The 57,200-nt window shown below is 59.5% G+C and carries 54 protein-coding genes and 1 pseudogene (1 of these 55 running past the window's edge); 30 read left to right on the top strand and 25 right to left on the bottom strand.

Features of this window, described 5'->3' with window-relative positions; all coding sequences use genetic code 11:
* The first annotated feature begins 79 nt into the window (after positions 1-79).
* From CE491_RS30250 to CE491_RS12650, 4 genes and pseudogenes are all read left to right on the top strand, one after another.
* Positions 80-223, top strand: coding sequence for a hypothetical protein (locus tag CE491_RS30250; RefSeq protein ID WP_199885082.1), 144 nt, complete (start codon positions 80-82; stop codon positions 221-223).
* Between the two features lie 298 nt (positions 224-521).
* Positions 522-921 (top strand): annotated as a pseudogene (locus CE491_RS30745) (hypothetical protein); the annotation flags it as partial.
* Positions 922-953: 32 nt separating this feature from the next.
* Positions 954-1,274 carry a hypothetical protein gene (locus CE491_RS12645; protein WP_110948689.1) on the top strand — a complete coding sequence of 107 codons (321 nt, stop codon included), beginning with the start codon at positions 954-956 and terminating at the stop codon, positions 1,272-1,274.
* A 416-nt stretch (positions 1,275-1,690) separates the two neighbouring features.
* A complete protein-coding gene (locus tag CE491_RS12650; protein ID WP_110948690.1) occupies positions 1,691-1,966 on the top strand; it encodes a ubiquitin-like protein in 276 nt (91 codons plus the stop codon).
* Positions 1,967-2,115: 149 nt separating this feature from the next.
* On the opposite strand, the gene CE491_RS12655 is transcribed toward CE491_RS12650, so the two are convergent.
* Entirely contained in the window at positions 2,116-2,526 is a 411-nt protein-coding gene (locus CE491_RS12655) for a YybH family protein (RefSeq protein ID WP_110948691.1), read from the bottom strand.
* 470 nt (positions 2,527-2,996) lie between these two features.
* Between CE491_RS12655 and CE491_RS12660 the strand changes: the two genes are divergently transcribed.
* From CE491_RS12660 to CE491_RS12670, 3 genes are all read left to right on the top strand, one after another.
* Positions 2,997-3,296, top strand: a complete 300-nt coding sequence (locus tag CE491_RS12660) for a DUF6124 family protein (protein ID WP_234407585.1) — start codon at positions 2,997-2,999, stop codon at positions 3,294-3,296.
* A 765-nt stretch (positions 3,297-4,061) separates the two neighbouring features.
* Complete coding sequence (locus CE491_RS12665; protein WP_110948692.1) at positions 4,062-4,463, top strand: DUF3597 domain-containing protein; 402 nt, start codon at positions 4,062-4,064, stop codon at positions 4,461-4,463.
* Positions 4,464-4,543: 80 nt separating this feature from the next.
* Positions 4,544-5,560 (top strand): TIGR04086 family membrane protein, encoded by a 1,017-nt coding sequence (locus tag CE491_RS12670; protein WP_110948693.1) that lies wholly within the window; start codon positions 4,544-4,546, stop codon positions 5,558-5,560.
* A gap of 62 nt (positions 5,561-5,622) precedes the next feature.
* On the opposite strand, the gene CE491_RS12675 is transcribed toward CE491_RS12670, so the two are convergent.
* From CE491_RS12675 to CE491_RS12690, 4 genes are all read right to left on the bottom strand, one after another.
* Complete coding sequence (locus CE491_RS12675) at positions 5,623-6,957, bottom strand: MFS transporter (RefSeq protein WP_110948694.1); 1,335 nt, start codon at positions 6,955-6,957, stop codon at positions 5,623-5,625.
* A 91-nt stretch (positions 6,958-7,048) separates the two neighbouring features.
* On the bottom strand, positions 7,049-7,987 hold the full coding sequence (locus CE491_RS12680) for a hydroxymethylglutaryl-CoA lyase (protein ID WP_110948695.1): 939 nt from the start codon (positions 7,985-7,987) through the stop codon (positions 7,049-7,051).
* Positions 7,984-9,177 (bottom strand): CaiB/BaiF CoA transferase family protein, encoded by a 1,194-nt coding sequence (locus CE491_RS12685; RefSeq protein ID WP_110948696.1) that lies wholly within the window; start codon positions 9,175-9,177, stop codon positions 7,984-7,986. Before CE491_RS12685 ends, CE491_RS12680 begins: the two co-directional genes overlap by 4 nt.
* Before the next feature lie 105 nt (positions 9,178-9,282).
* Positions 9,283-10,194, bottom strand: coding sequence for a LysR family transcriptional regulator (locus tag CE491_RS12690; protein WP_110948697.1), 912 nt, complete (start codon positions 10,192-10,194; stop codon positions 9,283-9,285).
* Positions 10,195-10,537: 343 nt separating this feature from the next.
* Here CE491_RS12690 and CE491_RS12695 point away from each other — a divergent pair, with 343 nt between their 5' ends.
* Positions 10,538-10,858 carry a hypothetical protein gene (locus CE491_RS12695; protein WP_199885083.1) on the top strand — a complete coding sequence of 107 codons (321 nt, stop codon included), beginning with the start codon at positions 10,538-10,540 and terminating at the stop codon, positions 10,856-10,858.
* A 131-nt stretch (positions 10,859-10,989) separates the two neighbouring features.
* Positions 10,990-11,739, top strand: a complete 750-nt coding sequence (locus tag CE491_RS12700) for a substrate-binding periplasmic protein (protein ID WP_110948699.1) — start codon at positions 10,990-10,992, stop codon at positions 11,737-11,739.
* Positions 11,740-11,781: 42 nt separating this feature from the next.
* Here CE491_RS12700 and CE491_RS12705 read toward each other — a convergent pair whose 3' ends face one another.
* From CE491_RS12705 to CE491_RS12745, 9 genes are all read right to left on the bottom strand, one after another.
* Positions 11,782-12,741: a quinone oxidoreductase family protein gene (locus CE491_RS12705; RefSeq protein ID WP_110948700.1), complete on the bottom strand. Its 960-nt coding sequence runs from the start codon at positions 12,739-12,741 to the stop codon at positions 11,782-11,784.
* Positions 12,742-12,781: 40 nt separating this feature from the next.
* Entirely contained in the window at positions 12,782-12,955 is a 174-nt protein-coding gene (locus CE491_RS12710; RefSeq protein WP_110948701.1) for a DUF1427 family protein, read from the bottom strand.
* Positions 12,956-13,162: 207 nt separating this feature from the next.
* On the bottom strand, positions 13,163-13,939 hold the full coding sequence (locus CE491_RS12715; RefSeq protein ID WP_110948702.1) for an AraC family transcriptional regulator: 777 nt from the start codon (positions 13,937-13,939) through the stop codon (positions 13,163-13,165).
* A 71-nt stretch (positions 13,940-14,010) separates the two neighbouring features.
* A complete protein-coding gene (locus CE491_RS12720) occupies positions 14,011-14,454 on the bottom strand; it encodes a hypothetical protein (protein WP_199885084.1) in 444 nt (147 codons plus the stop codon).
* A gap of 8 nt (positions 14,455-14,462) precedes the next feature.
* Positions 14,463-14,966, bottom strand: coding sequence for a Panacea domain-containing protein (locus CE491_RS12725; RefSeq protein WP_199885085.1), 504 nt, complete (start codon positions 14,964-14,966; stop codon positions 14,463-14,465).
* Between the two features lie 279 nt (positions 14,967-15,245).
* Entirely contained in the window at positions 15,246-16,520 is a 1,275-nt protein-coding gene (locus CE491_RS12730; RefSeq protein ID WP_110948705.1) for an OprD family porin, read from the bottom strand.
* Between the two features lie 249 nt (positions 16,521-16,769).
* Entirely contained in the window at positions 16,770-16,973 is a 204-nt protein-coding gene (locus CE491_RS12735) for a hypothetical protein (protein ID WP_110948706.1), read from the bottom strand.
* A 176-nt stretch (positions 16,974-17,149) separates the two neighbouring features.
* Positions 17,150-18,256 (bottom strand): agmatine deiminase, encoded by a 1,107-nt coding sequence (gene aguA / locus CE491_RS12740; protein WP_110948707.1) that lies wholly within the window; start codon positions 18,254-18,256, stop codon positions 17,150-17,152.
* Positions 18,257-18,542: 286 nt separating this feature from the next.
* Complete coding sequence (locus CE491_RS12745; RefSeq protein WP_110948708.1) at positions 18,543-21,461, bottom strand: aminotransferase; 2,919 nt, start codon at positions 21,459-21,461, stop codon at positions 18,543-18,545.
* Positions 21,462-21,740: 279 nt separating this feature from the next.
* Between CE491_RS12745 and rfbB the strand changes: the two genes are divergently transcribed.
* The 7 genes from rfbB (at position 21,741) to CE491_RS12780 (ending at position 28,959) form a co-directional block, all read left to right on the top strand.
* The gene (gene rfbB / locus CE491_RS12750) at positions 21,741-22,820 is read left to right on the top strand and encodes a dTDP-glucose 4,6-dehydratase (RefSeq protein ID WP_110948709.1); all 1,080 of its coding nucleotides are present in this window, start codon (positions 21,741-21,743) and stop codon (positions 22,818-22,820) included.
* Positions 22,817-23,692: a glucose-1-phosphate thymidylyltransferase RfbA gene (rfbA, locus tag CE491_RS12755; protein ID WP_110948710.1), complete on the top strand. Its 876-nt coding sequence runs from the start codon at positions 22,817-22,819 to the stop codon at positions 23,690-23,692. The genes rfbB and rfbA overlap by 4 nt, the downstream gene beginning before the upstream one ends.
* A complete protein-coding gene (gene rfbC, locus CE491_RS12760; RefSeq protein ID WP_110948711.1) occupies positions 23,689-24,234 on the top strand; it encodes a dTDP-4-dehydrorhamnose 3,5-epimerase in 546 nt (181 codons plus the stop codon). The genes rfbA and rfbC overlap by 4 nt, the downstream gene beginning before the upstream one ends.
* Positions 24,231-25,112, top strand: coding sequence for a dTDP-4-dehydrorhamnose reductase (rfbD, locus tag CE491_RS12765; RefSeq protein WP_110948712.1), 882 nt, complete (start codon positions 24,231-24,233; stop codon positions 25,110-25,112). The genes rfbC and rfbD overlap by 4 nt, the downstream gene beginning before the upstream one ends.
* Positions 25,113-25,311: 199 nt before the next feature.
* Positions 25,312-27,126 (top strand): sensor histidine kinase, encoded by a 1,815-nt coding sequence (locus CE491_RS12770; RefSeq protein ID WP_110948713.1) that lies wholly within the window; start codon positions 25,312-25,314, stop codon positions 27,124-27,126.
* Positions 27,123-28,502, top strand: a complete 1,380-nt coding sequence (locus CE491_RS12775; protein ID WP_110948714.1) for a sigma-54-dependent transcriptional regulator — start codon at positions 27,123-27,125, stop codon at positions 28,500-28,502. Before CE491_RS12770 ends, CE491_RS12775 begins: the two co-directional genes overlap by 4 nt.
* Complete coding sequence (locus tag CE491_RS12780) at positions 28,489-28,959, top strand: YiiD C-terminal domain-containing protein (protein WP_110948715.1); 471 nt, start codon at positions 28,489-28,491, stop codon at positions 28,957-28,959. Before CE491_RS12775 ends, CE491_RS12780 begins: the two co-directional genes overlap by 14 nt.
* Before the next feature lie 179 nt (positions 28,960-29,138).
* Here CE491_RS12780 and cysQ read toward each other — a convergent pair whose 3' ends face one another.
* Entirely contained in the window at positions 29,139-29,981 is an 843-nt protein-coding gene (gene cysQ / locus CE491_RS12785; RefSeq protein ID WP_110948716.1) for a 3'(2'),5'-bisphosphate nucleotidase CysQ, read from the bottom strand.
* Positions 29,978-30,544: an ADP compounds hydrolase NudE gene (nudE, locus tag CE491_RS12790; protein ID WP_110948717.1), complete on the bottom strand. Its 567-nt coding sequence runs from the start codon at positions 30,542-30,544 to the stop codon at positions 29,978-29,980. The genes cysQ and nudE overlap by 4 nt, the downstream gene beginning before the upstream one ends.
* A gap of 98 nt (positions 30,545-30,642) precedes the next feature.
* Here nudE and yrfG point away from each other — a divergent pair, with 98 nt between their 5' ends.
* The 5 genes from yrfG to CE491_RS12815 all read left to right on the top strand — a co-directional run bounded on the left by yrfG (position 30,643) and on the right by CE491_RS12815 (position 36,476).
* Positions 30,643-31,305 (top strand): GMP/IMP nucleotidase, encoded by a 663-nt coding sequence (gene yrfG / locus CE491_RS12795; protein ID WP_110948718.1) that lies wholly within the window; start codon positions 30,643-30,645, stop codon positions 31,303-31,305.
* A 228-nt stretch (positions 31,306-31,533) separates the two neighbouring features.
* Positions 31,534-32,421 (top strand): LysR family transcriptional regulator, encoded by an 888-nt coding sequence (locus CE491_RS12800; protein WP_110948719.1) that lies wholly within the window; start codon positions 31,534-31,536, stop codon positions 32,419-32,421.
* Between the two features lie 95 nt (positions 32,422-32,516).
* Entirely contained in the window at positions 32,517-33,356 is an 840-nt protein-coding gene (gene fdhD, locus CE491_RS12805; protein WP_110948720.1) for a formate dehydrogenase accessory sulfurtransferase FdhD, read from the top strand.
* Between the two features lie 2 nt (positions 33,357-33,358).
* Entirely contained in the window at positions 33,359-35,689 is a 2,331-nt protein-coding gene (locus CE491_RS12810; RefSeq protein ID WP_199885092.1) for an FdhF/YdeP family oxidoreductase, read from the top strand.
* Positions 35,690-36,005: 316 nt separating this feature from the next.
* Positions 36,006-36,476, top strand: a complete 471-nt coding sequence (locus CE491_RS12815) for a glycine zipper domain-containing protein (RefSeq protein ID WP_199885086.1) — start codon at positions 36,006-36,008, stop codon at positions 36,474-36,476.
* A gap of 61 nt (positions 36,477-36,537) precedes the next feature.
* On the opposite strand, the gene CE491_RS12820 is transcribed toward CE491_RS12815, so the two are convergent.
* Together CE491_RS12820 and CE491_RS12825 are read right to left on the bottom strand one after the other, a co-directional pair.
* Positions 36,538-36,966 carry an acyl-CoA thioesterase gene (locus CE491_RS12820; RefSeq protein WP_110948723.1) on the bottom strand — a complete coding sequence of 143 codons (429 nt, stop codon included), beginning with the start codon at positions 36,964-36,966 and terminating at the stop codon, positions 36,538-36,540.
* A gap of 171 nt (positions 36,967-37,137) precedes the next feature.
* Positions 37,138-39,069, bottom strand: coding sequence for a RecQ family ATP-dependent DNA helicase (locus CE491_RS12825; RefSeq protein ID WP_199885087.1), 1,932 nt, complete (start codon positions 39,067-39,069; stop codon positions 37,138-37,140).
* Positions 39,070-39,311: 242 nt separating this feature from the next.
* Between CE491_RS12825 and CE491_RS12830 the strand changes: the two genes are divergently transcribed.
* Together CE491_RS12830 and CE491_RS12835 are read left to right on the top strand one after the other, a co-directional pair.
* The gene (locus tag CE491_RS12830) at positions 39,312-40,121 is read left to right on the top strand and encodes a hypothetical protein (protein WP_110948725.1); all 810 of its coding nucleotides are present in this window, start codon (positions 39,312-39,314) and stop codon (positions 40,119-40,121) included.
* Between the two features lie 153 nt (positions 40,122-40,274).
* On the top strand, positions 40,275-40,991 hold the full coding sequence (locus tag CE491_RS12835) for a hypothetical protein (protein ID WP_110948726.1): 717 nt from the start codon (positions 40,275-40,277) through the stop codon (positions 40,989-40,991).
* Positions 40,992-41,343: 352 nt separating this feature from the next.
* Here the strand turns inward: CE491_RS12835 and CE491_RS12840 are convergent, their stop codons facing one another.
* Together CE491_RS12840 and hslO are read right to left on the bottom strand one after the other, a co-directional pair.
* On the bottom strand, positions 41,344-42,885 hold the full coding sequence (locus CE491_RS12840) for a phosphoenolpyruvate carboxykinase (protein WP_110948727.1): 1,542 nt from the start codon (positions 42,883-42,885) through the stop codon (positions 41,344-41,346).
* 192 nt (positions 42,886-43,077) lie between these two features.
* On the bottom strand, positions 43,078-43,980 hold the full coding sequence (hslO, locus tag CE491_RS12845) for an Hsp33 family molecular chaperone HslO (RefSeq protein ID WP_110948728.1): 903 nt from the start codon (positions 43,978-43,980) through the stop codon (positions 43,078-43,080).
* A 96-nt stretch (positions 43,981-44,076) separates the two neighbouring features.
* Here hslO and CE491_RS12850 point away from each other — a divergent pair, with 96 nt between their 5' ends.
* Positions 44,077-44,886 (top strand): phosphatase PAP2 family protein, encoded by an 810-nt coding sequence (locus CE491_RS12850; RefSeq protein WP_110948729.1) that lies wholly within the window; start codon positions 44,077-44,079, stop codon positions 44,884-44,886.
* Between the two features lie 85 nt (positions 44,887-44,971).
* Here the strand turns inward: CE491_RS12850 and CE491_RS12855 are convergent, their stop codons facing one another.
* Positions 44,972-45,373 (bottom strand): RNA-binding S4 domain-containing protein, encoded by a 402-nt coding sequence (locus CE491_RS12855; protein WP_110948730.1) that lies wholly within the window; start codon positions 45,371-45,373, stop codon positions 44,972-44,974.
* A 118-nt stretch (positions 45,374-45,491) separates the two neighbouring features.
* On the opposite strand from CE491_RS12855, the gene rimA reads away from it, so the two are divergent.
* From rimA to rimK, 3 genes are read left to right on the top strand one after another with little or no spacing between them, the layout of a single operon-like run.
* Positions 45,492-46,265 carry a S6 modification regulatory phosphodiesterase RimA gene (gene rimA, locus CE491_RS12860; RefSeq protein ID WP_110948731.1) on the top strand — a complete coding sequence of 258 codons (774 nt, stop codon included), beginning with the start codon at positions 45,492-45,494 and terminating at the stop codon, positions 46,263-46,265.
* A 15-nt stretch (positions 46,266-46,280) separates the two neighbouring features.
* The gene (gene rimB / locus CE491_RS12865; RefSeq protein ID WP_110948732.1) at positions 46,281-46,763 is read left to right on the top strand and encodes a retropepsin-like aspartic endopeptidase RimB; all 483 of its coding nucleotides are present in this window, start codon (positions 46,281-46,283) and stop codon (positions 46,761-46,763) included.
* Positions 46,760-47,665 carry a 30S ribosomal protein S6--L-glutamate ligase gene (rimK, locus tag CE491_RS12870; protein ID WP_110948733.1) on the top strand — a complete coding sequence of 302 codons (906 nt, stop codon included), beginning with the start codon at positions 46,760-46,762 and terminating at the stop codon, positions 47,663-47,665. The genes rimB and rimK overlap by 4 nt, the downstream gene beginning before the upstream one ends.
* A gap of 107 nt (positions 47,666-47,772) precedes the next feature.
* On the opposite strand, the gene CE491_RS12875 is transcribed toward rimK, so the two are convergent.
* Positions 47,773-49,086, bottom strand: coding sequence for an ATP-binding protein (locus CE491_RS12875; protein WP_110948734.1), 1,314 nt, complete (start codon positions 49,084-49,086; stop codon positions 47,773-47,775).
* 168 nt (positions 49,087-49,254) lie between these two features.
* Entirely contained in the window at positions 49,255-49,995 is a 741-nt protein-coding gene (ompR, locus tag CE491_RS12880; RefSeq protein ID WP_110948735.1) for an osmolarity response regulator transcription factor OmpR, read from the bottom strand.
* Between the two features lie 282 nt (positions 49,996-50,277).
* Between ompR and CE491_RS12885 the strand changes: the two genes are divergently transcribed.
* The 3 genes from CE491_RS12885 to gshA all read left to right on the top strand — a co-directional run bounded on the left by CE491_RS12885 (position 50,278) and on the right by gshA (position 54,772).
* Positions 50,278-52,602, top strand: a complete 2,325-nt coding sequence (locus CE491_RS12885; RefSeq protein ID WP_110948736.1) for a Tex family protein — start codon at positions 50,278-50,280, stop codon at positions 52,600-52,602.
* On the top strand, positions 52,602-52,988 hold the full coding sequence (locus CE491_RS12890; RefSeq protein ID WP_110948737.1) for a PaaI family thioesterase: 387 nt from the start codon (positions 52,602-52,604) through the stop codon (positions 52,986-52,988). Before CE491_RS12885 ends, CE491_RS12890 begins: the two co-directional genes overlap by 1 nt.
* A gap of 197 nt (positions 52,989-53,185) precedes the next feature.
* The gene (gshA, locus tag CE491_RS12895) at positions 53,186-54,772 is read left to right on the top strand and encodes a glutamate--cysteine ligase (protein WP_110948738.1); all 1,587 of its coding nucleotides are present in this window, start codon (positions 53,186-53,188) and stop codon (positions 54,770-54,772) included.
* 149 nt (positions 54,773-54,921) lie between these two features.
* On the opposite strand, the gene argA is transcribed toward gshA, so the two are convergent.
* On the bottom strand, positions 54,922-56,220 hold the full coding sequence (gene argA, locus CE491_RS12900; RefSeq protein WP_110948739.1) for an amino-acid N-acetyltransferase: 1,299 nt from the start codon (positions 56,218-56,220) through the stop codon (positions 54,922-54,924).
* A gap of 125 nt (positions 56,221-56,345) precedes the next feature.
* On the bottom strand, positions 56,346-57,200 hold the 3' portion of the coding sequence (gene argE / locus CE491_RS12905) for an acetylornithine deacetylase (RefSeq protein ID WP_110948740.1). The gene runs 294 nt beyond the window's last position; 855 of the gene's 1,149 nt are visible here — the last part of the coding sequence; the start codon falls outside the window, past its right edge; it ends in the stop codon at positions 56,346-56,348.

The following is a 57,200-nucleotide window of genomic DNA, read 5'->3' on the forward strand; positions in this document are numbered from 1 at the left end:
TAACGCTGACGACTCATGGCACCTCCTATTTGGGCCTCATTATGAGGCTTGGAGGTGTCTATGAAACCAGGGGCGATTCATGGATAAAGAACAACAATCGGCCAAGAAATTTGTCGCCAAGGTCACTATTCTAGTAGCGGCGGGCATGCAGCGTCTCCGCTCAGTAGATTTTGTGAGTTTCAAGCGGCGGAACTGGACCGATCTTTTAACAACAACCGCCTAGATATCTGCCAGGCGTATGGATTTGCGACCTTGCCCGCGAAGCAGATCAAGCGTAACAAGGATCACGAAGGCCGCGCATTCAGGCGTGTCCTGTCGAGTCCACACGTAACAAGGGATCACGTAAGCCATTGATTTCAATGTTCAGACCGTCTTACTTGTAATCAGTAGGTCCCGGGTTCGACTCCTGGTGCCGCACCATACAAGGTTCCAAAGAAGGCTTACAAAATCTCTGGAACCCTCGAAAAACCCCCCTTGGCGTTTTTTTTCGTTTTGGCGTTCCGTCCGAGGTGAGCCACCTGAGGACGCGCATTTTCCTCTCGCTGCACGTTGCCGTGCGTTCCAGCGAACTACGCCTTGCTCGCTGAAGCGAGTTCGATCTCAGGCGCGGCACTGGGGAAAGCGCGCTCCGAAATATGGGTTTCAACATCAAACCGAAATCGGCGGCGCTGTCTTACGCTCGATGGCATGAAGCGCATTGATTGAATCAGGATTGTCGGCCGAGACTGCCATTGAAAGGCGGATGAGCTACAAAGAACGCAACAACGTCTTCGCCGCCACATGCACAAGGCAGAGTTCATAAAGAGCGCAGAGTGATCATGAACTGGTGGAGCCGATATTTGAACCCACCCAGCAGGAGCATGTCACTCCGTATGAGTTCGCCAACCAAATGGGGTTAACGTTACTCGGGTGAAAGGCGAAGCTTGGCACTGGCGTAGAGAGGCAAAATTGATATGGACACCTCAACCGCACAAAGCATCAAACTTGCCATTGTGTCGGCAACCGGCCTGTCAAAAGCCGCGCTGCACATCTATGTGGGCATGGCGGTCTATTTAATTCTGATCGCCATTAGCCGACGATTCAGACCGTACATTGGTTGGCTGGTTGTTTTTATCATCGCGTGTGCTGGTGAGTGGGTAGATAGACGAGACGATATTGAAAGCCTTGGATACTGGCGCTGGCAAGCGAGCATTCACGACGTTCTCAATACAATGTTTTGGCCGACGGCGCTGACACTGTTTTGGCTTTTGAAGTGCCGTAATAAGCAAGCGTAGTCTCGTAAGATGCCTGCAATTCGCTTCGACTAGCGAATCCATCCAAACATGCCGGCAAACCCGGCATCGCACGGTCACAGCAATGTGTTGGGTGCCGACTTCTACCAGATTGCCCACTGCGGCAAGTCATCCCCTTTCATTCCCGCCCTGCGGCAACTTATCCGCTTGGTTATCCTTGCGCCAACCTTTTGCCCGTTTCTTCCATCGGAAATTGACGGGCGCTCATTCTGCAATCCGGTTTGACCAAGCGCCAGTAGAACGTATGACCGTGCGATGGATATTTATTCGCGTCCTAACATTACCTCAGGTTGAAAAACCTTATAGCGCGTCGCAATTATTAATGCGCGTTGTTATTTCGAAATCATAACTCTGTTAGTGCAACAATCGACAGATGGCACCTGCGGTGGATTTTTCCGATGAAATTCGGTGCTATCTTAAAATCTCCTATGCATGAAATCAGGGAGATACCGATGCAAATTTACGTCATGGCTTTAGATGGATTGGAACATAACATCTCAGTACAGCCGCAGGATTCGTTAGATACCTTAAAGCAGAAAGTAGCGGATGCCACAAACGTGTCAAAGGACCAAATAGTTCTTAGACTCGGACGAGAAGCTTTAGAAGGTAACACTGTTTCCGAAAGCGGGTTAAAAGATGAAAGCCACATAAAATTAACACTTAAGCAGCAATAATTTGCGAGTTGCAGCCTAATGAGGTTGACGATGGATGGTACGTCAATGAAGTTTGACGTAAGGGCGTGTCATCCAGGCTCACATCAATTTCGAACCAACCATCGGCCCCCACCTTTTATAGTTTCGCCAACACGCGCGCCTGTTCGTTTCTAGACCTCAACGTCCTCATCCAACAGCGCCGTGCCATAGGAGTTATCCACGACGCACAACCACTTCTGCGCGACCTGTCGGAAGACATAGGTCGCTCGGCGCGTGATTTCCAATTGTGCGCCGGTGTTGTCGGTGGCGTGTAGCAGCGTCTCCATGATCACAAGGGCGACGTCACCGCCCGGTATGACCTGCATTTTTCCCTGGGTGACAACGATGCTGTGGTTGAAGTGCTCGGCGATAGCTATGAATGCTCGGCGGATGTTGGCTTTGCCTGTGACGATCAACCCTGGCTTGACCACCAGGCTTGCATCTTCTGCATAGAACTGCATGAGTGCGTCGTAGTCTTGCGCCGTGATGGCCCGGTCTGCGGATTCGATTGTTTGTTTGAGCGTTTGGGTGAGTGCGTCCATTGCTGTTCTCCTGATGGGCCTTGGAGCAGGACTAAAGACCCCGCATCCGATTAGCTGATCTCCACTGAGATTGCTATAGCGTTCCATATCAGCTTCTTTGGCCTACGTGCCAGCAAAACTGGAGCCGTTTAAAGACACATCCCCGAACAAAAACGTTTCACAGCTGTAGGACGCTTCTGAAATTTGTAGCTATCCTGCCCGGCGCGTTGCGGCTTTGTGGATCGCGGCATACCCTCCTCCGCGTCGTTGATTACAACGACCGGTTTTGACAGACCGACCAAACTCCCAAACGTAACGCGCCAATCAGTAACGGATCGTGCATCTGTTGGCTGTGTCATGGCGGCTGTACGCGGGGCACACTCGTGTGCGCCAGTTTGGGTGGTTGCTGGTCTGTCAACCCACGTACGGCTGCCACCTATTCTGATTGACAGCAGAGGGGTGTCGGCTCAGCCAACAAAAGGAACCCCCCGATGATCAGATCCACCCCTCATCCCCCCGAAATCCCTGTCACTCAATCCACCCCCTTCGGTGTCGACTTCGGCAACCAGAGCCTCTTCAACGTTCAATCGGGCATCAGGGTCGATGACGCGCTCACGCTTGTATCCGAATACCTGAACTGCGCCGCTGCCACGGCTTATGAAGCAGCAGACAACGCCTCGGCAGAATTCCGGCCTTTGGCCAGATCGGTCGTGCATCACATCGAAGCCGCTAAAGCGCTGGTAGAAGCTTCGATTGCGGGCCTGGCCGTTCGTGGCGAGGCTGCGCGCTAAGCGTGACGTTGGGCCGCCTCTCCCGCGGCGGCTCAGACAAGTAATCATCCCCCTCACCCAGCTCACACGTTTCCCACCCAAGCCAGAACGGTGCAAATGCATTCACGAAAGGTCGGGCTGCCGGGAAGACGTTTATCGCCTGTCCTATCCCGTCGCGCCTAAATCCGCGCTCACGATATTACTCACCGATGCCCGATGCCCGATGCGCGGCGCGCACCTCGCTGTCGCGCCCATCCGATTGCACGCGTGCGATAGCTCGGCTATACATTTTGAAGCGGACTTAGATAGGCCACTAACCAACTCAGCGAATTTCTACCATTCGTCCGATAAGCTTCAGTGCCTGATATTAGTTGGAACCGAACCGCGAACAGGCAACTCCAGTTAATAGCGGCAAGAGCTGATGTTCAGTTGTCACAAATTGACGGATAGCGCTAACGCACAAGGGCGGGACGATGCCACTTTCAGCAACGGAGGACGTCCCGACCGTCCCTGAATGCACCGGCGCTGCGGCTTTGGCCAGTGTAGGAGGGGAAGCTTAACCTTGGCGTTGCCAGCGGCCGTTAAACATTGTGTGCAGGAGCAGGTTCGCGTGCTTAGAAGTAGTTGCTGTAGTGCTTAGTCTTCTAATCGCGAGAAAACTGTACTGACTGATAGTTGTCGCGCTGAAGTAGCTGTTTGACATCACGCATCTCGGTGAGAACTTCAAGGTGGGTGTATCAACCGACCAGCACCGGATAGATCGACCACTTATAAAAGGGAATAACCATGAGCTTTTTCAATAAAATTCTGTCTGCACTGGGTATCGGCCATGCCGATGCGAGCACTCAAACTGCCTCCGATCCAAGTGTCGCTCAGCCCCAGGGGACCACGACTCCTGTCACGGGCGCCCCGACGACTGCGACAACGACCGCTACGCCGGTGGACGTCAGTGCCAAGCTTGAAGCGCTGTCCGCTCAACACCCGGGCCTGAACTGGAGGACGTCCATCGTCGATTTATTGAAGGTCCTGGGCCTCGACAGCAGCCTGGAAAACCGTAAGCAATTGGCTGCAGACGTCGGGCTCGGCGCCTACGAGGGCACTGCCGAGCAAAATCAGGCGCTGCACAAGGCTGTCTTGAGGAAGCTGGCTGAGAATGGCGGCAACGTCCCGGCAGAGCTGCATAACTAAGACTGGCCCACCCCAAGGAGCTGCGCCTGACCTCAGGCGCAGCAAGTAAAACCAGGGAGCTTTGCGAAGGAGCCTCACCCATGATCACTGATGACCGCACCAACCCTGTGGTATATCCCGAGACGCACGTCACCTCGGCCCCGCTGCTCAAACGTATTTCCTGGAGCGCTATCTTCGCAGGCGTTGCGCTGGCGATGGTGGTGTCCTTGATTCTGAACCTGCTAGGCACGGCGATAGGCACGGCCAGCATCGACCCGCTGCAGGAAGGCAACCCACTCGACGGTTTGGGCAAGGGCACAGCCATCTGGGTCGTCGCCAGCGGGATCATCTCGCTGTTTGTCGGCGGCTGGGTGGCGGGGCGTCTGGCCCAGCGTGAGGGCGCGATGCATGGCCTGCTGGTGTGGGCGACCACGTCGCTGGTGACCCTGTATCTGGTGTCGAGCGCTGTAACGGGCATCGTCAGCAGCGGCCTCAATCTGGCGGGCAGCGGCCTGTCGGCTGTGGGTAGCGGTATTTCGCAGGTTGCGCCGCGTCTGGGCGATACGGTTCAGGACCAACTGCGCAAACAGGGAATCGATTTCAATCTGGATGACATTCAGGGCGAACTCGAAACCGCGATGCGCCAGACCGGTAAACCGGAGTTGAACCCCGACACCGTGAAACAGGAAGCCAAAGCGACTGGCCAGGATGCGAAGAACACGGCACAGCGCAGTGCGCAGAATCCGCAGTCGACGGATTCGCAACTCAGTGGTCTGCTCGATCGCATCAAGGCCAAAGGTGACCAGGCGTGGGATGCCGCTGACCGCGAGGCGTTCGTCAACTTGATCAAGGCACGCACCGGCAAATCCGATGCCGAAGCCAATCAGATGGTCGATCAGGCGCAGCAGGCCTATCACCAGGCTTATGCGAAGTATCAAGAGCTCAAAGCCGACGCAGAGCGCAAGGCGCGCGAAGCCGCTGATGTCGCTGCCAAACGTGTTTCGCAGGCCAGCTGGCTGTTGCTGATCACGCTGATCATCTCGGGTCTCGTGGCTGCGGGTGCAGGCGTTCTGGGCCGCCGGACCCAACCGGCTGCGAAGGTCGTCGCGACCGTGTAAGCCATTCGCATAAAAAAACGCCCCGGAAGTCCGGGGCGTTTTTGTTTGTGTAACTGAGCGTCTTAATCTTGGCTCTTGTCCAACGTGCGTAACTTCTCAGGCAGCGCCCAGATCAACAACCCCGCCGCAATCACACTGGTTATGCCGATGACGTACAGCGCAGGCGTCGTGCTCCCGGTCAGGTCCTTGATACTGCCGACCATGATCGGGCTGACGATGCCGCCAAATTGGCCCAGGGTGTTGATCAGCGCGATGCCGCCCGCCGCGCCTGCGCCAGCACCGGCCAGCAGTTTCGGTGGCAGGGTCCAGAAGGCGGGGATGGAAGCGACAATACCGCCGCCGAGCATGGCCAACGACACAATGAGCATGCTGGTGTGCTGGGCGAAGATGCCGGCACAGAAGAAACCGATGGCGCCGAGCACGACCAGGCCGCAGACGAACTTGCGACGCTCGCCGCTGGCATCGGACAAGCGACCGACGACGATCATGCTGATGGCGCCGCAGATGTACGGAATCGCGGTGAGCAGGCCGATGATGACCGGGCTTTCGACACCCGCGCTGCGAATCAGCTGCGGCGCCCAGAAGTTCAGGCCGTAGGACGCCACCTGGATCAAGAAATAGATCAGGCCGAGCATAAGGAAGCCGGGCATTTTCAGGGCTGTCAGCAGGGAGCCGTGTTTGTTCGGTTCATGCTGGGCGATGCGGCTGGAGAGGTAAGTCTTCTCGGCTTCGGTGAGCCAGTGCGCGTCAGCGACGCGATCCTTGAGGATCTTCAGCACCGCGATACCCAGCGCGATGCAAGGCAGGCCGCCCAACAGGAACAGCCAGTGCCAGCCGCGCATCTGCATCACGCCGTCCATGTGGCCGATCACCAGACCGGAGATTGGCGCGCCGAGCAGCCCTGCAAATGCAGAGGCAAGGAACAGGACCGAGGTGATGCGGCCGCGGTAGGTTTGCGGGAACCAGAGCGTCAGATAAAACAGCACTCCGGGTGCGAAACCGGCCTCCATCGCGCCGATGATGAAACGCAGCACGTAGAACTGCCATTCCGCGTTGACGAACACCATCAGCGCCGTCGCGATGCCCCAGGAAATCATGATGCGGGCGATCCAGCGACGAGCGCCGACCTTGTACAACATGATGTTGCTCGGTACTTCGAACAGCACGTAACCGATGACGAACAGGCTCGCGCCCAGGCCATACGCGGTGTCGCTCAGGCTCAGGTCCGTCTGTAGCTGGAACTTGGCGAAGCTTATGTTGATGCGGTCGAAGAACGCGAACAGATAGCAGACCATGATGAGCGGCATCAGGCGCCACGCGACTTTGCGGATCAGCGCTTTCTCGGCGCTCACGACCTCGGCGAGGCTGCTGTTCGGGTTCAGAACAGAAATAGTCATTGCGGTAACTCCAGTGGGACGTCCCAGGGGGAGCCCTATTGTTTTTGTTGTCTGGACGAACTTACGCGGGGGCGGGTTCGTTCCTGTTCAGTTAAAGCGGCAGGTTCTCCGGCGCGGGGTGCAGGTCACAGTTGCGTCCAGCCTTGGCGACCTGACCCGGCATTTCGTGGCCGAGCAGCGCGGGCAAACGGCGCGACAGTGTCAGCAAGTGAGGCAAATCGATACCGGTCTCGAGGCCCATCTCGTCGCACAGGTTCACCAGGTCTTCAGTGCAGATATTTCCCGAAGCGCCGGGGGCGAACGGGCAGCCGCCGAGCCCGCCGAGCGAGGCATCGAAACGCCGAGCACCGGCTTCATACGCTGCCAGCACGTTGCTCAAACCCAGGCCTCGGGTGTTATGGAAATGCAAGGTCAGCGCCGACGCTGGAACGCGCGTCAGTACACGCTGCACCAAGCCATACACCTGACGCGGATTTGCCATGCCAGTAGTGTCGGCCAGGGTAATGCCTTGCATGCCCAGTTCCAGATAAGCGTCGACAATCTGCAGCACGCGGTCTTCGTCGATCTTGCCTTCGAACGGGCAGCCGAAGGTGGTGGCGATTGAACCGTTGAGGCTGAGCGAGCTGCCCGAAACCAGCGATACGATCTCACCGAAGCCGCTGAGCGACTGCTCGCAACGCATACGCATGTTCGCCAGATTGTGGGTCTGGCTGGCGGACATCACGAGATTCAGCTCATCGGCGCCCGCGTCTATCGCGCGCTGTGCGCCTTTGAGGTTCGGGATCAAAGCCACATAGATCACGCCCGGCTGCCGTTCGATGCCACGAAACACTTCGTCGCCATCGCGCAGTGCCGGAATGGCTTTGGGCGAAACAAAAGAACCGGCCTCGAGGCGGCTGAAACCGGCCAGAGAAAGTTGGTTGATCAGGTCGATCTTGTCTGCGGTTTCGACCCAGGTCGGCTCGATCTGCAGGCCATCACGTGGCGAAACTTCCTGAACGATCAGGCGCTCGGAAAAATCGGTAATCATTGCACCACCCCATCAGTCTTGAGTTGCGCGATATCGGCAGCGGTCAGGCCCAGATCGCCGAGAACGCTGTCGGTGTGCTGGCCCAGCGCAGGTCCTTGCCAGTTCACCGAACCCGGTGTTTCAGAAAGCTTGGGCACGATGCCCGGCATTTTCACTTGGGCGCCACCCGGCAGTTGTGCGTCGAGAATCATCTCGCGAGCCTGATAATGCGGGTCAGCGACGATGTCGGCGACGTTATAGATGCGTCCTGCGGGTACTTCAGCGAGTTCCAGCGCCTGCAACACGTCTTCGATGGGCAGGCTGGACGACCACGCGCTGATCGTGGCGTCGAGCATTTCGCTCTGCGCGGCGCGACCGTCGTTGTGCGCGAACTCCGGGGTTTCGCCCAGATCAGGGCGGCCGATGGTGGCCATCAAGCGCTTGAAGATCGGGTCACTGTTACCGGCGATCACCACGTATGCGCCATCGGCGGTCGGGTAGGTGTTGGAAGGCGCGATGCCCGGCAAGGCCCCGCCGCTGCGCTCGCGGACATGACCAAGCATGTCGTATTCAGGCACCAGGCTTTCCATGAGGTTGAACACGCTTTCGACCAGCGACACGTCGACGATCTGGCCGTCGCCCTGCCCGGTCTTTACCCGCAGCAATGACATCAACGCGCCCATTACCGCGTGCATCGAGGCCAGGGAATCGCCAAGGCTAACGCCCACCCGGGCTGGCGGCGATCCAGGTGTGCCGGTGGTGTAGCGAATGCCACCCATGGCCTCGCCGATGGCGCCAAAGCCGGGACGGTCGCGATAAGGCCCGGACTGGCCGTAGCCGGAGATACGCACCAGCGTCAGTTTGGGGTTCAGGGCGTGCAGGACATCCCAGCCAAGGCCGAGCTTTTCCAGCGCACCGGGGCGCAGGTTTTCGATCAGCACGTCGGCGTTTTCAGCCAGGCGCTTGACGATCTCGATACCTTCGGGGGATTTGAGGTTCAGCGAAAGGGATTTCTTGTTGCGTGATTGCAGGTACCACCACAGCGAGGTGCCTTCGTGCAGCTTTCGCCATTTACGAAGTGGGTCACCTTGCCCCATCGATTCGATCTTGATCACCTCGGCGCCGAATTCGCCCATCAGGCGTGCGGCGAAAGGCGCTGCGATCAATGTGCCGATTTCAATCACGCGCACACCGTTCAGGGGGCCTGTCATAGCGAATACCTCAAGTGTTTCTTGGAATTTGTCGCCAAGACTAGAGGACCGACGTCGGGCAAATCCAACCGTAAGTTGGCAAGGGGCGTTCGCGAAACGCGAACGCTAGCGAAGGTGCTGCTGCAGGTGCTCGAACAGCAGCAAGCTGACCGGCGATAACGCGGCCTTGTCGCGCACCACCAGGATCAGCGTGCGTTGCGCCCACGAATCGCTCAGGGCCACAGCGGTGAGGCCCAGCGGCGTACCGAGCAATTCGTACGCCTTGCGCGGCAACACGCCAATGCCCATGTTGGCCTGAACCATGCGGCACATGGCGTCGAATCCCGGCACATGAATGCGCACGCGCAGCGGTTTGCCATGGGACCGGGCTGCGGTGTGAGTGCGCATGTTGATGGAGCTGGCAGCGTGCAGCCCGATGTGATCGCTGCCCAGCGTGTCTTCGAACACCACCTCGCTCAACCGGGCCAGTGGATGGTCCGCACGCATGACAACAACCAACTCATCGTGCCGATAAGGAACGCTGTGCAGGCCTTGTACGTCGGTGTCTTCGGAACAGATGCCGATATCGGCGACGCCATCGATCAGCCCTTGCACCACGCCATTGCTGGGCCGCTCTTCCAGATCGACCTTGACCCGCTCGTGGCTGGCGGTGAACTCATGCAGGTCTTCCGGGAGGAATTGAATGATCGCCGAGAGGTTTGCCAGCATGCGCACATATCCGCGCATGCCTTGCAGATGTTCGTCGAGCTCAAGGCCCATTTTCTCCAGATCGAACAGCATACGCCTAGCATGATGCAACAGCGTTTCGCCCGCCGCCGTCAGCACCATGCCCTTGGAGTTGCGCACGAACAGGCCGATGCCCAGTACCTCTTCCAATTCCATCAGCCGCTTGCTTGCCGCTGAAACGGCAATGGCTTCACGTGCCGCCGCGCGGGTCAGCGTGCCCTCTTCGTACACCGCGACGAACAGCTTCAGGGTGATGAGATCAAGACGACGGATGAGATTCTTGTGCAGCATGGAAAGGCTCTCGACCAACGGACGAGGAAGAATACACGCAAAACAACGACGGATACCGGCAGGTAAAACCTGCTTTCAGACAGAAAACCGACCGCGGGGTGAATAAATATCGCTAATTAAAAGAAGGCACCGAGATTGAATAGCTTACGTCGGCAACCCGCCGCCAACAGCCACGCTCAGCTCGTTGGCCCTCGGATCCAGGGGCAGCATCCACATGCCGATCTCGCTGGCCCCCTCCCCGATTGCGCGCCCATCTAGTAACGTATAGGCATTCCTGACGGGCCATCGCCTTTGCACCAAGCGACCGCGACCCGCGTCCCGAAACACGAGAGAAGGCCCAACCGTGCATAAAGTCCGATTGATCAAGTACGTCTGGACTCATCAGACCCCCGAGATTTCCTCTGAATGGTCGAAGCTTCTGTATGAGGTTGAGTTGCCGTTCGTGCCGTTTCACGGCCTGAATATCCAGCTACCCGTCCAGCTCGCCTGGAAAATCCGGGAAGTGGAATGGAACGTCGAGGAACAGACCTTTCGTTGCCATATCGAAGATCAGTTCATGAATCTGCTGGATGTCGATGACTCGTACGAAGACTGGCTCGAAACACTGATTAACGATGGCTGGGTGCTGAGCGGTCGCTATACCAACGAGCACAACAAGACCTGACCCAGCGTCATTTGTGATCGAATCCCGTTTTAACCCTTCCAGCAAACGACGAGCGGTTGCCAGCCCGACTCGCAAGCCAGGCAAGAGGCCTGCCCTGACCAGGCCCTGTATTTACCTTGAGCGCTGCTGCCATGAAATGGATTTCCCGCTGTATCCGTTACGCTGTCGGCGTGCTCTGGGGCTGGTCTGCCGTTTCCGTAGCCGCACCCACCGTTGACTTCTATGTCCCGCAAGCACCGCCGCTGACCATGATCAATCAGGCTGAACAGCACGGGATCATCGGTGATATCGCGCTTGAGGCCCTGACGATGGCCGGATATTCGGCCAATTTTCTCTCCCTGCCGTGGCCGCGAGCACAACGCGAGGTGAGTACGGGCAAGGGTCTGTTGATTGCGCCGCTCACACGCACCCAGAGCCGCGAAGACAACTTCACCTGGATCGCTCCGCTGCTGACGATGGACAGGACGTTTTTTAGCCTTGATCGGCGCGTCGACAGTTTCGATGAAGCCAGGAAAGCCTTCAGGCTGATCGCAGTGGGAATCGGCACGGCGCAGGAAACGCGCCTTCGCGAAGAAGGCTTTCCCGCGTCGCAGATCTACCCGCTGAAGATTGGGGACAACCCGGCAAGGATGCTGCTCAAGGGGCGGGTCGACGCTTGGTTCAACGGAGTCCCGGAAACCCGCTACATCTGGAAGCAGATCAGCGACCGCCCGTTGGTGATGAGTCGCGTGCTGATGACGGCGAACATCTATCTGGCGTGCTCCAAGGACTGCGACACGCAGATGGTGGAACGTTTGAGAACAGCCTTCGACAGACTGGAAGCCAACGGCACCCCCAAGCGAATTGAGGCTGGGTATCTGAAGGACCTGCCGGTGTGGTGACGTCGGGCAGCGACCGTTACCGCTGCCCGGTGGATCGTGGAATCAAGGCAACAGAATCACCTTGTCCGCACCGCCCTGATTCACTTCGGCGTAGCGCGCCAACCCTTCTTCCAGGGGCGTCTCCAGCAACCCCGTCGGCAACGGCAATTTCCCTTCGTCGAACAGCTTGCCGAACTGCTCCAGCATACGTGCACAGGCTTCGACGCCGTACAGCAGCGAGTTGATCCCTACCACCGAGCCGCCTTTGCGGTACAGCGCCAGCGCCGGCAATTGCACGTGACCGTCCACCGGCGCGGCAATGATGGCGATGCGGCCGAAAGGCGCCAAAGCTTGAACCGAAGCAGGCAGCCAGAAGCCGGTGGTGTCGAAAATCACGTCTGCACCGGCCGGGAATACAGCGTTTACCTGCGCCGACAGCTCTTCAGGCTTGCCCAGCAGGATGGCGTTGTAGCCTTGATCCTCCAGCGCCTGGACCTGTTCCGGACGACGTGCCGCCGCCAGCACCTGCGCACCACGCACTTTGGCCAACGCGATGGCGGCGCTGCCGACGGCACCATTGGCACCGATGACCAGCAAGCGGGTATTGGCATCGACCAGACTGCGCTCCAGCGCATCCCAGGCCGTGGTGTAAGGCACCCCCAAGCTGGCGGCCTGCACGAAGCTCAGGGATTTGGGCTTGAGCGCCACCCCTTTGGCCGACAGGGTGATGTAACCGGCGTGCGAGCCGTTGCGCGAGAAGCCGATCTGGTTGCCTGTTCCCCAGACTTCCTGACCGATCAGTTCCTGCGGGCCTTCGACCACGATACCTGCGAAATCGCGGCCCGGCACCCGCGGCAAGGTGGTATAGGGAAAGCGGCCCAGGACGTTCTTCACGTCGCTGGGGTTCAGACCCGCCGCCTTGATCTGGACCAGTATCTCGCCTGGCGCAGGGACCGGGGTTGGCAGCTCGACGACTTCCAGCGCAGCCAGGTCGCCGGTTCGAGAAAATTGCAGTGCTTTCATGTTGTTCATATCCAGAGTTGAGAAGCGGCAATCGTTAGATTCAGGAAATCAGATTGGCGAACAGCTGGCGGCCCATGGGCCAGAGCTTTTCCCCTGCCTGCATGCCCAGCAAGCCCACCAGCGCGACCAGTGGCGGCGCTGGCGAACGAAAGTCGAGGGCGCCGTAAAGCAAACCGACGGCGATGCCGATTGCCAGTGAAATGATGTAGCTCATGACGAACTCCAGGGGCCTGGCGTCGTAGACGCTTGATTGCGTGATGACGGCGATTGGCGATGACCGGAGTTTAAGGAAGGGAGGAAAAGTCTACCGGCCATGTACTTCTGAATTTCGGACAGTGATAAACCCTGCAGCGGAACGGCTTGTCGGACGTGGCGTTCGTAAAGTCTTTACCGCCGACAAGCCGGGCTGCTGCAGGGAGTGTCAGTTCGTCTGTTCGCCGAGGGGATACTGAGACGGTGCCACGCCCAGCTCACGGCGGAACATGTCGCTGAAACTGCTGGGGGAGTAACCCATTGACCGGGCGATGGCACTGACCGGCACACCCTGAATGATTTCGGCCACCGCCGTCGCCAGTTGCACTTGCCTGCGCCACTCGGCGAAACCCATGCCGAGCACGCCCTGAAACAGGCGCGAAAGGGTCCTGACGCTGGCGCCGGCATTCTCCGCGTGCTGCTCGAATGGCACATCGATGGAAGGCTCGATCATCACCGCCTGACAGACGTTCATCAATCGACGGTCGCTGTCGTCGGGCATCGGCACCTTGAGCAGCGAGCGCTTGGCCCGTTTGAGTTCCAGCAGCGCCAGACCGACCAGCGCGCTGTAATACTCCGAATCCTTATCCTGCTCGGCGACCAGATTGACGATCAACTCACGCAACAGCCGCGCCACCTCGAAGACCTGAACGGTAGACTCGAGCGTCCGGGCGAGCGCCGGGCGCAGATAGATATTGCGCATCTCCAGATCCGAAACCACACGAATCCCATGAGGCACACCCGGCGGCAACCAGACCGCACGCTGCGGCGGCACTACCAACGCCTCGTTGGGCGTCTCGACCCACATCACCCCCGACATCGCATACAACACCTGTCCCCAGTCATGCTCGTGCGGCTCGATGTACAAGCCCCGCGGATACGTGCGCGACACACGCTGTACGGGAACGGTTGTGTTGGAAAGGTCGGGCGGGGCGGCGAGGGCCATGAGGTGTGACCGATGACATTAGAGGTGAACAATGGTAACCATGGCGCCCAAAAGGGCGCTACAGCGGTCCCTTACGCGCAGCCCAATGCAGCTGCGGTATCAGCCACCCATCTCGACTGCCTGCGGGTGATATCGGGCGACTGCAGGACGCACCTGAGCACGGCACAAAATAGGGAATCCTCAAGGCGCTGACCTATTAAACGCTTGCGTCCGCTGGTTACATGGATAGCTAGATCCTCGACATCCAGCGTATCGACGCTGCTGAACTCAACCCAGCTTTCCAGTGAAAGGCTGTGCCCCGGAATGCCGACGTAATACCCCGCACGGGGAGGCCCAAGGAAACAAGCCGGCTCTTCTACGAGACCGTGAGATTTTGAGGTGAAGACGGCAGTGACCAGATCGCCTGAGTTCAAATCGACCGCCAGCACCAGAACGAACTTGCGCTTGCACTCGCCTGTCACGCTGTCAAAGTAGTAGCAATCATCGCACCAGATCTGACCGGCCACAGCAGTCACTGTCGCCATCATGCACCGGCGTTGATGCGTGCGGCTTCCAGAGCCGACTGATACATCGCCTGCTGGGTCGCCACCCTCAGAAACCCGGCCCGGTCCAGGGCATCATCGGCAATAGAAAGTGCGTACGGAATAACTTCGTGGCTGCCGCGCCCACCTCGCCAGACCTTGTCCCATGCACCATTCTGCTCATGAGTCACGTCGATCATGCGCGGCGAATAAGTGCTTCTATAGCGAGTAGCCAAGTCCTGCATGATCGTCAGCTGACGCTTGGTGAAATCGTCCGGATCGTATTCCACGCCAGGCAAAACCTCTACCTGCATTCGGTCAAAATCGAGCACACGCTGAGGCACGATGCGAACCACCTGGGCAAGATCCGGCCCAAGGTCCTCCCACTCTTCCATCAGATCGACCGGCACCGGACCAAACTTCCAGGCTTGATATTCGAATCCGGTGACACTTTTCCCGGTCAGCCTGAAATGCTCGAAATCAAGCAGATAAAGCAGCTTGAACAACTTGATCTTGCCGCAGCACTCGGTATTCCTGGCAAAGAACACGATGGCGTTAATCAGGCGATTACGTATGGCTTTAGACATGAGCAGTAGTTTAGTCCCGGAGAGTCAGGAGCATAGACGGTACGATGGCGCATTGTACGCCGATCAAAACGCTGCGAAACAATACATAAATACTACCCGTTGTCAGATTTACCAAAAAAACTCCATAACCCAAACAAAAACGCCCCGATCTCTCGACCAGGGCGTTTTTTGCAGCTTCAGCTCAACAGCCGTTCAACATCAGAAAACGTTGATCGGGTAGTCGATGAAGATACGGGTTTCGTTACCGCCGACGTTGTAGTTATCCACATCGTTGGAGACGCGCAGGAACGAGTTACGCAGACGCACGGACAGGTCTTTGACCGGGCCGCTCTGAACGACGTAGGTCAGTTGGCTGAACCACTCGCGCTCTTCGCCACGGCCACGGTCGGAACCGTCGTCGATGTTGTCGCCGCGCACGTAAGCGACCTTGTAACTCAGGCCCGGAGTAACCACCGTGGACAGGTTCACGCCGTAGCCCAGCTGCCAGGAACGCTCGTCCTTGCCGTTGAAGTCCGACCAGTAGGAGTTGGCCAGGTAGATGGTATTGCCGCCATCGCCGGTGCCGCCATTGTTGCGGTAGCCGCCGTAGTTGTAGCCGGTTTCGCCGGTGCTGCGCTGGTGCGCGACGGTGAAGGAGTGGATGCCCACGGCCCAAGTGGCGGCCAGGCTCCAGATCTTGTTGTCACGTGCGTCGTCGACAGCGAAGTCCTTGTCCAGCTTGGTCTTGTAGCCGTTGAAGTCGAAGGTCAGCGACTGATCTTTCGGCAAGGCCCAGACGTAGTTCAGGTTCAGGTATTGTTTTTTCAGCACGTCTTCGTCGTCGGACGCATAGAACGCCGCGCTGAACGCATCGGTGAATTTGTAGCTGGCGCCGTAGACGTTGATGCTCTTCAGGTCACCGCTGTCGCGGCCTTCGGCGCTCTTGCGGGTCTGGGCGGTGAAGCGGCCTGCTACCAGTTCCAGGTCCTTGATCTCTTTGGAAGTGATCATGGTGCCGGTGTAAGTTTCGGGCAGCAGACGCGAGCTGTCGTAACTGAGGATCGGCAGCTGCGGCATCATGTCGCCGTATTTCAGTTCGGTGTTGGAGACGCGGAATTTGACCGCGCCGCCAAAGCGCTGCAGATCGTCAGCCGCGTTGCCGCTGTCGCCCTGTTTGAAGAAGTCGATACCACCCGCGCCGCTTTTACCCTTGCCGCCGTCCAGACGCACAGCGTACAGACCGAAAGCGTCGACACCGACGCCAACGGTGCCCTGGGTGTAACCCGACGAATAGTTGGCCATGAAGGCCTGACCCCATTCGGCGCGGTCCTGAGGGCCGTCGTGCTTGTAATCGCGATTGATGTAGGCGTTGCGCAGATTGACCTTCAGGCTGCTGTCTTCGACAAAGCCTTTGGAGTCCGCTTGCCCGTCAGCCATGGCGTGGGTGGCGGCCAGGATGCCCATAGCGAGCATGCCGATACGTTGTTTCATCATTGTTGTCCTTGTTGGCAGATTGATCGCGCGCCGTGGCAATACCCAGACAGGTAATTGCGTCTCCCGTGACTGATGACAGTCCCGGAAGCCCGCACGAAATCATCGCAGTGGACTACTGATGCACGTACATGGCGCTTGGCCACAGGCGGTTAAGGCGGGAATGCTATCCCCGGCTTAGATGAGTGTCAATTTGATGAATACCAAAACGACGAGTGAACACGCCTCTCCGAACTCGCAGAGGCGAACGCGTCAGCTGTGCAATATGCCCAGCAACGCCTCGATTTCGGCGTCGTTGATCAGGCCACTGGGGTAGCGCTGGATGAGCATGGTCCGATAATCCGGAGCCTGACTCTTGGGGGCTTGGGTTATCCGTAGCCAGTCCGCCATCATCTGCCGAGCTTCACTGCTCGCAGACAAACCTCGAGTCACACGCGACTGATAACCTGCGTTCATAGGGATAACCTCTTGGCGTCTTGGCTGCCAAATCTACAGCGCTTTTGTTACAGACGGAGCAAAGCGGTAGCCGTTGGGTAACCCTGCGCAACTTTATTAGCCGCCGGGCGAGAAAACGCTACCCACAAAAAAGCCCATCGTCCGATGGGCTTGATCACAGCAAGAAGTGAACCAACTCAGCGACGCTGAGGCGCCGGCTGTTGTTGGGTCAGGCAGTGAATATTGCCGCCGCCCAGCAGCAGCTCACGGCCCGGCACCATGACGATCTCGTGCTCGGGGAACAGCCGCTGAAGGATCTGCCGCGCCTGTTCATCCAAGGGATCGTCGAAACTCGGCGCAATGATGCCGCCATTGACGATCAGAAAGTTCACGTACGACCCAGCAAGACGCACCGAAGGGTTGCGTTCCTGGCTGCCGTGCACCTGATCAACGCCCGCGCACTCTTCTTCGGTAGCAAACAGCGGTCCCGGAATCGGCATCTTGTGCACGATGAACGGTCGGCCCTTGGCGTCACGCGTGTTTTCCAGAACGCCCATCGCGGCTTGGCAGCGCGGGAAGTTGGGGTCTTTCGGATCGTCGGTCCAGGCCAGCAGCACTTCGCCTGGGCGCACGTAGCAGCAGAAGTTATCCACATGGCCGTCGGTTTCGTCGTTGTACAGACCGTCCGGCAGCCAGATGATTTTTTCCACCGACAAATGATCGCGCAGCACCGCTTCAATCTCTTCGCGAGACAGGTGCGGGTTGCGGTTGCGATTGAGCAGACATTCCTCGGTAGTGATCAGTGTGCCTTCGCCATCGACGTGGATCGAGCCGCCTTCGAGCACGAAATCTTCGGTAACGTAGCGCGGGCAGCGCTCGATCTCCAACACCTTGCTGGCCAGTTGTTCATCCAGGTTCCACGGCGAATACAGCCCGCCGTCGAAACCACCCCAGGCGTTGAAGCCCCAATCCACGCCGCGGACTTCGCCTTCGTCATTGATGACGAATGTAGGGCCGGTGTCGCGCACCCAGGCGTCGTCGTTGCTCATCTCGACGACGCGGATGTTCGGCACGTTCAAACGCGCGCGGGCGTTGTCGTACTGCGCAGCGGACACGGCCACGGTCACCGGCTCGAAGCGGGCGATGGCCTTGGCCACAGCCACGTGAGCGGTCTGCACCGGCTTGCCGCCCAGTCGCCAGTTGTCCGGGCGCTCAGGCCAGACCATCCAGGTCTGGGTCTGCGGCGCCCATTCGGCGGGCATGTAAAAACCATCGGCGCGTGGTGTGCTGTTGAGCGTGGTCATCTAATCAGGACTCCAGTGAGCCATCGAGGTTTGAGTGGGCCGTGCAGGTGGACGACCGATGACGTAGGGTCGACGTTATAGCCGATAAATATCTGCGTTAAAAGCGCTTCCTATCTGAATTATCAGAATGGAAAACATAAAAACCGATATTAATCTGTATTGCTATCTGAACTGTGGGAGTGAGCTTGCTCACGAAAATGCGGGCATGAGCACTGGAAATCTGTTGGATGCAGTTGACTCTTCGTAAGCAAGCTCACTCCCAGGGGTTCGTACAGACAGAGAAATTTCAACCCTCCAGTTCACTCAACACCCTGGAAACGCTATCGACAAAGAAATCGACACTCTGTCGCGTTGTGACCATGGGCGGCTTGATCTTGAGGATATTCAGGTAATCCCCGGTAGGCTGCATGAAGATACCCAGCTCACACAGGCGATCGCACAGATAGCTGGTTTCCTCGGTGGCTGGCTCCAGCGTCTGGCGGTTACGCACCAGCTCCAGTCCCAGATAGAACCCTGAACCATGGGCCGCGCCGACCAACGGATGTTTATCGATCAGCGTCAGTAGCCGCTCCTTGAAATAGCCACCAACGACCTGAGCGTTTTCCCAAAGCTGCTCTTGCTCCATGACGTCCAGCACCGCCAGACCGATCTGGCAACTCACGGGACTTCCGCCCGCCGACGAGAAGAAATACCCCTCTGCCTCAAGGGCCTCGGCAATTTCCCGGCGCGTGATGACCGCGCCCAGGGGGTGACCGTTGCCCATGCCTTTGGCCATCGTGATGATGTCCGGGACCACGCCCTGTTCCTCAAAGCCCCAGAAGTACTCGCCCAAACGGCCATAGCCGACCTGAATCTCATCAGCGATGCACACGCCCCCGTGAGCGCGCACCTTTTCATACACTTCACGCAGATACCCTCGCGGCAGCGAAATCCCGCCCGCATTGCCATACACCGGCTCGCAGATGAAACCTGCCAACTGACGTCCTTGCTCGGCCAACCGGGCCAAGTGCGCATCGACACTCTTCAGGTAAAACGGCGTACTGTCCGCCCCCCGTGCCTCGCCGCGATAGGTGTTCGGCGCCACCACCGGATGCACCCAGTCAGGCCGCGTACTCAGCGCTTGGGGGTTATCGGCGATGGACGTCGAGATCGCATCGGTGGCCACTGACCAACCGTGATAGGCCTCTAGCACACTCAAGACATCACGCCCGCCGCTGTAGGCCCATGCCAGACGAATCGCCAGATCATTCGCCTCGGTGCCGCTGTTGACCAAAAACACGCGGTCCATCCCCTCAGGCGCAAGCTTGAGCAGACGTTCGGAAAACTCGGCGATGGACGCGTAATGAAATCGCGAGTTGGTGTTGAGCAGCGACCATTGCCGCGCAGCGACCTGAGCCATGCGCGGATGACCATGACCGAGCACCGCGACGTTGTTGAGCATGTCCAGGTACGAACGGCCCTGCATGTCGATCAAGTGATTACGCCAGCCGCGTTCGATCTGCGGAGGCGCCTGGTAATAGTGCTTTTGCGAGCGCGCGAAACTGGCGTCGCGACGAGCCAACAGTTGCGCGGAGTCGGGCAGCAGCGGCGCATCGCAGTCGAAACCCAGCAGCGCCCTGGGCGAAGGACACAGCGCCCGCCAGGCCGCCGCGCGCGCAGGCGTGGTGAATAACGGCGGGCTCACATCACGCTCAGAACACAGCTGCACGATCAGCGAGCCGCCGCCCTGCCCGATCACGTCACTGGCGCCGAACTCGACGCCGGAATCGAAATCCGAGCGCACGCCCCACAGCCGTAGGTTCGAGTGGGCACCCACGAGCAGCAACGCACCGTCGGCGGTATGACGCAGCGTGCCGTGGAATGGGGCATGCACCGCCGTTCCGTGAGGGATGAGCAACTCTACGTGCAGGGCGAAGGTGTCGGGTTCATGTGGGCTGTCGGGCAGCGTTCTCGACAGCCGGTATTCGCCGTAGCGACTGGCCGCTAACCCACGAGAGTGGGCGGTCTCTTTGAGCAGAATTTCGTCGATGCCGCTTCGCTCCCAGTTGCCGGCGTCGAAGTGTTCGCTGAGTACGCCCAGATCGACGGTGGTGAACGTTTCATGACTCAGGCTTGGCAGCAACGGCGAAAACATTTCGCCTCCGGGCTGCAGATCGAGCTGATTCACGGCATGCAGGATCGCGGCCTCCATCAGCGCCATCGGCACCGAAGTCGCGACGTCGAAGATATTCCATTCGCTGGCGAGGTTGGCCTGGATATAAGCGTTGTCGGGTTCGATGCTCGCCTGCTGTTCGCTGCTGAGCACCAGCACCGCCGAGCGCGCAACGATTAATGGCCACAGCGCCTTCAACTCTGCGACTTGCAGCGGGTTGATCCGGTGATAGGCCTCGATTGCCGGCAGGATGTACAGCGGGTCGCCCTCGGCATGGTGCAGCAGCGCAGCGCAGGTCACCGACAGATCGGCAATGCGCCAGGTGCGCACCAGATCGCCGAAATCGATCAGCCCTCGCAGTTGCCACAGGTGATGAACATCGCGCTGCCACACCACGTTGTACTCGGTGATGTCCATGTGAATCGCTTGTACCGGCAGCGCTGCAATCAACGGCAGCAAACGCGCGTGGGCCTGCTCGGCGGCCTTGGCGATGCAGGCGCGCTCTTCAGCGCTTTCGATGACCGCAAGCAGATGCTTGATCAGCGCGCTGGCATGGCGCGGATCCCATTGCAGAATGCGCTCCAGGCCCGGATGTTCGAACCCTGCCAGCGCCACATCGACTCTGGCGCACAGCTCGGCCAGACCGGCCACGACCTGTCCGCTCAGATGCTCTAGGTGCGCCAGTGACTGGCCGTCGATGAATTCCAGCAGCCTGACGTGCACTGCGTGGCCGTCGACTTCCACGGACAGCAAGTCTTGCCCATCGGTGGCCGGCACCACTTTCGGAACCCGCACATCGGAGTGAGCGCCAAGATGCCGCAGCGCCGCATGTTGGGCTGCCAGCTCCGTGATCGAATAATCGCCATGGCAGATCTTCAACACGAAACGCCGTCCCTCGCCGGTGTCGAGGAGGAAGTTACGATCTTGATGGCTGCCCAGCTCCTTCAAGGTGCCCGCCAGGCCGTAGTGCGTCGACAACAATTCGGCCGCCTGATCGGCAGTGACGTCCGGGCATGGCAGGCTGGAGCGACGGATCAGAGTGGCAAGCGGCATGAGCAAGGCCCCGAAGGCAAGGATGAACGGGCAATATCGCCAGTTGCTCGCAAGATTGGCAACCCTGCGAACGTGTAACTTGAAAAAGCGTTTATATGATCAACAGATAGCGTAGCCGTTACATGAATGAAACACTCGCGGCGGTTTTATGACGCTAAAGGGATCTGCCAATCAATTAATATCATGGCCTCTGGGCGGTTTGCGCCTTGCGCCTGTCGTCGCAGGCCCACAAGCTATGCTTCGTTATCTTGATGTCTATCCAGGGAAGAAGGTCTGGCTATGCGAATACTTGTCACCGGTGGCGCCGGATTTATCGGTTCGGCGCTGATCCGCCATTTGATCAACAACACCGACCACGACGTACTGAATTTCGACAAATTGACCTACGCAGGCAACCTTGAATCGTTGCAGAGCATCGTGACGAACACGCGTTACGAGTTCGTGCAGCAAGACATCGTCAATCAGGCCGAGGTCAGCAAGGTGCTGGCGCGCTTCAAGCCTGAGGCAATCATGCACTTGGCGGCAGAGTCCCACGTGGATCGCTCCATCGATGGTCCGTCGGAATTCATTCAGACCAACATCGTCGGCACCTACAGCCTGCTGGAAGCGACCCGCGGCTATTGGCTGACCCTGCCGGAGGCCGAGCGTGCAGCGTTTCGCTTCCACCACATTTCCACCGATGAAGTGTACGGCGACCTACATGGCGTCGATGACTTGTTCACCGAGACCACGCCTTACGCGCCAAGCTCGCCCTATTCGGCCAGCAAGGCAGCATCGGATCACTTGGTTCGCGCCTGGCAGCGTACTTACGGTCTGCCGGTGGTGGTCACCAACTGCTCGAACAACTACGGGCCGTTCCATTTCCCGGAAAAACTCATTCCGCTGGTGATCCTCAACGCGCTGGCAGGCAAACCGCTGCCGGTGTATGGCAACGGCCTGCAAGTGCGCGACTGGCTGTTCGTCGAGGATCACGCCCGCGCGTTGCTCAAGGTGGTGACCGAGGGCGAGGTTGGCGAGACCTACAACATCGGCGGCCACAATGAGCAGAAGAACATCGATGTGGTGCGTGGCATTTGCGCGCTGCTCGAAGAACTGGCGCCGGAGCAACGCAAAGGCGTGGCCAATTATGCGGACCTGATCACCTACGTGACCGACCGCCCGGGCCATGACATGCGCTACGCCATCGACGCCAGCAAGATCGAGCGCGAGCTTGGCTGGAAGCCGGAAGAGACCTTCGAATCCGGGCTGCGCAAAACCGTGCAGTGGTATCTGAATAACCTGGAGTGGTGCCGCCACGTGCAGGACGGCAGCTACCAGGGTCAACGCTTGGGCACCAACGTGAAGGATCTGATCGCATGACTAAAGGAATCGTTCTGGCAGGCGGCTCGGGCACACGTCTTCACCCGATCACGCTCGGTGTCTCGAAACAACTGCTGCCGATCTACGACAAACCGATGATCTACTACCCGATCTCGGTGCTGATGCTGGCCGGCATCAAGCAAATCCTGATCATCTCCACGCCACTGCACCTGCCGCAATATCAGGCCCTGCTCGGCGACGGCAGCCAGTTTGGGGTTCACTTTCATTACGCCGAACAACCCAAACCTGACGGGCTGGCGCAGGCGTTCCTGATTGGCGAAGAGTTCATCGGCGATGATTCGGTGTGCCTGATTCTGGGCGACAACATCTTCCACGGTCAGCACTTCAGCGATCAGCTCAAGCGCGCGGCCGACCACACCTCTGGCGCGACGGTATTCGGTTACTGGGTCAAGGACCCGGAGCGTTTCGGTGTGATCGACTTCGACGAGGGCGGCCACGCCTTGTCCATCGAAGAAAAGCCCAAGGCACCGAAATCCAGCTATGCAGTGACCGGGCTGTATTTCTACGATAACGAAGTCATTCAGATCGCCAAGGACGTGAAGCCCTCGCCCCGTGGCGAGCTGGAAATCACTGACGTGAACAACGCTTACCTCAAGCGCGGCGACCTGCGTGTGGAGCGCTTCGGTCGCGGCTTCGCGTGGCTCGATACCGGAACCCACGATAGCCTGCTCGATGCCTCGCAATACGTGCAGACCATCGAACACCGCCAAGGCCTGAAAGTGGCCTGCCTCGAAGAAATCGCCTACCAGAACGGCTGGATCGATCGCGAATACCTGCTCCAACGGGCTGACTATTTCGGCAAGACCGGCTACGGTCAGTACCTTTTCAAGATTGCAGGGGAAAGCCAGTGAAAGTCACCGAGAGCGAGCTGCCTGAAGTGCTCATCATCGAACCGAAAGTGTTCGGCGATGAGCGTGGGTTCTTTTACGAGAGCTTCAATGGCAAGGCTTTCGCCGACGCTACGAAGCTCAACGTACAGTTCGTCCAGGACAACCATTCGCGCTCCCAGAAAGGCGTGTTGCGCGGCCTGCACTATCAGATCGAAAACCCGCAGGGCAAACTGGTGCGCGTCACCGCTGGCAAGGTGCTCGACATCGCCGTCGACATCCGTCGCAGCTCGCCGTATTTCGGCAAATGGTTCGGGCTTGAACTGTCCGCCGATAACGCGAAGCAGCTGTGGATCCCGCCGGGTTTCGCCCACGGTTTCGTGGTACTCAGCGACCACGCCGAGTTTCTTTACAAGACCACCGACTACTACACCCCATCTGCCGAGCGCTGCATTCGTTGGGATGACGAGGACCTGGCCATCGAATGGGGCTTGAGCGAAGCGCCCAAGCTGTCGGCCAAGGATCAGCAAGGCAAAAGCCTCAAAGAAGCGGACCTGTTTCCATGAGTGCGCCGCTGCGGATTCTGATCAGCGGGCAACACGGCCAGGTGTCACAGGCATTGCAGCAGAGCCTCAAGGATCTGGGCGAGTTGGTCGTGCTGGGGCGCGATCAACTGGACCTGAGCCAGCCGGAGTCCATCCGCCAAGTCGTGCGTCGCATCAAACCGGATCTGATCATCAACGCCGCCGCGCACACGGCGGTGGATCAAGCTGAAAGCGAGCCAGATCTGGCTTTTGCAATCAACGCCAAATCTCCCGGTGTGTTCGCCGAAGAAGCCGCCGCGCTGGGAATTCCGTTCATTCATTACTCGACCGATTACGTGTTCGACGGCAGCAAGGATGAGGCCTGGAACGAGACTGATACGCCCAATCCGCTCGGTGTGTACGGCAGCAGCAAACTGGCGGGCGAGCAGGCGATCAAAGCGGCAGGTGGGCAGTATCTGATTCTGCGCACCAGCTGGGTCTACTCCCTGACCGGGCGCAATTTCCTGCTGACCATGCAGCGTCTGCTGCAGGAGCGCGAAAAGCTCACCATCGTTGCCGACCAGATTGGCGCCCCAACCTGGGCTGGCACCATCGCGCAAAGCACTCGCGCATTGATCGAGCGTTGGCACGACGGCAAGCCGGGCGCCTGGGGCGTTTATCACCTCACGGCCAGCGGCCAGACTTCCTGGTTTGGTTTCGCCCAGGCCATTGGTCGGGAATTGACCAAGGCTGGCAAGCCCTGCGCGACCCTCGAACCGATCCCTTCAAACGCGTACCCCACGCCTGCAACCCGTCCGCTGAACTCGCGTCTGGACTGCAGCCGTTTGCAGCGGGAATGGGGCGTAAGCCAGCCGGATTGGCACAACGCAATGCTGGAGTGCTTAGCACAGCAGCGGTAGGCATAATGGCGCCATCCGATGCCAAGCGGCCGCGCTGACCTCACCGCGTCGCCTGAACCGCCGCCTTCGTAAGCACGCTCACTCCCGCAATGAATGTCACTATGCTGCGGGAGTGAGCTTGCCCGCGAAGAAGCCGGTTCGGGCAGCGCAATATCACCGGCACTACGCAAGCGTCGCAACGGACTTACCGGGCGATTCAATGACCAGCACTTCCTCTCTCCCACGCCGCCCTCGCTGGCGCAGCCTTGCGCTGCTGGCCCTGATTCTGGCGCCGTTGCTGTGGCCGCTCGAGCATCTGGCCGAGCATTACTACCGCAACGAACTGCTGAGCCAGAATCGCCAGACGCTGGATCTCTACGTCGCCAACCTGCTCGGCACCCTGCACCGCTATGAAGTCCTGCCGCAAATCCTCGGCGACCTGCCCGGCCTGCGTGCAATGCTGGCCAATCCGCAAGACAAGCAAACCCGGGAGCGGGCCAACCTGCTGCTGATGAATACGGCCCGTCAGACCGGCGCAGAAGTCATCTACCTGATGGCTCCCAACGGCGACACTCTCGCCGCCTCGAACTGGGACAAACGCGACAGCTTCGTGGGCCGCAACTTCGCGTTTCGCCCCTATTTCAGTAACGCCATGGCGGGCAACCTCGGGCGCTTTTTCGGTCTGGGCACGACCTCGGCCAAGCGCGGTTATTTCTTCGCCGCCGCCGTGCACGATGGCAATACCGTGATCGGCGTGCTGGTGGTCAAGGTCGATCTGGACCTGACCGAAACGCTCTGGGGCAAAACCCCCGAACAACTGCTGGTCACCGACCACAACGGCGTGGTGATCCTGACTTCCAACCCCGCCTGGCGCTTTCGTGCGACACGCCCGCTCAGCGAAGAAGAGAAACAGGCGATCGTCGCCATTCAGCCTTACCCGACCCGAGATCCACGCCCCCTGCAACTGGATGAACACGGCTGGCTGACCCAGACCCAGCAAATCGACGAAACCGGCTGGAGCGTGAACATCCTGGCGCCCAAGGTACTGGTTTCGCGCCCCGTGCGCACGGTCGTGGCCATTGGCGGGGCGACGTTGCTGGTGATCATGTTGCTTCTGGGAATCATGATGCAGCGGCGCCGTCACTACCTGGACCGCATCAACTTCGAGGGCAAGGCGCGGCGTGAACTGGAAGTGCGGGTCATCGAGCGCACCAGCGACCTGGAAGGCCTGAACCGGCGTCTGCGCCAGGAAGTGCTTGAGCGCGAACATGCCCAGCAGGAGCTGTTCCGCGCCCAGGATGAACTGGTGCAGGCGGGCAAGCTGTCGGCTCTGGGCACCATGTCGGCGAGCATCAGCCATGAACTCAATCAACCATTGGCGGCAATTCGCAGCTACGCGGAAAATGCTGAGGTCCTGCTCGATCATCAACGCACCGAAGACGCTCGCGGCAACCTCAAACTGATCAGCGAACTGACCGGGCGCATGGCCTCGATCATCGCCCATCTGCGCGCCTTCGCCCGACGCGATCGTCACGCCCCGGAAAGCGTGGCTCTGCAACCGGCGCTGGACGATGCGCTGGCGCTGCTCGGTAAACGTCGTCGAGCGATGGACGTCGAACTGATTCGCGACCTGCCGGACGCAACGCTGTGGGTGCAGGCCGGTGAAACCCGCCTGCGTCAGGTGCTGGGCAATCTGTTGGCAAACGCCTTGGATGCGCTGACCGAAAAAGGCCCGCCGCGCAAACTGTGGATCAGTGCCGAGCACAGCGCCCAGGGCGTCAACCTGTACATTCGCGACAACGGCCCGGGCTTTTCCCGTGAGGCGCTGGAACATGCGCGCGAGCCGTTTTTCACCACCAAGACCCGCACCCAGGGCCTGGGACTGGGCCTTGCGATCTGCGATACCCTGATGCGCGCCTTGGGTGGCGAGTTATTGTTCGCCAACCATCCCGAAGGTGGTGCGTTGCTGACGCTGCGCATGCGCACCGGGGCTTCAGGGGTCAGTCTTCAACCGCCGGAGGATCTATCTGCATGACCACGGACACCGCCATCGACAGCCGAATTCAGGTTGTGCTGATCGACGACGACCCGCATCTGCGTCAGGCCCTGAGCCAGACGCTGGACCTGGCCGGCCTGAAAATCCTGCCGCTGAGCGATGCCACTGGGCTGCAAGCACGGCTTGGCCGCGACTGGCCGGGCGTGGTCGTCAGCGATATCCGCATGCCCGGCATCGACGGCCTTGAGCTGCTGAGCCAGCTTCATGCTCAGGACCCGGACCTGCCAGTGCTGCTGATCACGGGCCACGGTGATGTGCCGCTCGCGGTGCAGGCAATGCGCGCCGGGGCCTACGACTTTCTTGAGAAGCCCTTCGCCAGCGATGCGCTGCTCGACAGCGTACGTCGCGCCCTCGCCCTGCGTCGGTTGGTGCTGGACAACCGCAGCCTGCGAATGGAACTCAGCGATCGCCAGCAATTGAGCGCACGTCTGGTGGGCCTTTCGGCACAGATGCAGCGCCTGCGCGATCAGATCGGCGCCCTGGCAGCGACCAGGGCCGATGTGTTGATTCTGGGTGAGACCGGCGCTGGTAAAGAGGTCGTTGCCCGCGCGTTGCATGACCTGTCAAACCGTCGCAACGGTCCTTTCGTGGCGATCAACGCCGGCGCGCTGGCTGAGTCGGTGGTCGAAAGCGAGCTGTTCGGCCACGAGCCAGGCGCTTTTACCGGCGCGCAGAAACGACGCATCGGCAAGTTCGAATTCGCCAACGGCGGCACGCTGTTTCTCGACGAGATCGAGAGCATGAGCATGGATGTGCAGGTCAAGCTGCTGCGTCTGTTGCAGGAACGGGTGGTCGAGCGTTTGGGCGGCAATCAGCAGATCCCACTGGATATCCGCGTTATCGCAGCGACCAAGGAGGATTTGCGCCACGCAGCCGACCAGGGACGTTTCCGTGCCGACTTGTATTACCGCTTGAACGTCGCGCCGTTGCGCATTCCGCCGCTGCGCGACAGAGGCGAAGATGCACTGGTGCTGTTCCAGCATTTCGCCGACGCCGCGAGCCTGCGTCACGGCCTGCCCCGCCAAGAACTTCAGCCAGGGCATCGGGCGCTGCTGTTGCGCCACAGCTGGCCGGGTAACGTGCGCGAACTGCAGAACGCCGCCGAGCGCTTCGCCCTGGGTCTGGAACTTGAACTGGAAGGTGCCGCGCAGCAGGACATGCCTGCTTCGACCGGCGGCCTGAGCGAGCAGGTCGAAGCCTTCGAACGCGCGCTGATCGCCGCCGAACTGACCCGCCCCCACAGCTCGGTGCGCAGTCTCGCCGAATCCCTCGGCGTACCGCGCAAAACCCTGCACGACAAACTGCGCAAACATGGCCTGAATTTCAGCGGCGGTAGCTCCGATGACAATGACTGATCCCGACTCCAAAGCCCAACATCTGGAAAACGTCCTGCATCACGATATCCCCCTGACCCGCGACATGGGCATGAAGGTCATCAGCTGGGAGAACCAGCAACTGCGCCTGCATCTTCCTCTGGCGCAGAACATCAATCATAAGAGCACGCTGTTCGGCGGCAGCCTGTATTGCGGCGCGGTGCTGGCGGGCTGGGGGTGGTTGTATCTGCGGCTGAAAGAGGCTGGAGTCGATGACGGACACATCGTGATTCAGGAGGGCCAGATCAGCTATCCCTTGCCAGTCAAGCGCGACGGCGTAGCGATCTGCGATGCGCCGGATGTGGCGACCTGGGACAGGTTCGTGAAGATGTATCAACGGCGTGGGCGTGCGCGATTGGCATTGAACACGCGAATCGTGGCCGAGGGTTCGGAGGAGCCGGCGGTGGAGTTTGTGGGGCAGTATGTGTTGCATCGATGAACGCAGACGCGCTTCTGCCCGGAGTCCGGCTTGCCGACGATCTGCTGCGAAGCGGCAGAACACCGGTGAATGCAATATTCAGGTATGACGCAGGCGTCTGATTTTGCCGCCGCTGCGCGCAGGATCGCCTGCAAGCATGGCTCCCACGCCCTCCGGGCAGAATCAAGAGCGAATGGCGCTCAGCCCTTCGCCAACTCGATCAATGCCTGGCGCCAGGACGCCTCCCCCGGCAACGCCACAAAGAACGCATTGAGCAACGATTCCCTCGGCGGGTAATCGAACGTGTCGCCCGCCAGATTCAGTACCACGCCGCCCGCGCCTTCAAGCACGCCCTGGGCGGCGGCGGTGTCCCACTGCGATGTGGGCGCAAGGCGCGGATAGCAATCAGCCGAACCTTGCGCCAACAGGCAAAACTTCAGCGAGCTGCCGATATTGGTCAGCTTCAACTCACCCACCACGGCAGACAATCCGGCCAACAGTTTTTCCTGCTCCGGGCTGGAATGGCGGCGGCTGGCAACCACGGTAAACGCCTCACTTTCGGCGGGCTGCTGACGCACCTTGATCGGCTCGATGTGATCGGCATTATCACTGCGCCATGCGCCCAGCCCGGCGCCACCGAAGTAGCAGCGATCATTGGTCGGCATCGACACCACGCCGAACACCACACGCCCGTTCTCGATCAGCGCGACGTTGACCGTGAATTCATCGCTGCCGGCAATGAATTCCTTGGTGCCGTCCAGCGGATCGACCAGCCACCAGCGCTGCCACTGACTGCGCTCGCTTAGCGGGATGTTGGCATCTTCTTCCGACAGGATGTGAATGCTCGGGTCCAGCGCCTTCAGGCCCGCCACCAGCAATTCATGGGCAGCGAGATCGGCAGCGGTGACTGGCGAATTATCGGACTTGGCTGTGACTTCGACGCCCGAGCGCCAGAACGGCAAGATGGCTTCCCCTGCACGGCGGCACAGGTCGATCACCGGCGCCAGCAGCGGGTGCGGCAAATCAGCGAATACGTCGGTCATGGCTGAAACACTCCGCGCTGGGTCAGTAAATCCCGCGCCAGATACAGCGCGGCCAAGGCGCGGCCTTCGGAAAACTGCGGGTGTTGCGCCAGGCTTGCCAGCTCGCGCAGGTTGATCTTGTCCACACCCATCGGCTCTGGCTCGTCGCCTTCAAGCCGCTCTTCATACAGATCGGTGGCCAGCACCACCTGAATTTTCTGGCTCATGTAGCCCGGCGAGAGCGACAGCTCTGTCAGATGCTCCAGGCAATGGGCGCCGAAACCGGCTTCTTCCTTGAGTTCACGATTGGCGGCGGCCAGCACGTCTTCGCCCGGCTCGATCAGGCCTTTGGGCAAGGACAGCTCGTACTCGTCGGTGCCACCGCAATACTCTTCCACCAGCACCGCGTGTTCGGCATCGAGCATTGCCACGATCATGACCGCGCCGTATCCGTTGCCGCGCCCGACCAGACGCTCATAAACACGTTCGACGCCGTTGGAAAAGCGCAACTGCACTTCTTCGACTCGGAACAGACGGCTGCTCGCGACGATTTCACGAGCGAGTACGGTGGGTTTCTGGCGCATGGCAAGCTCCTTGGTGTAGATGGGCTACTATACCGTGGCTTTTCTGATTGTCTTTGCCTGAAAAACCACAGCGATTCATTCAACGCCGAGAGATTTACATGCCTTCTTTACCCTGGCGCGATATCGATACCGTCCTGCTTGACATGGACGGAACGCTGCTCGACCTGCACTTCGACAACCACTTCTGGCTCGAGCACTTGCCCAAACGCTATGCCGAAACCCACGGAGTGAGCCTGGCGATGGCGCAAATGGAGCTGATGCCATTGTTCGAAAAGAACGCTGGCACGCTGAACTGGTATTGCACCGATTTCTGGAGCACAGAGCTGAAACTGTCGGTAAAAGACCTGAAGGTTGAAATCGCGCACCTGATCGCGCTGCGCCCTGATGCCGAGACGTTTCTGGCTGCGATCAAACGGGCAGGCAAGCGCGTGATCATGATCACCAATGCCCATCGCGACTCGTTGTCGCTGAAAATGGAGCGCCTGCAACTGGCGCCTTATTTCGAGCGGCTGATCAGCTCCCACGATTACGGCTATCCCAAGGAAAACATGCAGTTCTGGGACGCGTTGCATGCCGATATCGATTTCGACCCGGACCGCAGTCTGTTCATCGACGACACCTTGCCGATCCTTCGCAGCGCCGGGCGGTATGGAGTTCGGCATCTGCTGGCAGTGCGCGAGCCGGACAGCCGCAAAGGGCCGAAGGACACGGAAGAGTTCGCGGCGGTCGAGGATTACCGGGAGTTGGTTAAGGGGCTATGACTTTCAGACCCCACCGCCGATTAACTGTGGGAGTGAGCTTGCTCACGAAGAGGCAGGTACAGACGCTACATCATCAGCGGCTGGGGCTCAGACTTCGTGAGCAAGCTCACTCCCTCAGAAGATATGCGTTCTGCTGTTCTACATCACTCCCCCGGCCGATCATCCCCCCATGCGACATCTTGCCGCGTTAGAATCCCCCGAGCCTGCCCTGTGCCTTGCGGAGTGAACATGGACATCAAACAGCTGAAATTCCTGATTGCCCTCGACGAAACCCGTCACTTCGGGCAGGCAGCAGCGCGTTGCCATATCACTCAGCCGACGCTTTCCATGCGTCTGCGCAATCTGGAAGAAGAGCTGGACCTGCCGTTGGTCAATCGCGGCCAACGCTTTGAAGGATTTACCGCCCCCGGCGAGCGCGTGCTGGCCTGGGCGCGCACTGTGCTGGCGGCCTACGACGGTTTGCAGGCCGAAGCGGCGGCCTGTCGAGGGCATCTTGTAGGCACCTTGCGGTTGGGCGTTGTGCCGTTGTCCAACTTCGATCCGCTGCCGCTGCTGCAACGTCTGCACAGCATTCATCCGAACATGCACTTCGAGCTTTCTTCCCTCAGCTCCGAGCAGATTCTCGACCAACTGGCGAGCAACCGGCTGGACTTGGGCGTCTCTTACCTGGAGCGACTGGACAGCGACCGATTCGATTCTCTGGAACTGGCCCAAACCCGCATGGGCCTGATGTACGACCAGCGTCACTTCAGCTTCGGCGAAGAACCGCTGAGCTGGGAGAGCCTGATCGAGCTGCCACTGGGCATGCTCACCAGCGGGATGCATTTCCGGCAATCCATCGACCACAACTTTCACAGTCGGGGCCTTACGCCTCAACCGCTGATCCAGACCGATGCCGTGCATCAGTTATTGCAAGCGGTTCACGGCGGTTTCTGTTGCGCGATCATGCCACTCGATGGTGGGCTGGAAACCCTGACCGAACATCTACGTCTGCAACCCATCAAGCACGCCCAGACGCTTGCCGGGCTGGGGCTGATCATGCGTCGCTCGGCACCCCGTTCAGCGCTGGCTGAGGCGTGCTTCGGGCTCTATCAGAAAATGATCCAGCCATCTTGATCGACGTCATCTATCACGGCATCAGTACTAGCGATTAGACGTTATCCAAGCAGGAGCCTAGGCTTAAGGCCTGAATACTCTGCCGGTACGTCCCGATGCATGCCAAGCGCACGGAGAGCACGGCGCCCGCAAACCCTCTGCCCGCGCCTGCCGCAAGCCAGTCCTACAGCTACTCGAACCTCGAGCACGACACCTGCGAGCCTAACGTGCTCGCCGAAGAGGTGGCGTTGGCCATTGCCTATAACGGCATCAGCCAGGCGGTAATGCTGGTTACGCCCACCGATCTGGAAGACTTTATCGTCGGTTTCAGCATCGGCAGCGGCATCATCGAGTCCCCGGACGAAATCTACGACATCAAGCTCGGCGGCTGCGGCTCTGCGCAAACCGCCGAAGTCGAGATCGCCAGTCGTGCCTTCTGGAACCTCAAGACCCAACGTCGACAGCTGGCAGGCACCAGCGGCTGCGGGCTGTGTGGCGTTGAAGCGGTGGAGCAGGCGCTGCCCGAACTGAACGTGCTGCCCGGCGCTCCATTACCGCCCGCTGCATGGCTCAGAGACCTGCGAGAGCGTCTGGACGAATTCCAGCCACTGGGTCAGCACTGCGGCGCGGTTCACGCCGCGATATTCATGAACGATCGCGGTCAGTTGCTGCTGGGCCGGGAAGACATTGGCCGGCACAACGCCCTCGACAAGCTGATCGGCGCGCTGATTCGCCAGAACATTCCGACCACTGGCGGGCTGGCGATCGTGACCAGTCGCTGCAGTCTGGAACTGATCCAGAAAGTCCTGCGCGCCGGGATTCAAACCCTGGTCAGCCTGTCCTCGCCCACGGGCCTGGCGCTGCAATGGGCGCGTCGACACAACCTCAACCTCATTCATCTGCCAAAACACAGTGCGCCGCGGGTTTACAGTCCTGCGTTGGAGAATAAAGCGTGAGCATGCACAAACAAGCCGACAAGACCCCAGTTCCGCGCTACAAGCCCTACAAAGGCCCAGCCGGCGGATGGGGCGCCCTTATCAGCGTGACCCAAGCCTGGCTGACCAGCGACAACGCGCTGAAAAACTTGCGCATGATGCTCAAGACCAACCAGAACGGCGGTTTCGACTGTCCGGGCTGCGCCTGGGGCGATTCGCCCGAAAGCGGCATGGTCAAGTTCTGCGAGAACGGCGCCAAGGCGGTCAATTGGGAGGCCACCAAGCGCCGCGTCGATCCGTCCTTCTTCGCCCGCTACAGCGTCAGTTCGCTGCTGGAGCAGAGTGACTATTGGCTCGAATATCAGGGCCGTTTGACCGAACCGATGGTCTACGACGCCGAATCCGATCGCTATAAGCCCATTGCCTGGGACGATGCCTTCGCCCTGATCGCCAGGCACCTGAAAAACCTGCCAAGTCCGAACATGGCCGAGTTCTACACCTCAGGCCGCGCCAGCAACGAAGCGGCGTATCTGTATCAATTGTTCGTGCGCGCCTACGGCACCAACAACTTCCCGGATTGCTCGAACATGTGCCACGAAGCCAGTGGCGTCGCGTTGTCGCAAAGTGTGGGCGTCGGCAAAGGCACCGTGACGTTCGACGACTTCGAACACGCCGACGCGATCTTCGTGCTCGGCCAGAATCCCGGCACCAACCACCCGCGCATGCTCGAACCGCTGCGTGAAGCCGTGCAGCGCGGCGCCCAGGTGGTGTGCGTCAACCCGCTGAAAGAACGCGGCCTGGAACGTTTCCAGCACCCGCAGCACCCGATCGAGATGCTCAGCAACGGTTCCGAGCCGACCAACACGGCTTACTTCCGTCCTGCACTGGGCGGCGACATGGCGTTGCTGCGCGGCATGGCCAAGTTCCTGCTGCAATGGGAACGTGATGCGCAGGCCAAGGGCGAGCCTGCGGTGTTCGACCACGCATTCCTCAACGAGCACACCGACGGCGTGCTGGATTACCTGGCAGTGGTCGATGACACCACGTGGGAGTTCATCGTCGAACAATCCGGTCTGCCACTGATCGACATCGAGCGCGCTGCGCGGATGTATGCCAAAGGCAAAAACGTGATTATGTGCTGGGCGATGGGCATCACCCAGCATCGCCATTCGGTGCCGACCATCCAGGAAGTCGCCAACCTGATGCTGCTGCGCGGCAACATCGGCAAGCCGGGCGCCGGTCTGTGTCCGGTGCGTGGCCACAGTAACGTGCAGGGCGACCGCACCATGGGCATCAATGAGCGTCCACCGGCGTTCTTCCTTGATGCGCTGGAAAAACGCTTCCAGTTCAAGGTGCCTCGCGAGAACGGCCACAATGTGGTCGAAGCCATTCACGCGATGCTCGAAGGCCGCTCGAAAGTCTTCATCGGCCTGGGCGGCAACTTCGCCCAAGCGACGCCGGACAGCCCGCGCACCTTCGAAGCGCTGCGTAACTGCGACCTGACCGTGCAGATCAGCACCAAGCTCAACCGCAGTCACCTGACCCACGGCAAGGAAGCGCTGATCCTGCCGTGCTTCGGCCGCACCGACATCGATATTCAGGCCGAAGGCCCGCAAGCGGTAACCGTGGAAGACTCGTTCAGCATGGTTCACGCCTCCAACGGCCAGCTCAAACCGCTGTCGCGGCACATGCGTTCGGAACCTGCGATTCTGGCGGGCATCGCCAACGCAACCGTCGGCAAGCAGCCTGTGGACTGGCTGTGGCTGGTAGAAGATTACAGCCGCATTCGTGATCTGATCGCCGATACCATTCCGGCCTTCAGGGATTTCAACGAGAAGATCAAGAATCCGGGTGGCTTCTATCTGGGCAGCACCGCAGGTTCGCGCAAGTGGAATACCTCCAGCGCGCGAGCTAACTTCAAGCCCAACCAGCTGCCGCAGGATCTGGTTCATGAGAGCATCCGCGGCACAGGCATCGTGCCGGACCTGATCATGCAATCAATGCGCTCGCACGATCAGTACAACACCACGATTTACGGTCTGGACGATCGGTATCGCGGCGTGAAGGGCCAGCGCGACGTGATGTTCCTCAATGAAGCCGACATCGTGCGCCTGGGCTTCGTGCCGGGTCAGAAGGCCGACATCGTGTCGATCTGGGGCGATGACATCGTGCGTCGGGTCAAGGGCTTCACCCTTCTGCCGTTCGATATCCCGGCTGGCCAGGCCGCGGCTTATTACCCCGAGGTCAACCCGCTGGTACCTCTGGAAAGCGTCGGCGACGGCAGCCATACGCCGACTTCCAAGTTCGTCGCGATCAAGCTGGAGCGGCATAGCGAAGTGGCGCGGATTATTTGATTTATCTTCGGCGGTGGGACTTGCGGGCGCTTACCCAAGATAGCGGTGCGTCATTTCTGACATACCGCTATCGTGGGCAAGCGCGCTCTACAATCCGAATCCAGTACGAATCGAAATCCCACCCACAAAAAAAGGCCCGAATCGTATGATTCAGGCCTGTGTGAAGTAATCTAGGACTCGCCTATCCGGTTTAAGTTCCCGATCAAAAACAACAACTTAGAGTTTTGTATACAAGTCGTGTCATTCGTCGGATTTCGATTGTGACATTTTCTTCATGATCGCAGGATCGCGGCGTCATCCCTACGAGCATCCATACATGAAGTATTCCTCGATTCTGTTGTTGTCTCTCTCCCTGGCCACCGGTTTTGCCTCAGCAGGCGATAACGTGACAGCTGGTGTGGGCGGCGCATTGGGTGGGGTACTGGGTTCGGTTGTTGGCCAGCAAATCGGAGGCAGCACCGGATCTGCCATCGGCGCAGGCCTGGGCGGCGCGGCCGGTGGCGCAGTTGGCGCCAACCGCCATAACCGTACCGAGGCTGCTATTGGCGGGGGGTTGGGCGCAGCGGGAGGTAACGTGATCGGTCGCAGCGTTGGCGGCAGCACCGGCAGCCTGATCGGTGCAGCAGCGGGCGGCGGTGCCGGCGGTGCGCTGGGTAACTACATGGGCGAGGAGAGCCGTCGTGACGATAACCGTCGCGGCTATCGTGGCGACCGTCGCGACTACCACCACGGCCGCGGCAACCGTCATTACGATCATGGCCGTCCTCGCGGCTGGCGCCATCGCTGATCGTCAGCGCACCAGCATCACGTCCACATACCGGCCGCCCACAACGCGGCCGGTTGTCGTTTCAGACTACCAATCGCTCCATCGCCTGGCGTAGTGATGCGGGAATCGGCACCGGCCGGTTGGACGCCCGATCAACGAATACATGCACGAAACGCCCCGCCGCACATGCCTCCGTTTCCCCCGCCTTGAACACCCCCAGCTCATACTGCACCGAGCTATTGCCCAGCTTGCCGACCCGCAACCCGATCTCGATCAGATCTGGATAAGCAATCGACGCGAAATAGTCGCAGGACGAACTGACCACAAACCCCACCACCTCGCCATCATGAATATCCAGCCCGCCCTGCTCGATCAGATAGCTGTTCACGGCACTGTCGAAGAAGCTGTAGTAGGTGACGTTATTCACATGGCCGTAGATATCGTTATCGTGCCACCGCGTGGTGATGGGCTGGAAGTGGCGGTAATCGTGGCGTTGCGGGGTTTCGCTCATTGTTCGTCCTCGTTGGAGATGTTCGTGCGCCGAATACGCTTCTGGCGCACATGCACGAAGTCTGTGGGAGTGAGCTTGCTCAGGAAAGCGCCAACACGCTCAACACGTTTTCAGTGTCTGAAAGTCAGCCTTTGTGAGCAAGCTCACTCCCACGGTTCGGTACCCGGGACATTACCCGACGCGCCGATGCACCCAATCCTTCACCGCCGCATAAGGATAATCCTCTAGCACCGCGAACCCGCCAATCGACCGGGCCTTGAGCCGGGTGAACAACGGCACGCTGATCCCGCAGAGGAACCGGGTCAGGCATTCGACACTGGGTTCATGTCCTCGCATCTCGAGGTGTTTGCCGATGAACTCGCCACACAGGCTCTCGAAATCCTGCTGACTCAGGGGCGTCAGCGCGGGCGGTTCAGGCAGGATCGCGACGTGACCAGCGCATACCGAACAGTGGCCACAGCGTTCAGGTGCACGATCATCCCCAAAATATTGTGCCAGCCGTTGACTCAGGCACTCGTAACTGGCGAACAGCTCCAGCATCGCGTGAATCCGCGCCACTTCCGTCGTTTCGTGATGCACGAAGTGATCATGCAGTTCCGCGCTCAGGGCCGGCGCGTCGAAGTCAGTTACCAGCAGGCTGTACACCTCGGTCATCTGCTTGCTCTCAAGCTCGATCCAGCCCTTCTCCTGAAAGAATTCCAGCGCCGTCACCACGCGCGCGCGCTCTGCCTGATATTGCTGATACATCGCGTCGAAATTCACCGTGGCCCAGGTCCGGGCGCGATGTGAAGTGTCAATCAACGCTTGCACGAACTGCCGCCGCTCACCCTGAAAACGTTGCACCAGGTCCTGCGGCTCGATGAGGTATTTGAAACGGTACTCAGCGAAGTACGAATAACGCGGTGCGATGATGCCGCGCAGTTCCAGTTGCACCAAAAGCGTCTTGAGCGGCAGTTGGCGGATGTTGCTCATGTCCGAAAGCGGCGTCAGCAGGAACTCCCACTGTCCTTCGTTGCGCGCGGCGAGCAGGTCGTCCAGTACCAGGCCAATGCCCTCGCGCTCGGGCGTGTCGCCGTAGACGAAGTTCTCCAGCACGTTAAGGCTGTCGCGGTTGGCCAACACCAGACACTCAGAAACAGCGCCGTCGCGCCCAGCCCGGCCGATCTCCTGGCTGTAATTTTCGGTGGACTTGGGCAAGTCGAAGTGCACCACATTACGGATGTCGCTTTTGTCGATGCCCATGCCGAAGGCGATGGTGGCGACGATGCAGTTCAGGCGTCCGTCCATGAACCGCCGCTGTATCGATTCGCGCTTATCGTGGGGCAAGCCGGCGTGATAGGCCTGAGCCGGAATGCCATTCTGCGCCAGATGAGCGGCCACGAATTCGGCCGTTTTCTGCTGCGTGACGTACACGATGCTCGGCTGCCCGACGCGCTCGCCCAACCACTGCACCAAACGCCGACGCTTCTCGCGGCCCGGCGTCGGCTCAACCGACAGCGTGAGATTGGGCCGGTAAAAGCCAGTGGTCACCACATCATCAGGCGCAACCGCGAACTTGCCTTGCATGTCAGCAATGACCTGCGGTGTAGCTGTGGCGGTCAGCAGCAGCGCCTGGGGAATATTGAATTCGCGCTGGTAGTCCGGGAGCTTGAGATAGTCGGGACGAAAGTTATGACCCCACTCAGAAATGCAGTGCGCCTCGTCCACCACCAGCAAAGAGATTGGCACCTGGGAAATGAAATGGCGAAAGCGCTCGTTCTTCAGGCGCTCCACCGAGATCATCAGAATCTTCAGCTCACCGGAGCGGGCACGGCTCATGACATCGGCGACATCCTCGCGGCCCTGCGACGAATCGATGCTCGCCGCTGCAATGCCGTGGCGCTGCAAAAAAGCCAGTTGATCCTGAATCAGTGCCAGCAATGGCGAAACCACCAGCGTCAGGTGAGGCAGCAGTAGCGCTGGCAACTGATAACAAAGCGACTTGCCAGACCCTGTCGGAAAAATCGCCGCTGCAGAGCGTCCAGCCAACACCGCGCTGATCGCGGCCTCTTGTCCGGCGCGAAACTGCCGATAACCGAAGACCTGCTCAAGGGTTTGATGCATATGCAGCCACTCCATGGACCGTCGCGAAGGTGCAGACCTTAGCGCGGTGGGTTCGGGCGAAGTACACCAAAACCGTTACAGAAATGCCAAGCAGGATACATCCCTGATACCGTATCGCTAGGCAGTACTGGCAAAAGAACATGGCGACGTTTAACCTCGTCGCAACATTTACTCACGTTTCAGATCGCCCGCTAGCGCCAGCCCAGAACTGCCGTGCACCCGCGATACGCCAAGGAGAGGCAATGCAGTCCACCCAGCCACCCGAGGACGACGGGCTGATCGTCATGCAACGTCTGACGCCGGAACAATTCGACGTCGTACTCGGTTCGCACCCGACAAAAAGAAAACTCCCACCGACCCGAAGTGCCTGGCCGCTCAGCAGTGTGGGCATCTGTCTGGCCCTGCTGGCAGCGATCATCTATCTGGTCGTTCAGATGTTTCATACACAGAAACCCGCACCGGTTTCTGTCGCTTCTCTGCCAGCGCTAGAGGTCAGCGACGAGCCAGCCGCGGTGACGCCGACACCCGAGATCCGCAACACAGAACAGGTCATCTATGTCGCCCCCAAGCTTGAAGCCACTCAGCCTGTGGCTTCACGGCAGCTGGATGACTGTTTGAAAGAAGGCAACGTGATCGACCGTGACGTCGTCAATTGCCGTTTCGGCCAGGCCCAACCGACCGACTACAACGCTCCGCAGCCACAAGGCATGGTTTCCGAGCGCTACATGGCGCAATACAAATCCGCTGCGGCCAAACCCAAGGTCGAAACAGGCCGCCATTATGAGGTCGCCGGCGTGCTCATTCGGGAAGTCGACGGCCGCAACGGGTACGAAGCTCGCTATCGCATTTACAACAATCACGTCGAAAACAGCAGCGTGTGTATGAACTTCAAGGCCGACAGCGTCGAATACCGGGAATGCCGACGCGCAGCTGCTCCTTATTTCAAGGACATGTGCAGCGACTGGACCAAACGCCTGGCTAAAGACAAGGATGAACAGAGCAAGTTGGCACAGGAGCAGTATTGCGAGGCGGCGCGGACATATTTGCCGTAGATCGCATCAGCCAGGAGAGCGAAGGCGACAACATTCAGGGTTCAGACTCAACGCCCACAACTCTTTATTTCAACGCTCTGACAATCCTTGATTTTCGTGGTCATACCTTCCGCCAAGCAGAGGCCTTCACGCCGATCACTTCAGGAAACCGTCATGACCCCGACCCGCTACCTCCCGCTATTGCTCACCGCCCTGATCGCCACACTCGCCGGTTGCGGAGACAAGAATCCTGAAAAGCCGAGCGGTGCCTCCGCCGACTCCCGTGGCCTGAGTAAATCCATGACAGTCGACGTCAGCGGCGCCCTGAACCTGCATTACGAAGCCAAAGGCGATGCCGTCGGTGTTGGCTTTCTCCCCGGAAAACTGCCGGGTGCGAACTGGCTGACCCTCAGCGCAGACCAGGAAGCCGAAGGCGACCGCAATGAAGTCAGCATCGGTCCGATTCTCGGCTTTTCGTTCGATAACCCCGATCAGCAGAAACAAGCCATCATGTTTCAGGGCGGCCGCGTCGAGGTCGCCCACGACGAGAACAGCGCTTCCTACGACACGGGTTCCTACTACCAATATTTCGACGCCGACAAAAGCGGCGCCAACAGCAACGTCAAACTCGACTTCAGCAAAATCGAGAAACTGGAATCCACCAACAAACTGCTAGACCGATACCGGCTCATCGGCACCTTCCAGTTCAACGCCGCCCTCTCCCCCGAACAACCTTCCGACGACTGCACCAAAGAAGCCGCCAAATACGCCGCCGAACACGGCGAACGCCACCCCGGCTTCGACGCAAAACTGTGCGGCGCCAAGAGCGTTGTCGCAAAGGGTAGCTTCGACATCACCCAGGATTTCCCGGCGATGAACAAGGCGGGGTGAGGCCCGTAGCCGAAAACAGAACCAGACTTCACGGTGAAAATAATCGGAAGGCTTGATGTCGTAGCCCTTAGCGGCCACGGCGGAACGATAATATCTTCCGCCGAACGATTCACAAGTGACTTGGGATGAAGCTTTAACGGCCAATATCCAACAAGTTGTCGATAGCCAGGGGGTTATATTCAAAGTCATGCTCAAAGTTGAGCATCAAGGCTAGCAGCTTTCCTGTTTTTGAATGTCGCGACCCGCAAACCGCACCGCAAACCGCATTGAATATATGAGACATGTGTAATCTAAAATATAGAACATAAAAAAACCGCCCCAGAGGGCGGCTTTTTGTTCAGCAAACCCGATCTTACAACTTCGGACCCGCTGCCTTGATCGCGTCGCTCACTTCGAACTTCTTGAAGTTTTCGATGAACAGACCGGCCAGTGCTTTGGCTGCTTCGTCATACGCTGCTTTGTCAGCCCAAGTGTTGCGTGGGTTGAGCAGTGCGGTGTCGACGCCTGGGACTGACTTCGGCACGTCCAGGTTGATGGTGTCGAGGTGCTCGGTTTCTGTACCGACCAGCGCGCCGCTCTGGATGGCTGCGATGACGCCACGGGTGGTCGGGATGTTGAAGCGTTTGCCAACGCCGTAGCCGCCACCGGTCCAGCCTGTGTTGACCAGGTAGACCTTGGAGCCGAAGCCGCGAATGCGCTTGATCAGCAGCTCAGCGTATTCGCCAGCGGGACGTGGGAAGAACGGGGCGCCGAAGCAGGTGGAGAAGGTCGACTTGATGCCGCTGCCTGAACCCATTTCAGTGGAGCCAACCAGCGCGGTGTAACCCGACAGGAAGTGGTAGGCCGCTTGTTCTTCGCTGAGGATCGAGACTGGCGGCAGAACGCCGGTCAGGTCGCAGGTCAGGAAGATCACAGCGTTCGGTTCGCCACCGAAGTTTTTCTCGGAGCGCTTTTCAACGTGCTCCAGCGGGTAAGCCGCGCGGCTGTTCTGGGTCAGGCTGCTGTCGGCGTAGTCAGCGTGGCTGGCCGAATCCAGAACGACGTTTTCCAGCACGGCGCCATGCTTGATGGCTTTCCAGATGACGGGCTCGTTCTTCTCGGACAGGTCGATGCACTTGGCATAGCAACCGCCCTCGATGTTGAATACCACGCCTTCGCCCCAGCCGTGTTCGTCGTCGCCGATCAGGTAACGGCTTTCGTCCGCAGACAGGGTGGTCTTGCCGGTGCCGGACAGACCGAAGAACAGGGTCACATCGCCCTCTTCACCGATGTTGGCAGCGCAGTGCATCGGCAGTACGTCAGCCGCTGGCAGCAGAAAGTTCTGCACCGAGAACATGGCTTTCTTCATCTCGCCGGCGTAGCGCATGCCAGCAATCAGCACCTTCTTCTGTGCGAAGTTGATGATGACGCAGCCATCGGAGTTGGTGCCGTCGCGCTCAGGCTCGCACACGAAGTTGGCAACGTTCAGCACCTGCCACTCGTCGCGGCCAGCCGGGTTGTACTGGGCGGGGTTGATGAACAGGCAACGACCGAACAGATTCTGCCAGGCAGTCTGGGTGGTCATTTTGACGGCCAGGTAGTGATCTTCAGCAGAACCTACGTGAACATGGGAAACGAAGTGTTCCTGAGCGTTGTTGAACGCTTCGACACGTGCCCACAGGGCGTCGAATTTGTCAGCCGGGAATTTGCGGTTGATCGGGCCCCAGGCGATTGCAGCCGTGGTGCTCGCCTCATCAACGATGAAACGGTCGGCTGGCGAACGACCAGTACGGTGTCCGGTTTCGACGACAAGCGCGCCGGTATCGGACAGCACGCCTTCTTCGCGTTTGAGGGCTTCTTTAACCAGTTCGTCGACACTGAGATCGGTGTAAACGGCGTTGTTGGCTTGCGTCATGAGATTCCCCGTCGGCCCGCTGGCCGAGTGCTCCAAACGTTTTGTAGTAGAAAAACCCAAACTACTACAGCTGAAAAGTGGGCCGGATTATGCCAGAAAAGCCCAAAAAAGGTAGGGGCCAGCTGTCAGAACTACATAATGAAGAGCCAAGCCGGCCGGGCGGAAGCCATTCAGCCCGGCGCGCGCACTACATCAATGACGGGTGTCCGAAGGGGTATCGATCCCGCCGCCGGCAAACAGCTGCGCTACATCGGCTGCGTCGAAAAGGTAGCGCTGATTGCAGAACTGGCAATCGATCTCGACGATGCCGTTGTGCTCGATCACCAACTGCTGTGCATCTTCCAGGCCCAAGCTGATCAGGGCGTTGGCAGAACGCTCGCGCGAGCAGCTGCAACGGAACACCAGAGGCTGGATGTCGAACATGCGCACGGGGTCTTCGTGGAAGAGGCGGTGCAGCACGGTCTCGTTGTTGAGGCTCAGCAGTTCTTCGGCGGTCAGGGTATCGACCAGGGTGTTGACGTGCTGCCAGCTGGCTTCGCGTTCTTCGGCGTCAGTCAGGCGTGCCGCAGGCAGCTGCTGGAGCAGCAGGCCACGAGCGCGTTTGCCGTCAGCCTTGATCCAGAAGCGTGTAGGCAATTGCTCGGACATCACGAAATACTCCGACAGGCACGCCGAGAGGTCGACGCCGTCCAGTCCGACAATGCCCTGGTAACGCTTGCCCTGACGCGGGTCGATGGTCATGGTCAGGTCGCCATCGGGCATCAACTCCTGTAGCGTGGCGGCCGGATTGATGAGGCTTTCATCGTAACGCGCTATGCCGCGGATCTCTCGCTCGCTCGAGCATTCGACCATCAGCAACGAGACCGGGCCAAGGGAGCGCGCCTGCAGAATCAGCAGGCCGTCGAACTTCAGCGTGCCCACCAACAAAGCCGCAGCGGCGAGCATTTCGCCGAGCAATTGCGCCACTGGCTCAGGGTATGGATGCTTGGCCAGCACCTCGGCGTAGCTGCGTTCAAGTGCTACAAGCTCGCCGCGGACGTCGCTCTCGTCAAAGATGAAACGTTGGGTGTAATCGATATCCGGAAATTCATGCATAGGAAAGTATCTGAGGTAATGACAAAGTGATGACAAGCGCTTATAAAGCGCGGTTTAGCACCGACGGGTGCACTGCCATGCCGATGGGGGCATCTTATGGACTATCCCGCGTTGTTCCAACCCAAGTGGAACGTCAAAAAATTCCTGCTGTGTAATCTGGTAGCGCTGGCGCTGCTGTTGGTGTGGATCTGGCCTGCGGGGCATGCCGCGTTTACACAATTCGACGAGTGGTTTTTCTATCTTCTGAACCGTCCGTTGGAGCAAAGCAAAGTGTGGCTGTGGATCTGGACAGTCGCCAGTATGCGCCCCTTCGATATCGTCGTCGGACTGATCCTTCTGGTCTTGCTGATCAAGGGCGACTGGGTGTTCAGAGCTGCACAAACCCGCGCTGCCCTGATCGGATTCGTGCTGACGCTGATCCTGCTGCTAATCATCCGCACCGTGTTCTCCAAGATCATCGATCACACGTCGTTGCAGCATGACAGCGCCTCGATGGTGCTTCCCGATGCCATCAAACTCAGCGATATTTTCCCGACGCTGGAAGACAAATGGCAGCTCAAAGATCGGTCGAGCCAGAGTTTTCCTGGCGACCATGCTTCCGTGCTGTTGATTTGGGCGATGTTCATGACCGTATTCAGTCGTACAGTCGGCCAGCGCGTGATCATCTGGGTGCTCGCGTTGCTGTTCATGATGCCGCGCCTGGTGGCAGGCGCCCACTGGGGCCAGGACGACTATATTGGCGGCGTGATGATCGCCTTGCTGGCATTGGCCTGGAGTTGCTACACACCGTTTGCGGCGGTGGTCACACGTTTCCTGCTGCGGGTGACTGCCCCGATTTTCAATCTGTTCGCCAAGGTGCCGATGCTCAACTGCCTGAGCGTCATGAAGCAAGGTGCGAGACTCTGACCCCTCTTTTTCCGTAGCAGTTCGGCTTGCCAGCGGTGACGTCCTTGAGACCTATACCGGCGGCGAGCCGGACTGCTACCGGACGTTAGTCATCCGCCGAGTGAAAATGAAACAGCTGCCGACGCTGCTTTTTGGTCGGCTTGCCGTCAGTGGTGACACCCAGGCTTCCGGCCTTGCGCATCTCGGCGGCCTGTTCCCGTTTCGCCAGGCTTTCCGGGGTTTCGCTGTATAGCAGCTGAGCCTCCGGGGCCCCGCGTCGTACGATGGACAGCGCTTGAACTACCACCGTGCGCTCGTCGAACCCGGCGCGAACCTGAAACTCGTCGCCAATGCGCGGCTCCTTGCCGGGCTTGCAACGCTCGCCTCGGCAATGAACCTTGCCACTTTCGATCGCTGCCTTGGCTAATGCGCGAGTCTTGAAGAAGCGCGCTGCCCATAGCCATTTGTCCAGGCGAACCTTGTCGTCTTCGTCTGACTTTTGTGTCATCTGAATTCCTCAATCTGGTGATAGTCAGAACTGTACTACGCAACGTCGGGCACGCGGTTATCCCAACCGTCGTTTACACTGCCAGCCAAGACAGCCGACGCCGAATCTGGAGTACGACGTGACAGACTTCCCAACCTCATTGACTGGCGGATGCAGAGGCTGCAAAGACAGCCCGGAACTGGACTTCGATTTCGATTTTGCTTACCAGCCCATCGTGGACGTACGTAGCCGCTCTGTCTTCGCCTACGAAGCTCTGGTTCGGGGCTTGAACGGCGAAGGTGCGCAGGCGATGCTGAGCCGGGTCGACGATCAGAACCGATACCGTTTCGATCAATTGTGCCGAACCCGCGCAATTTCAACGGCTGCCAGCCTGAATATGAGCGAGCACCTGTCGATCAACTTCCTGCCCAACGCGGTCTACCGCCCGGAATTATGCATACGCAGCACCCTGGAGGCGGCACGCACGCACCACTTTCCGCTGGAGCGGCTGATTTTCGAGACTGTTGAAAGTGAGCATCTGGATAGCAATCACCACCTGACGAATATTCTGCGCGAATACCGCGAGTTCGGTTTCAAGACCGCCATCGACGATTTCGGCGCCGGGTATTCCGGGCTGACGTTGCTGGCTGACTTTCAGCCGGACCTGATCAAACTGGACATGGCACTGGTGCGAGATGTGCATCGTGATCGTGCACGTCAGATCATCGTTCGGGGGGTTGTCACAATGTGTACGGAGTTGGGCGTTACAGTGATCGCCGAAGGCATCGAGCATGCAGAAGAACGCGACTTTCTCGCCGACTGCGGAATATTCCTGATGCAGGGCTACTGGTTCGCCAAGCCCGCATTCAAGTCATTGGCACAGGTCGATCCTGGCGTCTGGCAGAACGCTTAAACGTACGGTATAGCTTTGAAAACATTCGACCATCTGACAGTCGTCGGCCTTCGCGAATGGGTGGCGCTCCCCAATTTGGGGGTCGCAGGCCTGCGCGCGAAGATCGACACTGGCGCCAGCACGTCCAGTCTGCACGCCACCGAAATCGAACCTTTTGAGCGCGATGGCGAGAAATGGGTGCGCTTCAACGCTCACCTGGGCACGGTCGTGCAACTGCGTCACCGCCGATGCGAAGCTCAACTGGTCGCGATGAAGACCATCAAAAGCTCCAATGGTCAGGCGCAGGTTCGCTATGTGATTCGCACCACGCTGGCGCTGGGAGATCGGGTCTGGCCGGTGGAATTCACCCTGGCCTGTCGCAAGGCCATGCGTTACCGGTTGTTATTGGGTTCCAAAGCCTTGATTGACGGCCAACTGGTGGTCAATCCGGGCATTACTTATGCTCAGGACAAGCCGGTGTATCCGGCTTCAAATCCCTCTGCCACAGGTGTTGCATGAAGATCGCTGTGCTTTCGCGAAACCCGCGTCTGTATTCAACTCGTCGTCTGGTCGAAGCTGGCACTCAGCGTGGCCATGAGGTCGTAGTGATCGATACCCTGCGCGCCTATATGAACATCGCCAGTCATAAGCCGCAGATCCACTATCGAGGAAAACCCCTGGAAGGCTTCGACGCGGTGATCCCGCGCATCGGCGCTTCCGTGACGTTCTATGGCTGCGCCGTGTTGCGTCAGTTCGAAATGATGGGGGTGTTCCCCCTCAACGAGTCAGTTGCCATCGCGCGCTCTCGGGACAAACTGCGTTCGCTGCAGCTGTTGTCACGACGCGGCATCGGCCTGCCGGTCACCGGTTTCGCCCACTCCCCCGACGATATTCCCGACCTGATCCAGATGGTCAACGGCGCTCCGCTGGTGATCAAGGTACTGGAAGGGACACAAGGCATTGGCGTGGTGCTGTGCGAAACCGCGACAGCGGCGGAGTCGGTGATCGAAGCCTTCATGGGCCTCAAGCAGGACATCATGGTGCAGGAGTACATCAAGGAAGCCGGCGGCGCCGATATCCGCTGCTTCGTGGTGGGCGATAAGGTCATTGCGTCGATGATGCGTCAGGCCAAGCCCGGCGAATTCCGCTCCAACCTGCACAGGGGTGGTACTGCCAGCCTGATCAAGATCACGCCGGAAGAACGCATGACCGCCATCCGAGCGGCCAAAGTCATGGGTTTGAGCGTCGCAGGCGTGGACATCCTGCGCTCCAACCACGGGCCTCTGGTCATGGAAGTGAACTCATCGCCAGGCCTTGAAGGCATTGAAGCCACAACCGGGAAGGATGTGGCGGGCATGATCATCCAGTACATCGAAAAGAATGGTGGGCCGCACATGACGCGGACCAAGGGTAAGGGGTAGTCGAGTAGCCTCACATCTTTAGAAACGCGCTTGCTCGCGATGTGGCATATCAGTGTGTCTGACCTACCGCCATCGCGGGCAAGCGCGCCTACGAGAATACTGCGAGATCAATCCGCATCTCTGGGCAACATCAGCCCCAGTGGCAGTCGCACCCGCGCTTCCAACCCGCCACCCGAGCGGTTGCGCAGTTCGACGTTGCCACCATGCATGGCAGCAATGCGCTTGACGATGGCGAGGCCCAGGCCAGTACCTTTGCCGCTGCGGGCGCGGTCGCCGCGGATGAAGGGGTTGAAGATGCCTTCCAGCTCCGACGGATCGATCCCCATGCCACGGTCCAGCACGCTGAGCACCACATAGGGCGCGCCGCTGTCGCCGGAAACGTAGGCCGCGACTTCGACGCCATCGCCCGCGTGGTGCATCGCGTTGCCGATCAGGTTGTTGAGCAGGCGCTTCATCGAGACACGGCGCAGCGCAAACGGCGGGATCGACTCCAGGCACAAGCGCACCTGCTCGACCGGGCTGTTGTAGGGCGCCACCACTTCGTGAACCAGTTCGACCAGATCAACTTCTTCGACTTCTTCGTCACGCCCATCGCGAATGAACGCCAGGAACTGGTCGAGTATGGCGTCCATGTCCTCGATATCGCGCACCATGCCTTCCATGAACTCGTTGTTGGCGGGCATCAACTCCAGCGACAGGCGCAATCGCGTCAGCGGGGTTCGCAGGTCATGGGAGACTCCCGCCAGCATCAATTCCCGCTCCTGCCCCGCCTGTTCGACGTCTTCGGCCATCTGGTTGAAGGCGCGATAAACCTCGGTCATCTCGCTGGGGGTATCGCTGACCGGCAACCGTACGCTGCGCCCCTGCCCCAGTTGGCGGGCGGCGAAGACGAGACGCTTGAGCGGCCGATTGAGCTGACTGACGAAGATCCACGCCGAAGCAGTGGACAGCAAGCCGATCGCCAGGAACCAACCAAGTACGCTCCAGATTTTCTGGCCGCGCAACGGGTGCGGATACAGAGGTACTTTCAGCCAGCCATCACCCAGGCTTGGCGCTCGCACCCACAAGGCAGGCGGGGCATGGACACGCAGCCGCACCTCGGTGTCGGCTCCAAGCTCGGCCTGCATCTGCCGCTGATAAATTTCCGAATACGGCCAATGCTGCTCACCTTCCGGGACACCGCCGCCCACCACGCGAATCAGGCCCGCCGCATCGGCGATGGTCTGTCTGTCGCTTTCATCCGCCGCCCAATAGGCCCGCAACGTCAAGGCGACACCATGGCTGTACTGACGGTCGACCAGCACGTCTTCGTTCATCAGCAGATAAACCAGGGTCAATGCCTTGGAAAACAGCACGACGATGAGCACTAGCCACAGGGTGCGAGAGAAAAAACTTTGCGGGAACCAGAGCGGTGTCTTCATAACAGCAGCTACACACTTTGCAGGAGCGAGCCAGGCTCGCGAGATTTCGCGGAAGGCAAGAGACAGCAAAACCAGTCACCCCGATACCCTCCTTTTTTAGGAAGCTCCGAGTGACTGGTCAGCGTAAGCGGGCTTGCAATGCGCCCGGCAGGCAGCCTGTCGACTTGCTTACTGCTTGCTGGCACCATCCGGCACGAACACATAACCCACGCCCCAGACCGTCTGGATGTAGCGCGGCTTGGCGGCATCGACTTCGATCAGACGACGCAGACGGGAAATCTGCACGTCGATGGAGCGCTCGAGCGCGTCCCACTCGCGGCCTCGGGCAAGGTTCATCAGCTTGTCACGGGTGAGTGGTTCGCGTGCGTGCATGACCAGCGCCTTGAGCACAGCGAACTCACCGGTGGTGAGCATGTGAACCTGGTCGCCTTTCTTGAGTTCGCGAGTGGCAAGGGACAGCTCGTATTCGCCGAAGGTGACGGTTTCGTCCTCGCTGGCTGGCGCGCCGGGCACAGGCGCGGACTGACGACGCAGCACAGCCTTGACGCGAGCCATCAGCTCATCGGGGTTGAAAGGCTTGGCCAGATAGTCGTCAGCGCCTAGTTCCAGGCCCTTGATGCGGCTCAGCTCATCGCCCTTGGCGGTCAGCATGATAATCGGCACCTGATTGTTCGCGGCGCGTAGCCGACGACAGGCGGAAAGGCCGTCTTCGCCGGGCAGCATCAGATCCAGCACCACCAGGTGAAAGACTTCGCGAGCCAGCAGGCGGTCCATCTGCTCCACATTGGCCACGGCACGGGCGCGATAACCCTTGCTGGTGAAAAAGCGTTCTAACAGGCTGCTCAGGCCCGGGTCATCGTCAACGATGAGGATTTTCTCGCCTTCAGCCGTTTGTGCAGTGCTGCTCATTGGATGCTCCTTTGATCTCGGCGCGCATTATGGCGTAGCTGCTGTGATGTGCACCGTGTGCATTGTTAGCAGATTTTTCCTGAGCCGACACTGATGCTCTGCGTCAGGGTTTTGCAGAGGTCTTCAGCTGCGTCCTGCGCGCCGGTTTGCAGCATCTGACAGGACGATCCCCTAATCGGAGTTCACTGGTTATAATGCGCCGCCCTCAAGATCAGGCACCACGCGCTCCAGGCGGTTCGCCAGCAGCCGGATTTTTTGCACACACATTTGCCAGGTGGTTTTATGGACAGCATCAACAGCCGCATCGCCGAGGAACTCGGCGTCCGCCCGCAACAGGTCGAAGCGGCCGTCGCCCTACTGGATGAAGGCTCTACCGTGCCGTTCATCGCTCGCTACCGTAAAGAAGTGACTGGCAGCCTCGATGACACGCAATTGCGTCATCTGGAAGAGCGCCTGCGCTACCTGCGCGAACTCGACGAGCGCCGCATCAGCATCCTCGCCAGCATTGAAGAGCAAGGCAAGCTGACCCCGGAGCTGGCGCGCGACATCAAGCTCGCCGACACCAAGACCCGCCTCGAAGACTTGTACCTGCCCTATAAACAGAAGCGCCGCACCAAAGGTCAGATTGCGCTGGAAGCGGGCCTTGGCGAGCTGGCAGACAGCCTGTTCAACGACCCGAGCCTGACGCCTGAGACTGAAGCCGCGCGCTTCGTCGATGCTGAGAAAGGGTTCGCCGACGTCAAGGCGGTGCTCGAAGGGGCCAAGTACATCCTGATGGAGCGCTTCGCCGAAGACGCCACTCTGCTGGAAAAACTGCGCGGTTTCCTCAAACAGGAAGCGGTGATCAGCGCACGCGTCGTGGCGGGCAAGGAAGAAGAAGGCGCCAAGTTCCGCGACTACTTCGAACACGACGAGCCACTGAAAAGCATGCCATCGCACCGCGCCCTGGCGATTTTCCGTGGCCGCAACGAAGGCATTCTGAGCTCTGCATTGAGAGTCGGTGAAGAGCTGCCCGGCACTCTTCACCCATGTGAAATGATGATCAGCGAGCGCTTTGGCCTTCAGAATCAGAATCGTCCGGCAGACAAATGGTTGGCCGAAGTCGTGCGCTGGACCTGGAAGGTCAAGCTGTACTCCCATCTGGAAACCGACCTGCTCGGCGAGTTGCGCGATGGCGCGGAGACCGAAGCGATTAACGTCTTCGCCCATAACCTCCATGACCTGTTGCTGGCAGCTCCCGCCGGTCCCCGCGCCACATTAGGCCTGGACCCCGGCCTGCGCACCGGCTGCAAGGTCGCCGTGGTCGACGCGACCGGCAAATTGCTGGATTACGCCACGGTCTACCCGCACGTGCCGAAAAACCAGTGGGATCAGACCATCGCCGTGCTGGCCGCGCTCTGCGCCAAGCATTCGGTCGACCTGATCGCCATTGGCAACGGCACCGCCAGCCGCGAAACCGACAAGCTGGCTGCCGAACTGATCAAAAAATATCCAGGCCTGAAAATGACCAAGGTCATGGTTTCCGAAGCCGGCGCATCCGTCTATTCGGCGTCGGAGCTGGCGGCCAAGGAATTCCCGGATCTGGACGTGTCGATTCGTGGCGCGGTGTCCATCGCCCGTCGCCTGCAGGATCCATTGGCCGAACTGGTGAAGATCGATCCAAAGTCCATTGGGGTCGGCCAGTACCAGCATGACGTGTCGCAGCTCAAGCTGGCGCGAGGCCTGGACGCCGTGGTCGAGGACTGCGTGAACGCCGTGGGCGTGGACGTGAACACTGCTTCGGTCGCGCTACTGGCTCGGATCTCGGGCCTGAACACCACCCTGGCGCAGAACATCGTTAGCCATCGCGACGAGAATGGCGCATTCAAGACCCGCGCTTCGTTGAAGAAAGTCGCGCGTCTTGGCGAAAAAACCTTCGAACAGGCTGCAGGTTTCCTGCGCGTGATGAACGGCGATAATCCACTGGACTCCTCCGCCGTTCACCCGGAGGCGTATCCGTTGGTCCAGCGCATCGCTGCTGAAACCGACCGCGATATTCGTTCACTGATCGGCGACGCCAGCTTCCTCAAACGCCTTGACCCGAAGAAATTCACCGACGAGACTTTCGGTCTGCCGACTGTGACCGATATTCTTCAAGAGCTTGAAAAACCGGGCCGTGATCCGCGCCCCGAATTCAAGACCGCTGAGTTCCAGGACGGCGTCGAAGACCTCAAGGATTTGCAGCTGGGCATGATTCTCGAAGGTGTGGTCACCAACGTGACCAACTTTGGGGCGTTCGTCGACATCGGCGTGCATCAGGACGGTTTGGTGCATATCTCCGCGCTTTCGGAGAAATTCATCAAGGATCCGCGGGAAGCGGTGAAGGCAGGCGACGTAGTCAAGGTCAAGGTTATGGAAGTCGACATACCGCGCAAACGCGTCGGCCTGTCGATGCGCATGAGCGACACCCCGGGTGAGAAGATCGACGGCGCGCGCGGCGCACGTCCTGGCTCGGCCCCTCGTCAGCAACAAAGCAGTGCGCCACGCAAAGAAAACGTGACAGCAGCCCCGGCCAACAATGCCATGGCCTCGCTGTTCGCCAACGCCAAACAACTGAAGAAACGCTGATGGATATCCCGGACGACCTCAAGCAAAGCGCTTACTTCAAGACCCTGGGTTGCCGCATCGTGCGGTTGAGCGAAGAAGGCGTCGCCGAAGTGGCACTGGCGCTGGAACCGCATCTACGCAACCGCGGCAACGTGATGCATGGCGGAGCCCTGTTCAGCCTGGTTGATATTGCGATGGGCCTGGCTTGTTCCAGTGCTCATGGCTTCGACAAGCAAAGCGTAACCGTCGAGTGCAAGATCAACTACATGCGCGGCGTTGCGGATGGCGAAGTCACTTGTGTGGCGACGGTCCTGCATGCCGGTCGTCGCACGCTGGTGGTCGAAGCCGCCGTGCATCAGGCCGACAAGCTCGTCGCTAAAGCACAGGGCACGTTCGCGATCGTCTAGCTGTCCGATGGCGATATGAGTTAATTTCGGCACTGTGTTTCAGTGTCGAGATTTTCCGATTTGTCTGTGGGAGCGATCGGCGACGGCCTTGGGCGTTCGGACCAAAAACGAGGCGAAAACGCCAGTTCCTTTCTTCACCCTTGTAGACCGCCATATCGCCCCCATATAGGGCCGACTGACGCGTGAAGGAATCCAACTTGAGCGAACTTCTCAATCGCCGCCTGGCTCTGCTTGGCGAGCACTCTCACCTCTCCCTTCTGGAGAAGTGCTTGCACGGCATCGAGCGCGAGTGCCTGCGCGTTACAGGTGAAGGCCGTCTGGCCCAGACACCGCACCCCGAATTCCTGGGTTCTGCGCTGACCAACGAGCAGATCACCACCGATTATTCCGAGTCGCTGCTGGAGTTCATCACTCCGGCGCTGACCAACCCTGCCGACACGCTGGACAGCCTGGAGAAGATCCATCGCTTCGCCTACAGCAAGCTGGGCAGCGAGTACATCTGGAGCCCTTCGATGCCGTGCCCGCTGCCGGCCGAAGAAGACATCCCGATCGCCTATTACGGCACCTCGAACATCGGCAAGCTCAAGTACGTGTATCGCCAGGGTCTGGCGCTGCGCTACGGCAGGACCATGCAGTGCATCGCAGGGATTCATTACAACTTTTCGCTACCCGAAGACATTTGGTCAGTGCTCAAACAGACCGTGGACTTCGACGGCACCGACCGCGATTTCCAGTCCGAGAGCTACATTGGCCTGATCCGTAATTTCCGGCGCTACAGCTGGCTGTTGATGTATTTGTTCGGCGCCTCCCCGGCGCTGGACGCCAGCTTCCTGCGTGGGCGCTCGCATCAGTTGGAGCAGTTCGACGCTGACACGTTGTATCTGCCCTACGCCACCAGCCTGCGCATGAGCGATCTGGGTTACCAGAGCAACGCCCAGGCGGATCTGACGCCGTGCTACAACGATTTGCTGACCTACACCGACAGCCTGCGCAAAGCGGTGGCAACGCCGTATGCGCCTTACGTCGAGATTGGCACGCACAAGGATGGCGAGTGGATTCAGCTCAACACCAACGTGCTGCAGATCGAAAACGAGTACTACTCCACCATTCGCCCCAAGCGCGTCACTTACTCCGGCGAGCGTCCGATTCAGGCGTTGGTCGCCCGCGGCGTGCAGTACGTTGAAGTTCGCTGCTTGGATATCAACCCGTTCCTGCCGGTCGGTATCGACCTGCAACAGTCGCGCTTCATCGATGCATTCATCCTGTTCTGCGCGCTGCAGGACAGCCCGCAATTGGCCGACTGCGAATGTGGCAATGCCAGCGGCAACTTCCTGACCGTGGTCAAGGAAGGCCGTCGTCCGGGCCTGCAATTGAGCCGCAACACGTCTACCATCGACCTCAAGGTCTGGGCCGATGAGTTGCTGGATACGATCGAGCCGATCGCCGCGCTGCTGGACAAGAGCCAGGGCATCGACGAGCACGCCAGATCCCTGGCCGCTCAACGTGTGAAAGTCGCAGATGCATCGTTGACGCCTTCGGCGCAGGTCCTGGCGGCCATGACGGAACACAAGGAAGGCTTCACGGCGTTCTCCCTGCGTCAGGCCCAAGCTCACGCCGAATACTTCCGCAGCCGCCCGCTGAGCGTGGAAGACCAGACCGACTTCGAAACCCGCGCCCGCGAATCCCTGGCCGAGCAATCAAAGCTGGAACAGACCGAAGAGCCGGTGGATTTCGATGTCTTCGTCGGGGCGTATCAGGCGAGCATTCTGGCAATCAGTAACTGATGGAGAGGCGCCAGGTCAGTCACTGACACGGCGCGCTAACGACTGCAGGGGCCCACCTGCCCGCGATTGCGGTGGGTCAGACACCACAGCGGCGTCCCAAGTGATGCATCGCGGGCAAGCGCGCTCCTACAGGATGCAGGCACTCTGGGCTAAATCGCCTTCTCGAAAATCTTCGAATTACGCTGGTAGTTGTACAGCGAGGCCCGAGCACTTGGCAGACGGTCGACGCTGCTTGGCTCGAAGCCGCGCTCGCGGAACCAATGCGCGGTGCGGGTGGTGAGAACGAACAAGGTCTTCAGACCCTGCGCCCGCGCCCGATCTTCGATGCGCTCGAGCAGTTCGTCCCCACGCCCCCCGTGGCGATATTCGGGGTTCACTGCCAGGCACGCCAGCTCACCTGCCTCGGAATCGGCAATCGGATACAGCGCCGCGCAGGCGATGATCAATCCTTCGCGCTCGACCACGCTGAACTGCTCGATCTCGCGCTCCAGCATTTCGCGTGAACGACGCACCAAAATGCCCTGCTCTTCCAGCGGCGTGATCAGATCGATCAAGCCGCCCACGTCGCCAATCGACGCCTCGCGCACCAGCTCGAACTGCTCTTGGGCCACCAGCGTACCGCCACCGGCACGGGTGAACAGCTCCGACAACAGCGCACCATCTTCGGCGTAGCTGACGATATGACTGCGCGCCACGCCACCACGACAGGCCTGAGCGGCCGCATCGAGCAATTCCGCCTGATAGTTGCTGCCCAGGCGCTGAAGATGCGCCGGAACCTGCTGTGGACGCAGCTCGCGCACCAGACGCCCCTGTTCATCCATCAAGCCGGACTCGGCGCCGAACAACAGCAGCTTCTCCGCCCCCAGATCGATGGCAGCGCGGGTCGCGACGTCTTCGCAGGCGAGGTTGAAGATCTCACCGGTCGGCGAGTAACCCAGCGGCGACAGCAAGACGATCGAGCGCTCGTCGAGCAGGCGATTGATACCCTTGCGGTCGATACGACGTACTTCGCCAGTGTGCTGGTAGTCAACACCTTCAAGCACGCCAATCGGCCGTGCCGTCACGAAATTACCGCTGGCCACACGCAGGCGTGAGCCCTGCATCGGCGAAGCGGCCATGTCCATCGACAGGCGCGCTTCGATGGCGATCCGCAATGCACCCACCGCATCGATCACGCACTCAAGCGTTGCAACGTCGGTTACGCGCATGTCGCGATGGAAATGCGGCGTCAGGCCACGGCCTTCCAGGCGGCTTTCGATTTGCGGACGGGAGCCATGAACCAGCACCAGACGCACGCCAAGGCTGTGTAGCAGGACGAGGTCGTGAACGATGTTGCCGAAGTTAGGATGCTCGATGCCGTCGCCCGGAAGCATGACGACGAAGGTGCAATCCCGGTGGGCATTGATGTAGGGAGACGCGTGGCGGAGCCAATTGACGTAATCGGGCATATCCGAAAGAGCCTGTAAGAAGATGGACGAAGGGTGGAACACTCACAACGGCATGAGCTTTATCGTCGGAACAGGCATCGCAACACGCGTACTCTCCTTCTTGACTGATTCTGGAATGGCCCGGCTCACGCGGGAGTCAGGCAGTAATGTTCGATCAACTGACGCAATAGACGCACTGTGGGCTGCAAACGTGACATTTCGAGATATTCGCCAGGCTGGTGCGCACAGGCGATGTCACCCGGCCCCAACACGATCGTTTCGCAACCAAGGCGCTGAAGATAAGGCGCTTCGGTGCCAAATGCCACTGCTTCGGCCGTATGACCGGTCAGACGCTCGGCAACGCGCACCAGTTCCGCATCGGCACTTTGTTCGAATGGCGCAACCTCCGAGAACAGCGGCGCATAGTCGATTTTCACCTGATGGTGTTCAGCCAGGGGTTGCAGCTTCTGTCGGATGGCGGCACGCAGCATTTCCGGATCCATGCCAGGCAATGGGCGCAGGTCGAACTCAAGCGAGCACTGGCCGCAAATGCGATTGGGGTTGTCACCGCCATGGATACAGCCGAAGTTCATGGTCGGTTGAGGCACGCTGAACTGCGGGTTGCTGAACTGCGTCTGCCATTGCTGACGCAGGCCCTTGAGCGCGCCGATCGCGTCATACATCGCTTCAAGCGCGCTGTGGCCCAGGCTCGGATCCGACGAATGCCCACTGCGCCCGAGGATCTCGATGCGCTCCATCATCACGCCCTTGTGCAGGCGAATGGGCTTGAGGCCCGTAGGCTCGCCGATCACTGCAGCGCGTCCCAGCACGCCGCCGGCCGCCGCGAGGGCCTTGGCACCGGACATCGAGCTTTCTTCGTCGCAGGTCGCCAGAATGATCAACGGCTGCTTGAACGGCTTGTCCAGCAAGGGTTGCAGCGCTTCGATCGCCAGTGCGAAGAAGCCTTTCATGTCGCAACTGCCAAGTCCCACCCAGCTGCC

It is taken from the genome of Pseudomonas bohemica (assembly GCF_002934685.1).
GTDB lineage: Bacteria > Pseudomonadota > Gammaproteobacteria > Pseudomonadales > Pseudomonadaceae > Aquipseudomonas > Aquipseudomonas bohemica.

Coding starts and splice junctions, on each gene's coding strand:
- CE491_RS30250 (WP_199885082.1), top strand. CDS start 80: ATGGATAAAGAACAACAATCGGCCAAGAAATTTGTCGCCAAGGTCACT.
- CE491_RS12645 (WP_110948689.1), top strand. CDS start 954: ATGGACACCTCAACCGCACAAAGCATCAAACTTGCCATTGTGTCGGCA.
- CE491_RS12650 (WP_110948690.1), top strand. CDS start 1,691: ATGAAATTCGGTGCTATCTTAAAATCTCCTATGCATGAAATCAGGGAG.
- CE491_RS12655 (WP_110948691.1), bottom strand. CDS start 2,526: ATGGACGCACTCACCCAAACGCTCAAACAAACAATCGAATCCGCAGAC.
- CE491_RS12660 (WP_234407585.1), top strand. CDS start 2,997: ATGATCAGATCCACCCCTCATCCCCCCGAAATCCCTGTCACTCAATCC.
- CE491_RS12665 (WP_110948692.1), top strand. CDS start 4,062: ATGAGCTTTTTCAATAAAATTCTGTCTGCACTGGGTATCGGCCATGCC.
- CE491_RS12670 (WP_110948693.1), top strand. CDS start 4,544: ATGATCACTGATGACCGCACCAACCCTGTGGTATATCCCGAGACGCAC.
- CE491_RS12675 (WP_110948694.1), bottom strand. CDS start 6,957: ATGACTATTTCTGTTCTGAACCCGAACAGCAGCCTCGCCGAGGTCGTG.
- CE491_RS12680 (WP_110948695.1), bottom strand. CDS start 7,987: ATGATTACCGATTTTTCCGAGCGCCTGATCGTTCAGGAAGTTTCGCCA.
- CE491_RS12685 (WP_110948696.1), bottom strand. CDS start 9,177: ATGACAGGCCCCCTGAACGGTGTGCGCGTGATTGAAATCGGCACATTG.
- CE491_RS12690 (WP_110948697.1), bottom strand. CDS start 10,194: ATGCTGCACAAGAATCTCATCCGTCGTCTTGATCTCATCACCCTGAAG.
- CE491_RS12700 (WP_110948699.1), top strand. CDS start 10,990: ATGAAATGGATTTCCCGCTGTATCCGTTACGCTGTCGGCGTGCTCTGG.
- CE491_RS12705 (WP_110948700.1), bottom strand. CDS start 12,741: ATGAAAGCACTGCAATTTTCTCGAACCGGCGACCTGGCTGCGCTGGAA.
- CE491_RS12710 (WP_110948701.1), bottom strand. CDS start 12,955: ATGAGCTACATCATTTCACTGGCAATCGGCATCGCCGTCGGTTTGCTT.
- CE491_RS12715 (WP_110948702.1), bottom strand. CDS start 13,939: ATGGCCCTCGCCGCCCCGCCCGACCTTTCCAACACAACCGTTCCCGTA.
- CE491_RS12730 (WP_110948705.1), bottom strand. CDS start 16,520: ATGATGAAACAACGTATCGGCATGCTCGCTATGGGCATCCTGGCCGCC.
- CE491_RS12735 (WP_110948706.1), bottom strand. CDS start 16,973: ATGAACGCAGGTTATCAGTCGCGTGTGACTCGAGGTTTGTCTGCGAGC.
- aguA (WP_110948707.1), bottom strand. CDS start 18,256: ATGACCACGCTCAACAGCACACCACGCGCCGATGGTTTTTACATGCCC.
- CE491_RS12745 (WP_110948708.1), bottom strand. CDS start 21,461: ATGCCGCTTGCCACTCTGATCCGTCGCTCCAGCCTGCCATGCCCGGAC.
- rfbB (WP_110948709.1), top strand. CDS start 21,741: ATGCGAATACTTGTCACCGGTGGCGCCGGATTTATCGGTTCGGCGCTG.
- rfbA (WP_110948710.1), top strand. CDS start 22,817: ATGACTAAAGGAATCGTTCTGGCAGGCGGCTCGGGCACACGTCTTCAC.
- rfbD (WP_110948712.1), top strand. CDS start 24,231: ATGAGTGCGCCGCTGCGGATTCTGATCAGCGGGCAACACGGCCAGGTG.
- CE491_RS12770 (WP_110948713.1), top strand. CDS start 25,312: ATGACCAGCACTTCCTCTCTCCCACGCCGCCCTCGCTGGCGCAGCCTT.
- CE491_RS12775 (WP_110948714.1), top strand. CDS start 27,123: ATGACCACGGACACCGCCATCGACAGCCGAATTCAGGTTGTGCTGATC.
- CE491_RS12780 (WP_110948715.1), top strand. CDS start 28,489: ATGACAATGACTGATCCCGACTCCAAAGCCCAACATCTGGAAAACGTC.
- cysQ (WP_110948716.1), bottom strand. CDS start 29,981: ATGACCGACGTATTCGCTGATTTGCCGCACCCGCTGCTGGCGCCGGTG.
- nudE (WP_110948717.1), bottom strand. CDS start 30,544: ATGCGCCAGAAACCCACCGTACTCGCTCGTGAAATCGTCGCGAGCAGC.
- yrfG (WP_110948718.1), top strand. CDS start 30,643: ATGCCTTCTTTACCCTGGCGCGATATCGATACCGTCCTGCTTGACATG.
- CE491_RS12800 (WP_110948719.1), top strand. CDS start 31,534: ATGGACATCAAACAGCTGAAATTCCTGATTGCCCTCGACGAAACCCGT.
- fdhD (WP_110948720.1), top strand. CDS start 32,517: ATGCATGCCAAGCGCACGGAGAGCACGGCGCCCGCAAACCCTCTGCCC.
- CE491_RS12810 (WP_199885092.1), top strand. CDS start 33,359: ATGCACAAACAAGCCGACAAGACCCCAGTTCCGCGCTACAAGCCCTAC.
- CE491_RS12815 (WP_199885086.1), top strand. CDS start 36,006: ATGAAGTATTCCTCGATTCTGTTGTTGTCTCTCTCCCTGGCCACCGGT.
- CE491_RS12820 (WP_110948723.1), bottom strand. CDS start 36,966: ATGAGCGAAACCCCGCAACGCCACGATTACCGCCACTTCCAGCCCATC.
- CE491_RS12825 (WP_199885087.1), bottom strand. CDS start 39,069: ATGCATCAAACCCTTGAGCAGGTCTTCGGTTATCGGCAGTTTCGCGCC.
- CE491_RS12830 (WP_110948725.1), top strand. CDS start 39,312: ATGCAGTCCACCCAGCCACCCGAGGACGACGGGCTGATCGTCATGCAA.
- CE491_RS12835 (WP_110948726.1), top strand. CDS start 40,275: ATGACCCCGACCCGCTACCTCCCGCTATTGCTCACCGCCCTGATCGCC.
- CE491_RS12840 (WP_110948727.1), bottom strand. CDS start 42,885: ATGACGCAAGCCAACAACGCCGTTTACACCGATCTCAGTGTCGACGAA.
- hslO (WP_110948728.1), bottom strand. CDS start 43,980: ATGCATGAATTTCCGGATATCGATTACACCCAACGTTTCATCTTTGAC.
- CE491_RS12850 (WP_110948729.1), top strand. CDS start 44,077: ATGGACTATCCCGCGTTGTTCCAACCCAAGTGGAACGTCAAAAAATTC.
- CE491_RS12855 (WP_110948730.1), bottom strand. CDS start 45,373: ATGACACAAAAGTCAGACGAAGACGACAAGGTTCGCCTGGACAAATGG.
- rimK (WP_110948733.1), top strand. CDS start 46,760: ATGAAGATCGCTGTGCTTTCGCGAAACCCGCGTCTGTATTCAACTCGT.
- CE491_RS12875 (WP_110948734.1), bottom strand. CDS start 49,086: ATGAAGACACCGCTCTGGTTCCCGCAAAGTTTTTTCTCTCGCACCCTG.
- ompR (WP_110948735.1), bottom strand. CDS start 49,995: ATGAGCAGCACTGCACAAACGGCTGAAGGCGAGAAAATCCTCATCGTT.
- CE491_RS12885 (WP_110948736.1), top strand. CDS start 50,278: ATGGACAGCATCAACAGCCGCATCGCCGAGGAACTCGGCGTCCGCCCG.
- CE491_RS12890 (WP_110948737.1), top strand. CDS start 52,602: ATGGATATCCCGGACGACCTCAAGCAAAGCGCTTACTTCAAGACCCTG.
- argA (WP_110948739.1), bottom strand. CDS start 56,220: ATGCCCGATTACGTCAATTGGCTCCGCCACGCGTCTCCCTACATCAAT.